The following is a 54931-nucleotide window of genomic DNA, read 5'->3' on the forward strand; positions in this document are numbered from 1 at the left end:
CGGCCCATCCGGGGAGGGGCCAGCAACGGCTCGATCACTGCCCACGACTCATCGGTCAGCTCATGACGACGCACCACGAACCGACCAACGAGCAATCGACTTTGCGGACACGACCTAGGTGAAGACTCCCCCTATCGCGGCCTGAGGCGCACCCTCTCGGGCGGCTGAGTCCCAGGGGAGCCTCCGCCCGCCACCGGCCAGCGGTGGCTTTCCGCGTGCCGCAGAGCAGGCCCCTCAGCAGGGCCGCTCGGGTGCCGACTGCTGGAATTCAGCGGAAGGCGTGTCGGGGATCAGGCGGCTGAGGTCGAAGGTGGCGGGGTTGGTGTCGGCGGCCAGGAGCAGCAGTCGCAGGGGCTGTGGACGCAGGCCCGTGACGCTCGTACGGCGGCCGCGGCCCGGACGGCCGGGCCGAGTCAGCCCGAACAGGAGGTGGAGGCCGGCGAGGTCCATGAACGGCGTATCGCTCAGATCCCACAGCAGATCGCATACGTGGGCCGGAAGCGCGTCGGCCGCCGCCCGCAGCGGGGGCAGGGTGTCGAAGTCGATCTCCCCGCACGGGGTAATACGGGCCGTGGTGCCGTCGATGACGGTGGTGAAGTTCATGCTGGGCGGCCCCCTTTCCGGGGGTTGATGAGCCCAAAGACGAAACACACCCCCGAGATAGAAGGGGGTGAACGACGATGGCGGAGGCCAGGTGCCCGTGAAGGGGACAACGCCCGACTCCCCCAAAAGGCCAACCCGTCCCAAAGGGACGGCGGCCGATCTCGTTGTCCCTCCACCGTCCCACACCCGCACCCCCGACCGCGATCCCCAGCAATGCGGACGTCTCGCAGCGGACCCATGCCGCGCCCCTGCCTCCGGGCAGTCGGTGTCGTACCCGTGCTCCGCGAGCCGGCAGCGCCTGCCGCTCGCGAACGCCTCGCCTGCGGGCGCCTATTCGATGACGAAGGCGTCGCGGGTGTGGGTCAGGCGCAGCAGCCAGGCCACGGCGCAGGGCACGCAGCGCAGGCGGAGGACGGCGCCTCGTTCTTTGGCGCGGCGGTCGGCGGCCATCAGGGCGCTCAGGCCGGTGCAGTCGCAGAACGGGACGCCCGCGAGGTCCACGATCGTGCGGGGGTAGGTGGTGACCGCCTGCTGGAGGGCGTGGCGCCGTGACCGCGTCCAGCTCACCGGCGACGGTCACCACGCAAGCGTCGGGTGCCGGCTGCCGGACCTGGATGTCGAGCGGCTCGAGCACAGCGTCTCTCTTCGTCGTTGACGCTTCTGCTTCTCAGGGGACCTCCCCGGTGAAGTGATGTCTACCGTCATTGTCGGCGGTCCTGGGAGGTGGCGGCCCGCCTGGCCGTCCACCGCGCGCGCACCTGCCGCCTGGCTCCTAGGTTGTGACTGGGCAGACCGGGCACGGGCGCCCACCGGGGTGGCCTGCCGGACGCTGCGCGGGACCACCCCGGCACCCGGCCGAGAAGTCGTCCAGCTGTCCCTTCCGAGGTGGGCACGGGCCTTGACGGGTGTCGCGCAGGGGTGGAAAGACGCTGGTCATGGCAGAGTGTGAGCGTTAACTCCAAGCGCTCCCATTGGAGTGGCTGGCAGTGCCCCCGGACCGGCGGTCGTCACGTCCCGTCCCTGCCGGGGGCATCTGCTTGCCCGCCACCAGGCAGACGCGATGCGTCCGGTAGGCCGTCGCGCAGCCGTAGAGTCCCTCGGGTGGTACACAAGCGGCGGCACGGTCGCCGTCACTCCGTGCCGCCTGTTTCACCTGATTCGCCGCTATTGCGACGCTTATGCGTATGCCCCTCGTCGTCGGGTTCACACCTCTGCGCGCGGGGGTGGGCGGTCGGGCCTTTCGTGCCGCGGCCCGCAGCTGGGCCTCACCCGCCATCCGCGGTCGCAGCAGACCGCTGAGCAGGGCGGAAACCGCTGATCAGCTCCATAATGGAAACACTCGCATGGAACGGCGCGCCGGGTACTCTGCCGCCGCCGAGACCCGGCTTAACCTTCCTCAGACCCCGGCTCGGCGCGACGCCGACTTCACCCCTCGGTGCACCGGGCCGGGGCCCCATCCGCCACCTCTTGCACACAGCACGGCACCATGCCCGCAGCTCATCAACCGGGTGGCGCTGAACAGGCCCCGAAGGATGAGCAGGCCCGTGGGGCGGCCGGGAAGCTCCGCCTCACTCTGGGCAGGCACCAAACGGTCCACCGTTACCCGTCCACCGCCGAGGCCTCATGACCCCCCAGCCAAGCAATCCCTTGCACCCCCGCAACGGCCACCCGCACCCCGCGATGGCAGGCCGCGAGGAGTACGTGGCCCGGATGGAAGCGGAAGTCGCCCAGCTGCGCCGGGCCGTCGCCTCCCACGCATCCGTCGACCAGGCCATCGGCGTCCTCATCTGCCTGCACCAGGTCAGCCCCGACACCGGCTTCACCGTGCTCCGCGTCGCCTCCCAGCTCGCCAACACCAAACTGTCCACCGTCGCCTACGCCGTCACCCGCTGGGCCCGCACCCACGAGCCGCTCCCGACACCGATCAAGGAAGCACTCGACAAGGCCGTCCGCCTGCACGCGCGCACCCCGGAGAGGTGACCACCTCTGCAGGCCGGGCCCTTGCTCGTACACACGCGGCGGCACGGTCATCGCTGCCGTGCCGCCGCGGATCCACACCCTGCCACCACTCACCGGGTACCCCCTCGCCCCAGCCGAACCACCCGGGTGACCCCGGTATGCACGCATCGTTAAGCACAGCATTCGCGCCATGAACATCCCACCCCCCGGGGATGCGCGAACCCTCTTGAGGGCCCGGCAGCCGAGAGCACCCGGCCCGGGCCCTCACTGCAGTCCGCGACGCGCGCACGAGTCTCGGCTAGGCGGACTTCACAACATGTGCAGGGTGCGGCACGATAGCTGGCGCAGTGCCCGCTCGGCCCGCGTCCAGCTGGGGATCTGCAGGGCGGTGACCGGCCGGCAGAACTCGCACGCGCGGAAGAACGTCCCGTCGCCGGTGAGCGCCTGGCGGGCCTCGTCGGCGCTGACCGGGTTGGCGTCGCGCTGGATCACCGTGCAGCCGGCGCGGTGGACCGCAGCGCCCAGAGGGTGCCCGGCGTGCAGCTGCTTCTCCACCACGAACCCGCCCGCAGGCTCCACCGCGGGGGCATCGAGGGCTCGCCGACTGCGGCTGCGGCGGCGACAGCCGCCGGCCGTCGGGCGCCTGCTTCTCCGCCGCGGCGAGCGCTTGGCGGACTGCGCTGGCCTGCAGGCGCAGGAGGTCGCCACGGTCTCGGTCTCAGCGAGCCGCTGATCGAGAAGCGCCAGGATCAGACGCGGCGGATCAGGCGGCAGCTCGCTCATGTATTCGATTCTATGATGGTGGCCGTGCACAGCAACCAGGAGCAGGCCGGACGCTTCCACCTGCTGCTCACCTCGCACGGCCGGGCGGTCCAGCACGGCTGGTGGAACAGCGAACACACCGCCAAGCGGAAGTTCAGCATCTGGGTGGGCGAACGCGGCACCATGCCGACCGGCCCGTGCTGGGGCCGCATGCCCCTCAGCGCTGCGCGGTCGTCCGCCGGCAAACGCCCGGGATACCGATGCCGTCTGGGCGGACGAGCAGGTAACAGCGGGACCACTCGTTCCCACAGGTCATCGGGCACAAGATCATCAGACACGCCACAGATCCTGCCGACAAGGACCCGACTGCCAAGCCCTACAACGGACTTCATTCTGAAACGATCAGTTAGTAAGGGTGCCGCCTATCAGTGTTCGCTGGTCGCGATGTAGGTGCCATGCCAGGTGTGGTCCCACACGGCGCCGGTGGAGGCGTTGACCGACAGCATACCGTTGATCTTTCCGGAGCGCAGGGTATGCAGGGTGTAGTAGCCCGGGAATGCCTCCGCCTCGTCGGCGGTCAGGTCGCTGCCCCGGTCACGCAGCCAGCGCTGGGCGCGGTCCTGGGCCTGCTCGGGTGAGATTCGCGCCTGGGTCTGGCCGCGGTGGTGCATGCCGTAGTCGGTGTTCCACATCATCGCCGGGCCGTACTCGATCCCAGTGTCTCCGTCGGCCGGGTCGACGAGGATCTCGGTGGCCAGTTTCCCGGAAGGGGTCTCCAGTTCGGCGTAGAAGTTCTTCGAGAACTGCATGATCTCGCCGACGCGCAGGTCGAGCCGGTAGGCGAAGGCGTCTGCGCGCTGTCGGGCCTGGTCCAGGGTCTTCACCGGGGTGCCGTCGCCGCGCTGCCAGTAGCGCCCGCCCATCATGCCGGTGCCCCACGAGCAGTCGCCGCCCATCATGCCCGGCCCCATACCGGGCCCCCAGTCGTCCCAGTTGTCCCAGTCGTCGCCCGATGTGCCCGACCTCCAGCAATCACTGCCGGAGGGGCTCAGCGCGGCGGCCGGGCGGAGGGATGCACCGCCAGAGGTGCTGTCCTCTGCCGCGCATCCGATGGCAAGCGTGCCGACCAGCGCGAGGGCCGCCAGCGCGGCGGCGGTCCGCCTGCTCCTACTGCGCATGGTCATCACCCTCCGGGTCGTTCCCTTCGCGTCCCACCCGCCCCAGCGGACGCGGGCTGCTGACTCCAGCCTCTCTCTGCGCGCGGGAAGCCGCGCACGGGCCGTCCGGACCTACCGGTGCCCCGATCGGCCCGCTACATCGTCGCCATACACGGCTATCAATGACGATGAACAGTGCGGCCACAGCCGTCACCACCTCGTGCGGGGCGCCGTCGGCGGCGGTGGCCCTGTTCCGCTCGCTAGGTGACCCGGCACGCCTGGCGATCAGCAAAGTCAGGCTCGCAGACGATGGCCCGCAGTGCACAGCCGGCGACAAGATTGCTCCACCCCGCAGGAATGGCGGCCGCCTCCACTCGGGGAATGCGACGCCGTCCAGGGACTGGCCCGCCTGCTCGAACAGCCGGGTGGTGGCGGCCTGGCGCCTGCCCGCTGCGAGGGAGTGACCTGTGTGGCGGGGCGTAAGTGCCGCTCGATGACGAGGGGGTGTCGCTGTGGCTGACGGACTGGAAGGTCGTCGGGGGCGGCGCCTGGTCGGGCCGTCGCATCCTCGCCCTGGTCGGCGGCGTCCTCGCGGGGCCCTCGATGTGTTCGTGCACCCCGACCAGCAGGCGGTCAGCGTCGAGTGTAAGGGGAGCAGGGGCACGTTCCGATCGTCCGTCTTTGGCAAGCCGAGGAGCCCAACCCACCGGGCAATTACCGTGGAGGCGACGGCGCCACACTTCCGCCACCTCGGCCGAGTTGCTACCGCCACATCAACTAATTCGTTCACTTTCTACGCAAGCGGACGATAGCCACCCCTATAAGCAGCACGACGATCATCATGAGGAGCCATGTCGGAAGGGCTGCCGTCAATGCGCCGCGAGCCATCTGTACAGAGTCCATGCTGTTCACTCAGCCTCCTAAGTCACGTTCGGGATGGCTCGACGAGCAGTCCCAGGCACCCTTCCCCACCTGCCTTCGTCACGCCGTTGGCCAGAGCAGGCAACGTCAATGTCGTCGGTGCGTTGTAGTAGGTTTTATCCCCGGTCGTCATGGGGTTGAGCGTGCCCGCAGCTTCCCGGTTGAAGCCCATGTCCGTGCCGGCCGTCGTCGTGGCCGCGAGGCCGAGCGAGCCGTGCTGACTGCTGTCTAGCTGGCCAGGCGGCTGCACGGCCAATGCTTGCCCCGAGACTTGGGCTGCGTCAGCGACGGTCGCCCGGACGGGCACGTGCGGGCGCGGCTGCTCGAGGAGCGATTCCACAGCGCAGCGGGCCCGGGTAAGAACCGGACCCACCCGCCGGTGCACCGTACATCTCAAGTGGCGGGAGCTAGGACGTATGGCCCGCGACGGCACTTCGTCCGATTCCGCACTGCCGCGCTAGGCGACAGCCTCGCCATCGCCCTGGCCGTCCGCCCAGCCAGCCCGGACGAGGAACACTGAAAACAGGCACCCGGCGCGGTCCACCTACAGCCGCAGAGCAGAGAGGCTGCGTCCGCAAGGCGGCTCGGCCACAGGGCCGGGGCGTCCTGCTTTCTCTCTCCGTTCACGACGGTCTGCATCCGGGCGCCGCGTGGGAGGCTCAGCGGGTGGGCGGGCCTGAGGCCCAGTTGACGGCGTCGTCGAGTTCTCCGTATCCGAATTGCCGTACTTCGGCTTGGACGAAGTGGTTGGCGAGGTGAGGCACAAGTCCGGCGAGCTTGCTGTCGGCCGCCAGCGCGATCCTCCTGACCTTGTGGTGATGGTCGCGGACGAAACGAACGTGCCGGAGCATGCCCGTGATGTTTTCCCATCCCGGGAAGGCACGAGCGTGCACCACGACACCGGCCAGTTCGTCGTGGGTTTCGAGCCAGCTGTCCGCGGTCTGCGCCAGTGCGTCGAAGTCCTGTGCGCGCAGGGGCTGTTCGACCTCGACCACGAGAACCTCGGAGTCGGGCAGGAGCTTGTGCAGGACGCCGGGCCCTTCGGGCAGGGAGACGAGCCAGCGTAGGGCCTCATCGCGGTCCTGGACGGCGAAGACACGTACCGGACAGGGCATCAGGAAGCTCGCGAGTCGGGTGGGCTTGCGGATCCATTCGCTGTCGCTGACGACAGCGCACCCTTCGAACAGGCGCAGGGCTCCGATCCCGACCTTGAGGTCCTCCCATCCGGCCGCCGGTGTGAGCGCCCGGAAGTCAGGGCTGGCTTCCCACAGCAGCCGGATCCGGCGCCCTTCGCTGCGTGCGGCGTCGATGAGCGGCTCGATCACCGTCTCGTAGTCGTCCTTTGTTACTGTGCCGCTCGCCCTCACGATGTCGATCCCTGGGGGCGCGTCCTGGGCTCTGTCGAGCATGCCGTTCCTCTCAGTCGTCCCAAGCGAGCGTCGGCGGGGAAATTCGGAGATGCAACCTGCCGTCGGCGTACGCTCCGCCGTGCGGCATGCCGGTGGCGTGCGCGTGCTTGGGGGTGTCAGCCCTCGACCTCGATGTGGTGGGGCTTGGCCGCCTGAGCCTTGGGGACAGCGACGGTCAGGATGCCGTCGGCGAGGGTTGCGTGCACGTCCTCGGCCTCCACTTCGGTGGGCAGCGGCGCTCGGTACTCAAAGCGCCCGGTACGGCGCGTGGCGCGGCGCAGGACGCCTTTGCTCTCGCGTTCCTTCGGCTCCCCGGTGATGTGCAGCTCCCGTCCGCTGATCTCGACCTCGATGTCCTCGCGCTTGATGCCGGGCAGTTCACACTCGATCTTGTAGGCCTCGTCGGTCTCGCTCAGGTCGGCCAACGGCGCCCAGGCCATGGATTCCGCCCAGGATGGCGCAGCCGACTCCAGGAACCGGTGCATCCGGTCGAAGAATTCGTCGAACTCGGCGGCCATCGGCGGGTAGCTGCGCTCCAGCAGGTGGCCGGGCCGGTGTCGGGCGGGCAACGTCATGCGGCTCACCTCCACGGATGCGAACTCGCTCCATCTCCATCATGAGCGGGGGCCGTCCGGCATGCGACTTGCGAGCCATGGCATGCGCGGTAGGGAGGAGCGGGCTTCGGCGGTCCGCCCCGCGCTGCGGCGCCCAGAGCGATCAGAGCCGGAGGGACAGCATCACTTTGCAGGTGCTGTCGCACCTCATGCACCCCGCGGGGCCAGTGGCCGTTTTCGCGCTGCCGAGGAAGGTGAGCACGGCGGGCCTGATACGCCCGAGCGACGGCACGGCGAGGGGGCATCCGGTGCTGCGCTCGTCGGTGCCGGCTCCCACTGAGCCTGCGGGAGGTGCCGCCGGAGTGTCAGCCCTACGCGCCGGCAGCCGTCGTCTGATCAGGACCGGATGGCTCTGCCGGATGGCCCTGATGAGCTGGGGGTGGCTGTGGTGTGCTGGTAGTGGCGGGAGGGACCCCGTGGAAGACGCGGAGAAGCGGCTGGGTGGCCGTGCACCGCGCAATCTGGATCCGCGAGAAGCGGGTGGAGCCCTTCCCGTCCCGCCATGCCACACCGGCCGCCCACCACACGCGGGGAGTTGGGACCGCCGTCCTTCAAGCTCTGTTACGGCTCTCGCTCTCGGCCATGGCCATCGCCTCGGCATCGGACTCCTCCACCGCGATGGCGAAACCGAGGGCCTTGGTGATGTGCGCGGCCGCAGCCATGACCCGCGCCGTGCCGACCACTGGAGCGATCGCCACCAGCACGTCCTGGACCTGCTCCAGCGACAGGTTCGCCTTGATCGCCGGATCGACGTGCGCGAGGTAGGAGATCGCCGGGGCATCCATCGCCGCCAGCGCCGCAATCCTGGTAAGGATCAGCGTGGAGGCATCCATCCCGCAGCGCTCGATCGAATCCATCGTCATCGCTGCGAGCGTCTCAAGGACAGGAGCTTCGGACGAGGTAGCCATCAAAAGACCGCCTTCAGTGCAGAGCACGGGACACGGCACCCTCGACGGGGCACCGCGCACCGGCTTCCCCCCTGCTTTGCCCTCCCACCGTAGTGGCGCGTTCGGCCACTCGCATGCCGAACACACCACACCCGGCCCCGGCCGGACGTCGCCGTCCTCAGACGTCCGCTGCCGGCCGAAAGCGTCAACGCGCCCGCCCACAGCGGATCGCTCACCGGTCCAGGCCCTGAGGGAGGTGCTGAGCGTCGATCCGGGATCCTGTTCAGCATCGCGCAACCACCGAGGTCGGAAAGGACGTCGCGGCCTCAGGCTTGCTTACGCCTTTCGGCGAATACGCACAGCTGAGAGGGTTACGCGGCCAATTGCACGGGCGTGGCTCGTGAGTGCAGGGCATGGAGTCACTGCTGGGTGAAATGCCTGGTATTGGCGGGTGCATCACGGTTCGATGGCTTCGTCCGGCGGCCGGAGGCACTCGGCAGGTGTCGGGTGGCGAGAAGGCTGGCGAGGGTGATGCCGCCGGTGGCCAGGATGGCCGTCTTCAGGACGTCGAGCTGTGCTGCGGCGTACGAGTCCGCAAGGGCGTCGACCTCGGCCGGCGGCAGGCCGGCATCCTGGGCTGCCTTCCGTACCTGGTCGGTCGGCACGAAGCTGACTCCGGCTTCCAGCGCGACACTGGTCTGCTGCCGGGCCTGGTCGGACAGCAGCGGGTTGTTCTCCACGTCGCCGACGAACGCATGCGCCAAAGCACCGATGAGGATCGAGCCGATGAGCGCGGTGCCCAGCGCGGAGCCAAGGTTCTGTGCCGTGAACTGCAGGCCTCCGACCTCGCTGCGTTCCTCCTCCCCCACGGTGGACTGGACGACGTTGCCCAGTTGGGAGGCGAGCAGGCCCATGCCGATGCCAAGCAGGGCCATGGCACAGGCGAACTGCGTGTGTCGATCTGCGGCTCGATGGTGGCAAGCAGCCACACGATTGCGGCGGTCGGCGACAGCAGTGCCAGGCGTACCACCCGGCGCGGCCCCAGGGTCCGTCCCAAGCCTGCGGCGCCAAGAGAGGTGACGAGCATGGTGACGGACACCGGCAGCAGTCGCAGCCCCGTCTGGAATGCGTCGAAACCCTGCACCACCTGCAGGTAGAGCGGGATGGTGAAGAAGAGTCCGAGCAGGATCAGGTTCTGGCTCAGCAAGGTGAGCAGTCCGGATCGTAGGGGCGGAACTCCGAAGAGGGGCAGGTGCACCAGGGGATCGGCGCCCGCGGCCTCGCGTCTGCGTTCCCAGTGAACGAAGAGGGTCAGACGCCTGCGCCGGCGCCGATGACAAACAAGGTCGGGGCAAAGCCGAGGATGGTGAACGGCGGCTTGCGTGGCCGCACCCACCCCCCAGGTATTGCTCTGGAGCACTCCAAGTACGCCCAGTGCCGGTCCGGACGCTGAGAGAACCGCCCCGACGGCGTCCAGCCGGGGCGGCGGGGCGGTCCGTGCGGACTCCTTGACCATCCGGTGGCAGAGTAGGACGGCAAGGACGACCACAACTTCGCCGGCGAAGACGAGCCGCCAGGTGAGGTAGGTCGTGACCCAGCCTCCGAGCAGTGGGCCGACTGCGATGCCGGCGCCTGCGAGTCCACCGATCACGCCGTATGCGATGGCGCGGTCCCTTCCTGTGTAGGTCTCGGCGACCAGGGCGGCCATGGCTGGCAGGACCATCGCCGCCCCCAGGCCCTCGGTGACAGACCAGCCCAGAGCGAGCACCCACAGGGTGGGCGCCAGGGCGGTCAGGGCCGAGCCGGAGCCGTAGACGGCCATGCCGAGGAGGAACAGGCGACTGCGGCCGTAATTATCGCCGAACCTGCCCCCGATGAGCATGAAGGCGGCCATGGCGAGCGCGTAGAGCGTAATCACGGCCTGGATCGCGGTGACCTCCGTATGGAAGTCCTCCACCAGCTGGCTGATGGAGACGTTCATGACAGACGTGTCCAGGACCATCAGAAACTGCGCCGTCCCCAGCACCATCAGAGCCCGCCAATGTCCAACGACATAGCACCTCGCCAAGCATCGACGACGGTGTACGCCGTGAGCGTCCACCCTTGTCGCATCCGATTTTCCGCAGCCGGACGGCGAGTACTTGCCTCAATCCTCGCGGGAGAACGCACGCCCGGAGATCAGAGCAGATGAGCATCCAGTCCTGCGGGCCGAGTTCAATTCGCACAGGGACAGCTGGCCCATCCATGGGTCCCGCGCTGCGCCAACAACAACGGCGCAGCGCACTCGGCTAGCAGTCACCACTGCGACCACTCCAGCGACGCCGTTGCAAACCTTTGGCCGAACGCGTCGCCACAGCCGGTACCGGCTGCTCTGCTGCGCCTGTTCTCGGGCGAATCAAACCAGAGCCAGAACTGCATTGATCAGGGCCTTTTAGGGCCGAAGAGCCCATGCCGGAGCCGCGGAGAAACGGCATGGTGTGTATTGAATCGGCGCAGCCCGAGAGCAGAAGGCCCTCACATCTTTTCAGGAGAATCGGTGCCGGACATCCAAGACCTTTCACCCATTGTGCTCGGTCTCGCCCCTGACCCGGATGATCGTGCAGCTCTGGCTTGGGCCGCGGACGAGGCCAGCCGACGTCGATTGCCTCTAATGATCCTCCACGCTTTGGCCCCACCGACACCGACCTACTCGCCGGCCGGGCCGGCTCCGCGCTGGATTGACTGGACCTATGACCTTCAGACTGCAGCCGAGCGCCTACTGGCAGACGCCCTCTCATTCGTGACTACCCGCCATCCGCAACTGGTGGTGGGCGGGGTGATCACTGAAGGAGTACCCGCCCACGCACTCGCCACGCGGTCGCAAAAAGCCGCACTCATCGTTGTAGGTTCCTGGCACCTGAGTCCGGCCCGGCAGGCACTCGCCGCAGCCGGGGTCGCCGTGCCCCTGGCTGCACGGGCATCCTGCCCCGTCGTCATCGTGCCGGAGCCCGAACCGAGCACCGCACCCGCCCCACGCATCGTTGTCGGTGTCGACGGCAGCTCCCACTCAGCCACCGCCCTCGCTTTCGCCTTCAACGAAGCAGCACTGCACAAAGCCAGCCTGCAAGCCCTATACGTCTGGCACCCCCCAATGCTCGGCACCCTCGACGAGCACGCCGCGATCGAAGAATGCCGGCGAATTCTGGCGGACCTCACGGCCAGCCGTTCTGGCCCACACCCCCACGTCGCATTCCACGGTGAAGTCGTCAAAGGACACCCGGTCAAGACCCTCACGGACGCCTCTCACGATGCTCTCGCCCTCGTGGTAGGAACACGCGGCCACGGCGGCTTCACCGGACTCCTCCTCGGCAGCGTCAGCCAAGGCGTCCTTCACTACGCTCGCTGTCCCGTCGTCACCGTTCCACGCACTGCATGACCCTGACGCTCGCACTGGGCCAAGGCAGGGTTGCGACGTCGCTTGAGCCGGGCGGAATAGGGCGTCGCCGTAGAGCTGTCGTCCGTGCTGCAGAAGCATCCCATCAATGTTCAGCACCGAGGCTCGGCGGGGTTTCAGGCGTGTCCGTGGAAGGGCAAGTACCGCAGTTTGCGGAACTGGACCATCGACGCGACGTTTGGAGCGTGTTCGCACCGCTCTACTTACCCAGGCCGACCGGAGAACACCTGGACTGAAGCCTCATGTGGGTTCTCCCGTCGGGCGTGCTCATCGGCGAGGCGCCTTAGGTCTAAGGGCCCTATGTGAGGGGCCTGGCGGCCTGTGGTGCGGGGGTGCCCGCCGAGCCCAGGCTGGAAGAGAGATCCATGAAGGGGGTTGCTGCGATGACGTCCGCCACCACTATGGCCATGGCCTTGGAGGCTGTGCACCGCGAAAGGCTGATGCGCCTAGCCCGTGAGGTCTCCTTTGAGGCCGGGGCCCGTCTGTTCGAAGAGGGCTGCCGAGCCGATCGCTTCTGGATCATACGCACCGGCACCATTGCCCTCGACCTTCATGTCCCTGGCCGCCGTTCCACCGTCATCGAAACGCTCGGGCATGGCGAACTCATCGGCTGGTCCTGGCACTTCGCACCCTACGTCTGGCACCTGGGTGCCGAGGCGATGAGTCCGGTGCGGGCTTGGGAATTCGACGCCGAGGCCGTGCGGGCGCTGTGCGCTGAGGACGCTGCATTCGGGCAGGCGATCGCGGTCTGGGTCGGACGAGTGGTCGCCCAGCGGCTGCACGCTTCTCGGGTCCGACTCCTCGACCTGTACGCCCCCTACGGCAGCGGTGCTCTGACATGATCGCCCAGCCCGCCCAGAGCGGCCCGTACCGGGTGAACGACGTGATGACGCGTGCCGCCGTCGCGGTGGGTCGCAAGGCCTTGTTCAAGGACCTCGTCGAACGAAACGTTTACTGCCAGTGATGCAACGGCGCCAGGCTCCAGAACCTCTGGGATTGCTCTGAACAGCGAGGGCATGGACGTCGGCTGGTCGGGACGGTTGTCCTCACGGGGAGCCGAGTGCCCCTTCCACCCGCCCTTGCAGCCTGGCGCTACGGGCGGCCGCCTTGTCGCCCATCCGGTTTGTTGGGTTCGTCGCCCGCCATGGGGCGGTTCGTCCTCTCGTCAGGGAAGTTCGGGGACGACTGCCACAGGGCATGCCGCGTGGTGCAGCACGCCGTGGGCCACACGGCCGAGTTGAAGCCCGACGTGGCCGTGCCGACGCCGAGTGCCGACGACCAGCAGATCGGCTTCGTGGGAGGCGCTGATCAGGGAATCGCGGGGGTGTCCCTCGACGATACGGCGCTGCACTTCGAGGTCGGCCGGCGCATCGCGCAAGGCCTCTTCCAGCGCTTGGACGGCCTGCCGTTCGTCGAGATACTCCGGTTCGCCGCCGGGGAGAATCGGGATGCCGGTGGTCGCGCGTGCGGGACGTCGCCAGGCCCGTACGACTTCTAGCGGCACTTGGCGCAGCATGGCTTCATCGGTCGCGAAGCGCACGGATGCTGTGCCTGCTGGCTTCTCGCCGACGCCGAGCGCGATATGCCCGCGGGCGCCGGGGGCCTGGTTGTCGTGGCTGCCGCGGATTACGATCACCGGGCAGTGGGCGTGCCCGGCAACCGTCAGGCTGACGGAACCGAGCAGCGTCTGGGCTATCCCGCTGCGTCCCCGGCACCCCAGGACCATGGCGAGTGCGGTGCGGCTTTCGCGCACGAGTCCGCGCGCCGGCTCCTCGGGCAGTACCTCGGTGGTGACCTCGACATCCGGAGTGCGGCAGTGGGCACGGTTACGGGCGGGTCCGATGACGTCCTGGGCCATCACCTCCTCGACGGGCTTGTTCAATTCCTGAGCGAGCAAGGCGCCTTCATAGCGGTCCCAGAAAGAGGCATACACCAGCCGAAGCGGTGCGCCGCGCAAGGCGGCCTCGTCTGCGGCCCAGTCCACAGCGCGCAGGCTCGCTTCGGAGCCGTCGATACCGACGACGATCGGCAGATCCATCCTGCTCTCCGTTCCGGGCCGGAATCCGAAGGGTTTCTGATGGCCCCTGCTCCGTCGATCACCGCGCGCCTTCAGATGAGTGGCTCAGGTGTGCGCGATCACGGCGACGGGTGCGGCGACGTGGTGCAGGACGGCGTGGGTCACGTGGCCGATGTGAGTACCGACAGGGCGGGTGCGAATGCGCCGCCCGACCACGACGAGGGACGCTTCCCGGGACGCGTCGAGGAGAACCTGCGCGGCTCTGCCGCAGCGGCTTGCCTCGATCACCTCGAGGTCAGGGAACTTCTGACGCCACGGGCGGAGCACATTGGTCAGTGCGGTTGCCTGCTGCCGCGCGAGCGAACCGAGCTCGGTGTCTCCATAGGCGCCGGGGAAGGAACCCGGCGGCTCCACCCAGCCGTGCACGACCCGCAAGGATGCGCCACGGCGTGCGGCAGCGTCGAAGGCGAACTCCAGCAGGTCCTCGCTCGGGTCGGCGGTGTCGATGCCGACGACGACGGGCCGGAAGAGCGTCGCGGCTGACGGCACGCCTGCAGGGTCGCTCTTGTGCTCGTCGGAAGCCTGCTCCCCGGCCCGTACCAGCACTACTGGGTGTGAGGCGTGGGCGAGGACGGACAGGCTGACGGAGCTCATCATGAACCCGCCGATGCCAGTGAAGCCACGCGAGCCGAGCACGAGCATCTCCGCGGCGTCTGCCGCCTCTGTCAGCGCATCGGCCGGTTTGCCGGTGACCCGGTCGGTGAGGACCTCGACACCGGGGTGACGCAGGCGGAGGCCTTCGGCCGAGGCAAGCGGGATGTGTTCGGTCCAGTCCTGAACGGTTTCGGCGCCCAGCAGTGGCGCCTGGGCCACGTGCGCGGGTGCGGACTCCGAGACGTGGAGCAGACGCACCGGCAGATGGCGTAGCCGCGCTTCCCGAGCAGCCCATTCTGCGGCAGCCCGGCTTTCGGCCGAATCGTCGAGACCAACGGTGATGGCTCGGGTCATGGGTCTCCACCTCCTGGGACGAGCACCCGGTTCCAGCGTGGTGACGCCTAGGTCATACCGTCAGAGGCCGCAGGTCCCCAGGCAGGACCGAACGGCCCCGGTGCCTAGATTTTTCTGGGCTTCGCGCACGGTTGACCCGATGCCGTCTGGCCGCCCGCGGTACAAGCTCCAGGTGCGCGTTGATCCCGATGGTCCAGGCAGGCGATGCACGTGCCGCCGGACAGCGACAGGCTGCGCGACAGATAACGCCTCAAGGCCGCCCGGACGAGCCAGGCCCGCCACCTCGGGTATGGGCTGTCGGGTGTGGGCATCCCCAGCGGCGCAGGCGCTGGGCGAAAATCCACGACGGCACGACCCGTCGCACCCTCCGTGATCAGCCGACTCATGCACGTCGGGCACGGAGGAAGGGGGCCAGCCGGCCCTAGCGAGCGTGGAGCCGTAGATGATGATCGGCTTCGTGGACCGTGCGCAAACTGTCCACCACCCGGTAGCGAGGGGTCGCCATGGTTGAGTCACGCGCCTTCAGCGAGCAGGATCCCATCCGTGTCTTTCTGCTGGACGACCATGAGATCGTCCGGCGTGGCCTGGCCGATCTGCTCGACGGCGAAGCGGACATCCGTGTGGTCGGCGATTCGGACACCGCGGAGCACGCCCTCACCCGCGGCCCCGCACTGCGTCCTCACGTCGCTGTCCTCGACGTGCGCTTGCCCGACGGCGACGGCATCACCGTTTGCCGGGAACTGCGTAGCCGGATGCCTGATGTGGCGTGCCTGATGCTCACGTCTTTTGATGACGAGGAGGCTCTGCTGGACGCGATCATGGCTGGATCCTCAGGTTACGTTCTGAAGCAGATCAAGGGCTCCGATCTGATCTCGGCGGTTCGTCCTGTCGCCGCCGGAGAGTCGATGCTGGACCTCGCAACCACTGCCCGCCTCATGCGTTCCCTACAGGCCGATCCGGCAGCGACTCCTGCGCTGCCGCCCGAGCTGGCTGGCCTCTCACCCCGGGAACAGGACATCCTGGCGCTTATCGGCGATGGCCTGACCAACCGCGAGATCGGCAAGAAGCTGTACCTGTCGGAGAAGACCGTCAAGAACCACATCTCGCGGCTGCTGGCCAAGTTGGGCGTCCAGCGTCGGGTTCAGGCCGCGGTTCTCGCGTCGCACCTGGAGCCTCAACGCGGCGACGAGCATGGAAAACGACGGGGGTCAGAACGTCGCAAGGCCCATGGCGGTGGTCTGATTGGCCCCGGTCACCAGCTGGCTCCGGTCGCTGCCTGCCCGGCAGTTCAATAGTGCCGTCGTTGGACGATGACCGATCACCTAGGCAGCTCGATGGTCGCCAGATCGCCAGGCCCTGCCCCTGAGCGAGAGTGATCAGGGCAGACGTTACAACGCTGGTGGGCCTTTCTGGCGTGGCGGCGTCCGGTGACAGCGGCAGAACGCACCGGCTTCGGGCGGGCCCGCTCGGGGCCTGCCGTCGGTGGCATGTTCACGCTCAGGTGCTGTGATGGATCTCGATGTGCTTGGCCTCCGCTTTCTCGGCGCCGAGACCGACGCTGATGGTCAGCATGCCATCCGTGCAGTCGGCTTTGACGTCGTCTTCGTCGGCGCCGGCAGGCAGCGTCACGCTGCGGCTCATCGCGCCGTACCGGATCTCGCTGTGGTGTTTGTCTACTTCGCGTTCGCTGCGTTCGGCCTGCACCGTCAGGATCCCGTCGCTGATCATGACGTCGATGTCCTCGGGGGCCATGTGGTGTCGAACCAGTCCGACATGTCGGGGAACGGGAACCTCTGCCTGTGTGCCAGTGTGGCCATGGCCGTACCTCCTCGGCGGTCGTCGCGTCTGCCGACACCTCCAAGTGCACCGCGCCTGGTTCACCTCGCGCTGAGGCCGAACAGCCCACGTCCGATGACCCTGAAGTCCCTTTTCTCCTACGCCGTGGCATTCAGACTGAGCGAGAGAAGGGTCCACGACATCCGGCGGCGATCACTATGTCCGACGTCACCACCACCGATCTCTACGAAGTGACCATGGCCCTGTCCTACCTCCGGGAGGACATGCGGGCACCGGCCACCTTCAGCCTGTACGTGCGCGACCTTCCGCCCGAGAGAGGCTTCCTGGTCGCTGCGGGACTGGAGTCCGCCCTGAACTTCCTCGCCAACTACCGCATCGAACGCGACGACGTGAAGGAGTTCGCGGACGCCCTGCACCGCCCGATGCGGGTTCTGGAACCGCTCCTCGGTCTCTGCTTCGAGGGCGAGGTCCGTGCCGTGCCCGAGGGTCGTCTGGTGTTCGCCGGCGAGCCGCTGGTGGAGGTGACCGCACCGCTGGCCCAAGCCCAGCTCGTCGAGACCTACCTGCTGAACCAGGTCTGTCACCAGACGGCAGTGGCGTCCAAGGCAGCCCGCTGTGTACTGGCGGCAGCCGGGAGGCCTGTCGTGGATTTCTCGCTGCGCCGGACGCACGGAGCGTGGGCGGGACTGCAGGCGGCGCGCCTGGGCGCCCTCGTGGGCTTCGCAGGTACGAGTAACGTCGCGGCGGCCACAGCCCTGAATATCCCGGCATCGGGAACCATGGCGCACTCCTACATTGAGACGTTCCCCAGCGAGGAGGAGGCGTTCCGCTCGTTCGCACGCTGCCACCCCGGCCCGGTCACCTTTCTCGTGGATACCTACGACACGGAGGCGGGCGTACGGATCGCGGCACGCGTTCTGAGGGACCTCCGGCGCGGCGCAGGCTGCGCGATCCGTTTGGACAGCGGCGACCTCGATGCCCTGTCCCGCCGCTCACGCGCGATTCTTGACGCCTCAGGGCTGGCGGATGTGCGCATCGTGGCGAGCGGCGGACTCGACGAGTATGGCGTGGCCCACCTTGTGGGTGCCGGTGCCCCGATCGACGTGTATGCGGTGGGCACACGCGTCGGCGTGGCTGCGGACGCCCCCTACCTGGACTGCGCCTACAAGCTTGTTGAGTACGACGGCCGCCCGGTGATGAAGCTGTCCTCGGCGAAGGCCACAGCTCCTGGCCGCAAGCAGGTCTACCGGCACCCGGGGTATTCCGACGTCATCGCCCTGGCGAGTGAGGAACCGCCGCATGCCGCCGAGCCTATGCTGCGCACCGTCATGCGGGCGGGGCGACGTACCTGGTCGCCGGACCGCTGGCAGGACGCCCGCAAACGGTTCCGTGGGGATGTCGCCGACCTGCCGCCCTCGGCACGCCGGGTCGAGAGGCCCCTTCCGGTCCGGGCCATCCAGTCCCGGGCATTGGAAGAGCTGACCGCGAAGGTACGGACGGACATCCAGGAGCACATCCTCACCAGAGCCGCCCCCGTCGGGCCTCGTGCCTCCTGACCGTTGCCGCCCTGGCCGCGGCCGGTGTGGGCCGAGGGGTTCCGGCCGGAGGACCAATGGCCCCTGGTCGCTCGTTGAAACCCAGGCTTGCATGGGATCGCGGCGGCACCTCCCGCGCCGCCGCAGCGAGGAGGCGAGATCATGGGCACTCCCGCACCGGCGCGTCTGAGCGACCTAGCCGCCGCCAAATCGGGCCACCACGGGGACAGCTCCATGCTGAATGCCTGCCTCGGCAACGAGATCACCGTGCGCGGCACTGCGGTCCGCGTCGCCGCTCGGGACGGCGAACTTGTCGGCCTTCACCGTCCCGAAGGCAGCCCGCCTTACGACGTGCGCTGGGCCGATGGCGGCCGGTTCACTTTGTACTTCCCCGGCCCGGACGCCTACGTCCGGCACCTGACGCGGGCATCGTCCTCGATGGGCCCGGAAGCCGACGCACAGCTGACGCCCGCGGCCCCGGAGACCGGAGGGCATCATGTCCGGACCCAGTGATCGCCGGCCGATCGTCGTCGGCGTCGAGGCTGATCCGACGCGATGGATGGCGCTGGCCTGGGCGGCCGAGGAGGCGGCCCGCCGGCACATTCCGCTGCGCCCGGTCCGCGCCGAAGGCGTGCCGACCAGGGGCACCCGCGGGCGAGAGGTCCCGCCGTCCTGGGAGGGGTGGAACGAGGAGCTGCACCGCAGCGGCAAGCAGGTGCTCGAACAGACTGTGGACTTTGTCGCGGCCCGGCATCCCGAGGTGGAGGTGGACGCCGTACTCGTCGAAGGTGACCCAGTGTGGGCTCTGCGCGAGGAGAGCCGGGCCGCCACCGCTGTGGTGCTGGGCTCGCGGCATCTGAGCCGGTCCCAGGAGGTGTTCGGCTCTGCCTCGGTTGCCTTGCCCCTCATGGCACACGCCCACTGCCCGGTGGTGATCGTGCCGGAGCCGGAGCACATCACGCAGGAGCCGGCGTACTTCGTGGTCGGTGTCGACGGCAGCGAACATTCGGCCGCCGCGGTCGACGTGGCTTTTGAGGAGGCCGCCCTACGAGGGGCCGAATTGCGTGCTCTGTACGTCTGGCAGCCCGGACCGCTCAGGGTCTTCGACGAGCATGAAGTGCAACAGGAGGGCCGTCGGCTGCTCTCCGAAATCGTGGCCGGGCGCCGGGGCCGCTACCCGGAAGTGGATCTGCGCCACGAGCTGCTCATCGGCCATCCCGTGCAGGTGCTCACTGAGGCTGCGACTCACGCGCTGGGCCTGGTGGTGGGCACCCGAGGGCGCGGAGGTTTCACCGGCATGCTCCTGGGGTCGGTCAGCCAGGGTGTGCTGCACCATGCCCGTTGCCCCGTCATCGCCGTCCCGACACGTGGATGAGTCGTCATCCCCCGGAGCGAAAGGCGAGCCGCTGTGACCGCACAGACCATTGATGTCAACACTGTCACGGCGCTCGTGGCGGATGCCGCCGCGGCGCCCTCTCAGCACAATGCCCAGCCCTGGGCCTTCCGTTATCTGCGCGGCATCGGCGTTCTGCGCCTGTACGCGGACCCGGCACGGGCGTTGCCACGGACCGATCCGGACGGCCGAGGCCTGCATCTGGGCTGTGGCGCCGCGCTGTTCAACTTGCGCGTAGCTGCGGCCGCGGCGGGGCTGGGGCCGGACGTCCGGTTGCTTCCCGACCCACAGGACGCGGACTTCCTCGCCGAAGTGCACTTGTACGGCACCGCACGACCCGACTGGATGCTCGCCCAGCTGCACCCGGCGATCCACCGCCGTCACTGCAGCCGTCTTCCTTTCACGAATGAGGAGCTCCCCGCCGACGTGCGGGGGCGTCTGTGCACCGCGGCCGGAGCCGAGGACGCCCAACTGTTGTTTCCGGGCGCCTGGCACGTGCGGTCGATCCTGGAGCTGGTGCGGGACGCTGAGGGCCGGGAAGCAGTCGACCCGGGGGTGCGCGGTGAGACGGTGCGGTGGACGCGTACAGAATCGTCGGGGAGCGCAGGGCCCGGTGACGGCATACCCGCCGAGGCGTTCGGGCCGGGCCAGCGGATGACGGCAGCTCCCGTGCGGGACTTCGCCGCCGGCCGGCCGATGCCGGGGCGTGGCTGGGCGTCCTTCGAGAAGAACCCGCACGTTGCGCTGCTGGGTACGGCCCACGACGGACCTGCGGACTGGCTGCGTGCTGGTCAGGCGCTGGAGCGTGTGCTGCTGCAGGCCACTGTGGACGGGCTTGTCGCCTCGATGACTTCCCAGCCCCTGGAGTGGACGGAGATCCGTTGGGCTGTACGCGATCCGCTCTCCGATATGGCTCACGTACAGATGGTGCTGCGGCTCGGGTACGGCCCCGAGGGTCCGCCGAGCCCGCGCCGATCGGTGGCTGACGTGCTCCACATCCTGTAATCCGCGCGTAGGGACGCGATGGCAAGGAGGAGTGGCGTGAAGGTTTCCGAGGTGATGACTGCTCCGCCGGTATGCGTCGCGCCCCACGACTCCCTCACCGAGGCGACCCGGAGGATGGCTCAATCCGCCGTCGGCTCCCTCCTCGTCATCGAGGACGGAGCGTTGCGCGGCATTGTCACCGATCGTGACCTTGCCGTACGCGGTCTGGGCGGGGGCCTGTCCCCGCAGGCGCGGGTGGAGGCGGTGATGTCGGCGAAAGTGGTCACCCTCGACAGCAATGACGATCTGCGGGTGGCCTACCAGACATTCCGTCGCACCAGCGTGCGCCGGCTACCCGTCCTGCACGAGGGCCAGGCATTGGGCATGCTCACCATCGACGACCTTCTCCTCGATGTCTTCCGGCGGCTGGCCGACCTGCTGGGACCGGTCGCCTGGAGTGTGCTGCAGGAGCCGCCGGGGCCCTCCCCCGGCAGGCGGAGCGTCTTATGAGCCCCGACCCGGCCCACCCGGGATCGGCCGCCCTGCACGAAGGCCACGCCCAGAGCACGGGCCCTCCCACGGGATTCAAGGAGCCGGTCAACGCATACCCCGCTACCTGCACGTCGGCCGTCCCTTCCCTGCCGGCGTCGGACGTCTTCACGGCCCTGGAAAGCTCCGCGCGCGGCCTGACATCGGCCGAGGCCGCCGCACGGCAGGTCCGCTACGGCCGCAACGACCTGCCCGCCGTCCGCCGGGGGCGCCTGTGGCCACAGCTGCTTGCACAGTTCACGGATCTCTTCGCAGTGGTGCTACTGGTCGCCTCGGCCATCACCTTCCTCGCCTACGCGCTGGAGCAGCCCAGAGACCCGGCCACGCTCCAGCTGGCCTTCGCGATCCTCGCGGTGGTGCTCCTCAATGCAGGCATCGGCTTCGCCCAGGAGTACTCCGCCGAGCGCACGGCGCAGTCCCTGCAGGCGATGGTGCCGCATGCCTGCCGGGTGCTGCGGGACGGCGTGCGGCAGGAGCTGCCTGCGCCTGACCTGGTGCCCGGCGATGTAGTGATTCTGGAGGCCGGGGACGCCGTCCCGGCCGACTGCCGGCTGGCGCGGGCGCAGGAGGTGGCGGTCAACAACGCGGCGTTGACCGGTGAAAGTGACGCTGTGGTGCGGGTCGCCGATCCGGTCCCCGAAGGGCCTGTCCTGGATGCGCGTAACTGTGTGTTCATGGGCACCGACGTCGTTGCGGGGACGGGTAAGGCCGTCGTCTTCGCCACTGGGGCGGCCACCGAGTTCGGACGGCTTTTCCGGCTCACTGCGGCAGCGCCCCGGCAAAAGACCCCGCTGCAGCGGCAGGTCGCCGCCATGGCGCGCCGGGTGGCCGGCGTCGCGCTGGCCACCGGGGCGCTGCTCTTCGCGGTGCGCGTGCCCGGTGGGCAGCCGTTCGTGGACACCTTCGTCTTCTCGCTCGGTGTGATGGTCGCACTCGTACCGGAGGGCCTGCCGGCGACGCTTTCCGTCTCACTGGCCATCGGTGTCCGCCGCATGGCCCGTCGGCACGCGCTGGTCAAGCAGCTGCTGGCGGTGGAGGCGCTGGGGTCGACCAGCGTGGTGTGCACCGACAAGACGGGGACCCTCACCCAGGCGGAGATGACCGTCGTACAGCTGTGGGCGGACGGCGTGGCCCATCCCGTCACCGGTGTGGGTTACGCGCCCGTCGGCGAGGTTCAGGACGCCGGGCGGGTGCGGGAGTTGCTGAGGGCGGCGGCGCTGTGCTGCGACGCCCGGCTCGTTGCCCCGTCCGGCCCGCACGGGTGGCGGGTCCTCGGTGACACCACCGAAGGTGCGTTGCTGGTGGCCGCGGCCAAGGCCGGTCTGGACACGACGGCGGAAGAGGTCCGCAGGCCACGAGTGGCGGAGCATCCTTTTGACTCCGTACGCAAGTCGATGAGTACGGTCCACCGCGAACCGGACGGGACGTATGTCGCCTACGTCAAGGGCGCGCCGCTGGAACTCCTGGCCCGGTGTGATGCCGTCGACCGGAACGGAGCACGGGCATCTCTGACACAGGCCGCGCGAGCCGAGATCGCCGCTGCCTGCGACCACCTGGCGGGTCAGGGTCTGCGGGTCCTGGCGGTGGCGCGGCGGCTGGTGGACAGTCCGCGTCTTCCGCGGGGAGACATCGAGTCGCAGCTGACGCTGCTGGGGCTCGCCGGGATGTATGACCCGCCCCGCCCGGAGGTGCGGGACGCGGTGGACGCCTGCCGAAGAGCAGGGATCCGGATCGTCATGGTGACCGGCGATCACCCGCTGACCGCGGAGGCCGTCGCCCGCCGCGTCGGGATCGTACGGGGACCGAGCCCGACCGTCGTGACGGGCGCCGATCTGGATGTGCGCGACGACGGCGCTTTGGACGCGCTGCTGACCGGCTCCACCGAGCTGCTGCTGTGCAGGGTCAGCCCCGAGCACAAGATGCGCGTGGTGACGGCGCTGCAACGGCGGGGTGAGATCGTTGCGGTGACCGGCGACGGTGCCAACGACGCGCCTGCTCTGAAACACGCGGACATCGGTGTCGCCATGGGCGCTTCCGGTACGGATGTCGCCCGGGAGGCCGCAGTGATGGTGCTGCTGAACGACTCCTTTGCCTCCATCACCACCGCGGTGGGACTGGGCCGCTCGGTCTATCGCAACATTCGCAAGTTTCTCATCTACCTGTTCAGTCACAACATCGCCGAACTCGTGCCGATCCTCGCCGCCACCTTCGCCGGGTTCCCGCTGGTGCCTATCACGGCCGTGCAGATCCTCGCGATCGACCTCGGCTCGGACGTGTTGCCAGCTCTCGCACTCGGTGCCGAGCCGATGGAGAAGGACGTGATGGACAATCCTCCGCGACCACCTCAGGAGCGGTTGTTCTCCGCCTCCGTCATGATCCGGATTCTCTTCCTGGGCGGCATCCAGGCCCTAGGCGTGTGTGCTGTCTTCTTCTGGCACATCCACGCGTCCGGCATCCCATACACGCAGTTCACGAAGAGCAATCCCGTCTACCGGGAGGCGATCACCATGGTCCAGGCCGGCATCGTCGTCAGCCAGTTCTTCAACGCGCTCGCGGTCCGCACCGACCGGCAGAGCGTCTTCCGGGCCGGCCTGTTCGGCAATCCCTGGCTGATCGGCGCCGGGTGCGTCGGTATCGCGCTGATGGCGGCCATCAGCTATGCGCCCCCGCTCCAAGCAGTGTTCAACACCGCGCCCTTGGCGCCCGAGGACTGGGCCGTTCTTGCGGTTCTCGGTGCGCTGCTGCTCGCCGCCGAGGAAGCACGCAAGTGGGTGCTGCGACAGCGCGGGACGCTAGGGACGGGAGTGACACGATGAAAGCGATCATCGTGGGCTGCGGCCGGGTCGGATCCACTCTAGCCACGCAGTTGGGCTCCGAGGGCCACGACATCCGTGTCGTCGACCGAGACCCCAAAGCACGCAGACTCCTACCTGCGGGCTTCTGCGGCGCCTTCCTCGCAGGCAATGGCTTCAGCCGTGACGTGCTGGAGGCGGCCGGAGTCGGCCACGCGGACGCACTGGTCGCGGTGACCTCCGGTGACAACAGCAACATCGTCAGCGCACGGACCGCAAAGGAGACCTACCGGGTTCCGGTGGTCCTCGCGCGGATTCACGACCCGCGACGTGCCGATATCTGCCGGGATTTGGGCATCCCGGCCATCTCCAGCGTCCGCTGGGCCGTCAGCCGCATCCACCAGACGCTGCTGCACCGTCACCTCACCCCAGAACTCACCTTCGGCAATGGCGAGACCCTTCTCGTCCGCTCCGAACTACCCGCATATCTCACGGGTCGACGCCTGTCCGAGTTCGACGTCGACGGCGAGATCCGTGTCGTGGAGGTCACCCGCGCCGGACGGTCGCTACTGCCTGCACACGGTGTCACCGCTCTGCCCGGGGACCTGGTGGCCTTCGCCGTCACCGCGACCGCCCTCGGTCGACTCCGTGGCTTCCTCGACAAGGAGCTGGGAACGTGAAGGCCCTCATCGCCGGTGCGGGACGGCTCGGCACCCAGATCGCCCAGGTGCTCTCGGCCGCGCAGAACGAGGTGATCCTGGTCGAGCAGGACGACGAGCGTCTGCACGAAGTCTCGGCCCTGCCCCGCGTGCGGCTGGTGGCCGGTGACGCCTGCGATCCAGCCCTCCTGGAACACGCTGGCGGGCTGACCTGCGACCTCATCATCTCCACCACCGGCCGGGACGAAGACAACCTCGTCATCAGCCTGATCGCCAAGCGGCAGTTCGACGTGGGACGCGTCGTCGCGCGCGTCAACGACGCCGAGAACGCCTGGCTCTTCGATCAGCGATGGGGCGTGGACGTCGCCGTGCCCGCGGCCACCCCGCTGATCTCCCTCATCGAGGAGGCCACCGGCGCCACCGACACAGTGGCGCTGCTGCGGCTGAGCAAGGCGGGCGTCGAGGTCATCGAGACCGCAATCACCGAGCGCTCGCGAGCCGCCGGGCACCTATTGGGCGAGATTGCCCTACCGAACGGCACCGTCGTCGCCACCGTCGTCCGCAACGGCCGGCCCACGGTTCCCCAGCCCGCAATGCGGCTACTGCCCGGTGACGAACTCCTGCTCGTGTCGCACGAGGCAACCGAACAAGAGATCCACGCGGCCTTCCAGTAGCCGCAATCGCCGTGCGCGAGCAGCCGGCCCAGCACAGGCCCTCGTCTAGCACCGGACACCGCCTCTGATCGGGCTTCACTCGCCGCTGCCGCCTCGCCTTCGCTGCGGGCGCGCACCAGGTCAGGGCACACCTTCGCTCAGGCTGGAGGGCATCGCTTCTCCGGCAGCATGAGGGACGACCGGTGCGTCAGCGGCCATAGCGCGACGTCCATTGGCGCTCCACGCGCTTCCACTCACGGTCCCATCGGGCGAGGCGGCAGCGGTCCGTGGACCTGCCGAGTGCCCACCACAGGGCGCATGCGGTGGCCGTGCCAGCGAAGGCCGCCGCAAAAGCCACGGCCACCCCTGCAGTCGCTGCGAGGTCCCTTCCCCCCGGCGGCGTCACGATGGCCCCGCGGCTGTCGAGCCATACGGTGGCTGTTGCCCCCGTCTGCAGCCACGCCCGAACCGGCGCAACACCTGTATGGCTGCCGGTCTGGTCGCTCCAGCGCACGAACGCCTGAAAGCCGGACTGGCTATTGGGGCGGTCGCCGCTCGATCGTGCGTCCGTGAGCAGACGCGCCGTCACGGAGTGCAGCCGCGCCTGTTTCGACTGCCGGGCTTGCTCGTAGTGGCTGTACGTCGCCTGACCGGCGCCCCATGCCGAGAGCGGAAGGATCACTATGGCGACGGCCGTCAGGAAGACACGCAGTCTGTGCTCCCTCCGGTCCACAGGCCGTTCAAGGACGTTCCGGGTACGGGGGTGCCCGGCCGCGACCCGCTTGCGGGATGGCCAGGACGCGGGCCGATTGCCGGGAAGGTGCGGTGTCGGCATGGCACGGCCCTCCGCTTTTCAGTCGTCGGTCGTTGCCTGTTTCACCGTCTCGTGCCGCCAGTCCGGCGGCTATGGGTCCCCCGGTCCTCGCTCGTACCGTTCGGCCCCTGGTTCGGGCCGCCGCCACACCCCGCGCGGCACCAGCACCAGCCCCCCTGCCGCGCCGCGGACACTCTCCGGCATGCGAGGTCCTCGGGCGCGGCGGGGTGCCGCGTGGTGAGAGCAACCGGGCACTGCGGCGGCCGCGCCCCGCAGTCCGGTTCGTATGCGTGTGGCGCTGTCCTTTCCCGAGGAGGGAAGTCACTGGTTCTGCGGGACGACCGCGACCGGGCACTGGCCGTGGTGCAGCACGGCGTGGCTCACACAACCGAGCTGGAGCCCGAAGTGGCCAGTCCTGCGCCGTGCGCCGATGATCACGAGGTCGGCGGCGGCTGACCGGTTCACCAGGACTTTGCCAGCGGCGCCCTCCAGCGCCGTACGGTGCGCACGGACATGCGGATACTCGGCGGCCACTGCTGCGAGCTGTGCGTCGAGAAGCATGGCGGCTCGCTCCTCGTCCGGGTCTCCGGCGGCTTCGGCCTGCACACGCTCACCGCTTCTGACGTGGGAAGGCCTGCGCCAGGCGCGGACCACGTCCAGGATGCAGCCGCGAACCTCGGCCTCGCGGAAAGCGAACCGTACGGCCTCAGTAGCGGTGCCGGCGTCCCCCAGGCCGAGCAGGATCCGTCCATGCGTACCTGCCAGTCCAGGCCCATCACCCTTGACCACGAAGACCGGGCAGGGCGCCCGGCCGGCCACGGACAGACCGACCGATCCGAGAAGCAGTCCCTTGACTTCCCCGCGGCCGCGCGACCCTGTCACCAGGGCGAAGGCATCGGAGCCCTCGCGGACGAGAGCATCCGCGGGATCCTCCGCAAGCGTGTCGGTGGTGACCTTCACATCCGGGTTGCGGCGCTCGGCTCGGTCGGCGGCAGAGGCGACGATGTGCTCGGCGAGAACCTGCTCGGAAGAGCGCCCCCGCGCCACCGACGGAAAGCCGCCCTCGTAGCGCTCCCAGAGGGAGGCGTACACCAGCCGGAGCGGGAGACCGTGCCGGACGGCTTCGTCCACCGCCCAGTCGACCGCGAGAAGACACGCGTCCGATCCGTCGACGCCCACCACGAGAGGAAGGGCCATCTTAAACACCGCCTTTCCTGCGCAGCGAGCAGTGCACACCGAATGGGTTCACCGTCGCATCGCCGCCCCGGAGCCGGGAGAGGCGCTTTGGCCCGCCTCCCAGGACTTTCGGCCTACTCATGGCGCTCGTGGGCCTGCCGCACGGAGGCTGCGGCACGGTCGGTCAGTTCGGGCAGAGCGGACCGCACGGCTTCGCTCAGCGAGGCGCCGAGCTCGACGTCGGCCACTTCGATGGCATGCACCACGAGCTTGGGTGGCAGCAGGTCAAGGGCCTCCGCCAGGGCGAGGCACTCCCCCAGTCCGAGTGCGTGCGTGCTTGCCGTGCCTCGTGGGCGTCCGGCGGCTTCCGCCGGTGTCAGGGTGTGCAGCTCACCTGGCCGGGCCGGCTGGCTGCGGAGGGCTTCGACGACAACCACGGTGTCCGCGTCGCGCCACAGCTCGAGCATCCGCGCCGGTTCACCGTCGCTGACAGCCAGGACGGTGTCACCGGGCACGTGGCCCCGAAGCGCTTCCACCACCGCTGGGCCGACCCCGTCGTCGCCGCGCAGAGTGTTTCCTACGCCGATCACCACGACGCGGCCGCTCACGTGCGTTCCACGGTGAGGTCGAGGAAGTGGGCGGCGCAGGAGATGCAGGGGTCGTGATTGCGGATGGCGCGTTCGCACAGGTGGGTGAGCTCGTCGTCGTCGGGGGCGGGTCCGTCGCTTTCCAGGCGCGTCTGGACCACTCTGCGGACGTCCTCCTCGATGGCCGTCTGGTTCTGGGCGGTGGGCGGGATGATACGAGTTCCGGTGAGCGTGCCGTCCTCCGTGAGGGTGTAGCGGTGGTACAGCAGGCCGCGGGGCGCTTCGGTGGCTCCCACGCCGGACGACTCATGGGGCGGCACCTCGATGGCGGGCCGGGCAGGCCGTTCATAGCCGTCGATGATCCGCAGGGCTTCTTCGACGGCGTGTACGACCTCGACGGCTCGCACGACGATGCTGCGGAAGGGGTTGTGGCAGATCGCGCCGGCGGTCGGATCTCCCAGCCCGGCGTTGCGCGCCGCTTGTGCCGCTGCCGGATGCAGCCACCTGCCGTTGATCGCGTAACGGGCCAGCGGGCCGGTCAGAAAGCGGCGCCCGTCCAGTGCGGCAGTCAGTGCGGTGGAATGCGGTACCTGGTGTTCTCGGACGTGCTCTTCGAAGTCGGACAGGGGAAAGCCGCTCAGCGTCGCCTCCTGACCTTGCGCGGCCATGGCCGCCGGCGTTCCGGTGTCGATGGCGTAGCGGCCGGGATCATGCAGGGCGAGCAGATCGTGGTCGCACACAGCGTCGGGGAAGCTGAAGGTTGCTACCCAGCGCACTGTCTCCAGGGCGTCCTCGCGAGCCTGCAGAAGCCGTGCCTGCAGCGGACGGAGGTCGTCCGGGGCAGGGGTCCGGTAGAAGCCCCCGACCCGGACGTTGACCGGGTGGATGGGCCGTCCGCCGAGCAGTTCGAGGATGGCGTTGCCCGCCTGCTTGAGCCGCAGGCCGCGCTCCACAGACGGTCGATGGTCGCGAGCGAGTTCCACCACGTCCGAACGGCCGAGGAAGTCGGGGGCGTGCAGCAGATAAATGTGCAGCGCGTGGCTCTCGATCCATTCGCCGCAGTACAGCAGGCGGCGCAGATCAGCCAGCGGGCCGTCCACGGCGACACCGCAGGCGTTCTCGATCGCCTGGCAGGCGCTCATCTGGTAGGCGACCGGGCAGATGCCGCAGATGCGGGAGGTGATGTCGGGGGGCTCGGTATGGCCCCGGCCGGTCAGGAGGGCCTCGAAGAAGCGCGGTGGTTCGTAGATGCGCAGACGGGTCTCGGTGACCGAACCGTCCTGCACACGCAGGTGGAGGGCTGCTTCGCCCTCCACTCTGGCCAGCGCGTCCAGCCGCAGGACGCGGGTTCCGGGATGGTTCATGCGGGCCTTTCCGGGCGTGCCGTGTCGGCCCGAGGGGGTTGCCGCTCCTCGGCCGCGAGGTCGGGTACGGGGGCATATTCCGGCGCTGCGGCGTTGAAGGTGCCGAAGACACGCTGGATGTCTCGCTCGCTCATCCCGTCGCGGCGCAACTGCGCGACCATCGAGCGCAGGTTGGGTTTGCTCGACGGTCCGAAGCAGCCGTAGCAGCCACGTCCGTAGGTGGGGCAGATGGCGCCACATCCGGCGTGGGTGACCGGGCCGAGACAGGGGGTGCCGTGGGCCACGGTGATGCAGGTGGTGCCGCGTCGTTTGCATTCGAAGCAGACGCTGTGGTTCGGGATCTGGGGTTTGCGTCCGGCCAGGTAGGAGGTGATCACTTCGAGGAGCTGGCGGCGGTCGATGGGGCATCCGCGCAGTTCGAAGTCGACCGGGACGTGGGCCGAGATCGGTGTCGACGTCTCCAGGGTGGCGATGTACTGCGGTTTTGCGTAGACGGCTGCGAGGAAGTCGTCGACGTCGGCGAAGTTGCGCAGTGCCTGGATGCCGCCTGCCGTGGCGCAGGCTCCGATGGTGACCAGGTACCGGGAAATGCGGCGGACGTGCTGGATGCGCTCGGCGTCCTCGGTGGTGGTGATCGATCCTTCGACCAGTGAGAGGTCGTAGGGTCCCCGGCCCTCCAGCCGTGCGGAGTTCTTGCCGGCGGCTTCGGCCGGGGTCATCTCCAAAAAGTGGTCGACCCGTACCCGGTCGGTGAGGCCGAGGAGTTCGTCCTCGCAGTCCAGGAGGGTCAGCTGGCAGCCGTCGCAGGAGGCGAATTTCCACACGGCGAGGGTGGGCCGTGAGCGGATGACCGGTCCGAGGTAGGTGACCATGTCACAGCTCCCTCACGAGAAGTATTTCTGCCACGCGGTCGTAGCCGACGACGGGGCCGTCGCGGCACAGCAGGAGCGGGCCGAGCTGGCAGTGGCCGCAGTGGCCCGTGGCACAGTGCATGTTGCGTTCCAAGGACACCTGGATGTGGTGCGGGACCAGGCCCCGGGCGACAAGGTCGCGCGCGGTGTGGCGCATCATCACCTCGGGTCCGCACACCAGCGCGCAGGACCGTTCCGGGCGAAGATCGAGGCGGTCCAGGAGTGTGGTGACTATGCCCACCGCCCCCTGCCAGCCCGGGCCGGGCCGGTCGACGGTCGCCTCCACCCGGGCGTGGGCGGGCCAGCTCTCGATCTCGTGCCGGTAGACCAGATCAGCAGGCGTGCGCGCGCCGAGGAGGACCGCGAGGCGACCGTACGCGGCTGGTCGGCGCAAAAGTTCGTGTACGACCGGCCGCAGGGGGGCCAGACCGAGCCCGCCGGCGACCACCACGACATCGTGACCCACAGCCGCATCGAGGTTCCAGCCGCTGCCGTAGGGCCCGCTGAGTCCGACGCTGTCTCCGGGGCGCAGCCGGTACAGCGTGGTGGAGACCGCACCCACGACGCGCACGGTGTACACCAGTCCCCCGTGGGGGCCGCGGAGCGCGCTCACGGAGATGGGCACCTCCCCCACCCCGAAGGCGTAGATCATCGCGAACTGTCCCGGCAAAAAGGGGGCGAGCTCTTCCACGGCCGGCACCAGCTCGATCGACCGGGTGTCCCCGGTCTCGTCCCACGCAGCGGCGACCCGGTACGGCAGCGGCGGCAGCACCGTGCTCATGGTGACTCCGGCACGGAAGCCGGCCCGCCGGACCGTGTCCAGTCGTGCAGGGCGGCCGCTTCCTCGGTGATGTCGATCCCGACCGGGCACCACACGATGCAGCGCCCGCAGCCCACACAGCCGGACGAGCCGAACTGGTCGTACCAGGTGCCGAGTTTGTGGGTCATCCACTGCCGGTAGCGGCTGCGCGTCGAGGCGCGGACCGGGCCGCCGTGCAGGTAGGAGAAGTCCAGGTCGAAGCAGGAGTCCCACAGCCGCCACCGCTCCGCGTGGTCACCGGTGAGATCGGCGACGTCCTCGGTGGTGGTGCAGAAGCAGGTGGGACACACCATGGTGCAGTTGCCGCAGGTCAGGCACCGCCCTGCAACGTCGTCCCAGCGGGGGGCGTCGAGGGTTCCGGCCATCAGCTCCCGCAGGTCGGCCTCGGGCATGGTCCGACCCATGTGGTCCGCGGCGGCCGTGACCCCTGCGCGTGCCGCCTGCTGGGTTTCCGGGTCGGCCGGACGGGCGGGTAGTTCGGCCAGAAGCTCCGCACCTTCCTCGCTGCCGCTGCGGACCCAGAAACGGTGCCCGCCCTCGTCGACCACTTCAGTCATCACCAGGTCGTAACCGGGGCCGGCGGCGGGTCCGGTGCCCATCGAGACGCAGAAGCACGTGGCGCCGGGCTCAGTGCACTCGACCACGATCAGCAGGGCACCCGAACGTCGCCCCTCGTAGCCGGGATCGCGATGCGCCCCTCCGGTCAATACCCGGTCCTGGACGGCGATGGCCCGCAGATCGCAGGGGCGCACCCCCAGGAAGGCGTAGCGGGGCGACACCGCCTGGTCGGCTGTGAAGACCAATTCCCCGCCCACCCGGTCGGCGCTCCACTGACGCACCTGCGCTGGATGCAGGAAGGACTTCCACGATTGGGGGCCCGCCGCATTCGCGAAAGCCGCGCCGTCCGACCGTTTACGGAGCCGATATCGGCCCGCCTCCAGTTCCACGCCCCACCCGTACGGCAACTCGTCCGCCGACCGCAGCTCCGCAAGCACGATCGCACCGTCCCGCGCGGTGGGTCCGATCACGGTGAACCCCCGCCGGATCAGTAGGTCCATGAGCGCGGCGATGCCGTCCTTGCCCATGACGAGCCCGTCGCCCGCGGACGGTGGGGGGGTGTTCACGTCGGCATCGGCGCTCATGACCGGCCTCCCTCAGCACAGCGGACGGCATGACGGAGTCCCGCCGTCCCCTCAGACTCACGATCGCAGCATTACGGCTGCGGTGCTGCGCCAACAGGGCCACGTGGGCACCTGCGCGTGGTCCTTTGGGGAACAACTCAGGACGGATGGGCCGGCTGACGGCATCGCGGTGCCGAGTGGCCCCGGGCGCGGGGTCCAAAGGCCCTTAGTACGTCCAACGGCTGACGCCCACCATGAACAAAGGGGCGCTGTCGAAAACCTCGCGGTGGGAGGTGGGCCCGGTGATGTACTGGAACGGCGGCTGGGTGTGGATGGCGTTCATGCCCCTGCTGTGGATCGCACTGCTCGTCCTGGCCGTGTGGGCCGTGATCCGCCTGATGCATGCTGCGGCCGGGGGCACCTCTTCTCGCAGCCGTATCTGGGCGGACAGCGAGCCCCGGGAGACCCCCGAGGAGATCCTCGACCGGCGCTACGCCTCAGGAGAGATAGACGCGGACGCCTATACCGAGGCGCGCGAGCGCCTCATTGCCCGTCGGCCAAGGACACCGTGACGGAAATCCGGTCCCACTGGCCGGCGACGACCATGCCGTTCGCTGAGGGCGCCGCGCTGCTCACAAGCGATCTCACGCCGCAGACGGTGGCTTGTCGGAGTAGCAACAACAGGACTGCCCATCCGGCCACGGCCGGGCCCTTCGACCCAGTGCGGCAGGACCTGGTCAGAGCAGGCCCGAAGGAAGGAGGGGCCGGCATGCCATGGGAGACCATCCGGAAGGACACCTCACTACGCACCGTCCCTAATCTGCGCGACTACGACAAGGAGTGCGCAAGCTTCTCGTGGCAGGCGGCACGCGGCAGGCTGCAAGGACTGCCCGGTGGTCGGGGACTGAACATCGCGCACGAGGCGGTGGACCGACACGCGGCATCGGAGCGGGCCACAGCGGTCGCACTGCGCTGCATCGGGCGGGACGACTCCGTCACTTCGATCACCTACCGGGACCTGGCCCACTCCTCGTCACGGTTCGCCAACGTGCTCCGCAACATCGGTATCGGGCACGGCGACCGGGTGGTAACACTGCTGGGCCGCTGCCCCGAGCTGTACACCGTCGTCCTCGGCACGCTGAAGAACACCAGCGTCCTGTGCCCGCTCTTCTCCGCCTTCGGACCGGACCCCGTCTTCCAGCGGATGACGCTGGGCGATGCGCAAGTGCTGGTCACCACGGCGGACCTGTACCACAAGAAGATCGCCGGGCAACGCGGTGACCTCGCTACCCTGCGCCGCGTACTGATCGTCGGCGAAGGCGCGGACGATATTCTCGGCGCTGCTTCCCTCGACGCGCTCATGGCCGACGCGGACGACACCTTCACCATTCCACCGACCTCGCCGCACGACATGGCGCTGCTCCACTTCACGAGCGGCACGACGGGCATTCCCAAAGGTGCGGTACACGTGCACGAGGCGGCCGTCGCCCACTACATGACCGCGCTGTACGCCCTTGATCTTCATGCGGACGACGTGTTCTGGTGCACGGCCGACCCCGGCTGGGTGACGGGGATGTCCTACGGGATCATTGCGCCTCTCATGCACGGAGTGACGGTCGTGGTGGACGAGGGCGAGTACGACGCCCGCCGCTGGTACCGGATCCTTTCGGAGCAGCGGGTGAGCGTCTGGTACACGGCGCCCACGGCGCTCAGGATGCTGATGCGGACGACTCCGCGGACCGGCCCGTACGACCTGCCCCGTTCCTTCGACCTGAGCGCGCTGCGGTTCATCGCGTCGGTCGGCGAGCCGCTCAACCCGGAGGCCGTGGTGTGGGGGCGGGACGTGCTGGGGCTGCCGGTGCACGACAACTGGTGGCAGACGGAGACCGGCGCCATCATGATCGCCAACCTTGCCGGCTGCGACATCCACCCCGGCTCGATGGGCCGCCCGCTGCCCGGCGTGGAGGCAGTGGTACTGCGGCGCGGGGAGGACGGCCGGGCCGCGGTCACCGGCGGTCACGTCACCGTCCTGGAGGAGCCCGGCGTAGAGGGCGAGCTGGCATTGCGGCCGGGCTGGCCGTCCATGTTCCGCGGCTACCTGCACGACGAGCCGCGTACCGCGGCGGCGTTCGCGGACGGCTGGTACCTCACCGGGGACCTGGTGCGGCGCGACGCCGACGGCTGGTTCTGGTTCGTCGGACGCGCCGACGACGTCATCAAGTCGGCGGGGCACCTCATCGGGCCGTTCGAGGTGGAGAGTGCGTTGATGGAGCATCCGGCGGTCGCCGAGTCCGGGGTGATCGGCCGCCCCGACCCCGTGGCCGGCAATATCGTCAAGGCGTTCGTCACCCTGCGGCCGGGCTTCGAGGCGACCGCCACGACGCGGCGGGACATCCTGGCCTTCGCCAGGCGCCGTCTGGGCCCCGCCGTGGCACCTCGCGAGATCGCCTTCGACCAGCACCTGCCGCACACACGCAGCGGCAAGGTGATGCGCCGCCTGCTGCGCGCCCGCGAAACGGGCCTGCCCGAGGGCGACACCTCAACCCTGGAGGACTCCACCCCCGAGGGCTCCGCAGCGTTGAGGACGGTGCAGCCGGCATGACCACCACCCGCACTCAGCGCGCCCCGCGACCGGCCACCCGGCCGAACCAGGCGCCCACGCACCGACTGGCCCTCCTGCAGTCGATGCTGCGGGTCCGTCGCTTCGAGGAACGCTGCGTGGAGCTGTACAGCGCGGCACGTATCCGGGGTTTCATGCACCTGTACATCGGCGAGGAGGCCGTGGCCGTCGGTGTCAACGAGGCGCTCACGGACGACGACGCGATCGTGTCGACGTACCGCGAACACGGCCATGCGCTCGCCCGCGGGGTTCCGGCCGAGGCGATCATGGCCGAGATGTTCGGCAAGGTCACCGGCTGCAGCCGGGGCCGCGGCGGCTCGATGCACCTGTTCGATACCGGCCGCCGCTTTTACGGCGGCAACGCCATCGTCGGTGGCGGGCTACCCCTCGCGGCCGGCCTCGCCCTCGCCGATCGCATGACCGGCCGAAACCGCGTGACCTGCTGTTTCTTCGGGGACGGAGCATTTGCCGAGGGCGAGTTCCATGAAACGGCCAACCTTGCCGCGCTGTGGCGGCTGCCGCTGCTATTGGTGTGCGAGAACAACCTGTACGCGATGGGTACGGCCTTGTCCCGGCATCAGGCGCAGACCGACCTGGCCCTGCGCGCGGCGGGGTACGGCATGGCCTCCTGGGCCGTGGACGGCATGGACGTCTTCGCCGTGGAGGATGCCGCACGGCGCGCGACCGAAGGCGTACGTGCCGGAACGGGACCGCACTTCCTGGAGATGCGCACGTTCCGCTTCCGTGCCCACTCGATGTACGACTCCGACCGCTATCGCGACAAGGCGGAGATCGAACATTGGAGGGAACGCGATCCGGTCGAGGGGCTCGTCAGGCGGCTGCGGGAAGCGAAGGAACTGACCGAGAAGGCGCGTACCGCGCTGGAGGACCGTGTGGCCGCCGAGCTGGACGCGGCCGTGGAGGCGGCCGAGCAGGCTCCGGAAGAGCCGGCTGAAGACCTTCTGCAGTACGTATCCAGTCCGGTGGAGGCGAGCCGGTCATGACCACGACCGAGATCCGAACCGCCGCAGCCGCCGCGTCTCCCGCGCGCGGAACGACGTACCGGGAGGCGATGCGCGAGGCCCTGCGTGAGGCGCTGCGCGCGGACGAGCGGGTGTTCTTGATGGGTGAGGACGTCGGCCGCTACGGCGGCTGCTTCGGCGTCAGCCTCGGACTGCTGGAGGAGTTCGGGCCGGAGCGAGTCCGCGACGCCCCGCTGTCCGAGTCGGCGTTCGTCGGCGCAGGTATCGGTGCGGCGCTGGCGGGTCTTCGGCCGGTCGTGGAGATCATGACGGTCAACTTCAGCCTGCTGGCCCTGGACCAGATCCTCAACAACGCCGCGACCCTGCTGCACATGTCGGGTGGCCAGTGCCCGGTGCCCGTCGTGATCCGGATGACGACGGGTGCGGGACGCCAGCTTGCGGCCCAGCACTCGCACAGTCTGGAGGGCTGGTACGCGCACATTCCTGGCCTGCGCGTCCTGGCCCCGGCGACCATCGTCGACGCCCGGTGCATGCTGGCGCCCGCACTCGCCGACCCCGACCCAGTGATCATCTTCGAGCACGGCAGTCTGTACAACGCCTCCGGAAACCTGCCCGCGGCGGCTGGGCCGGTCGACATCGACCACGCGGCCGTGCGCAGGCCCGGCACCGACGTCTCCGTAATCACGTACGGCGGCTCACTGCCCAAAGCACTGGCCGCCGCCGACGACCTCGCGGGCGACGGCATCAGCGCAGAGGTCATCGACCTGCGCACCCTGCGCCCTCTGGACGACAACATCATCGGCGAGTCAGTGGCGCACACCCACCGTGCCGTCGTCGTCGACGAGGGCTGGCGCACCGGCAGCCTGGCTGCGGAGGTCTCGGCACGCATCACCGAGCAGCACTTCTACGACCTCGACGCACCCGTCGAGCGGGTGTGCAGCGCCGAAGTACCCATTCCGTACGCCCGCATGCTGGAGCAGGCCGCGCTGCCGCAGCCGGACAAAATCGTCGCCGCCGCCCGCCGAGCCGTCGGGGACCCCTCGGCCGGCCAGGCCGACGCGACACACCATCAGCCGTTCGCGGGAGGCGGGCGGAGATGACCGCGTTCACCATGCCTTCCCTCGGCGCGGACATGGACGAGGGGCTGCTCCAAGAGTGGCTCGTACGCCCCGGCGACCGCGTGCACAAGGGCGACGTCGTGGCGGTAGTGGAGACGGACAAAGCGGCTATCGAAGTGGAGTGCTTCGATTCCGGGACCGTAGGACAGCTGCTGGTCGAGGCGGGGGCCCGGGTGCCAGTAGGAACACCGCTCGCGGTGATCGAGGCGGAGGCCGAGCCCGGCGGACGGCCGGGCACTGCGAAGGAAACCTTGACGGTGGCCGCAGGAGTGCCCCACAGGGCCGCCGAGGGGACTCCCGCCGAGCGTTCCCTCTCGCAGGAACCGCCCGCGCTTCCTCCCACGACTCCGCACGATGACGCTGGGCGCCGGGGCACCGAGGGCCGGCGGCCGGTGGCCACCGTTCGCGGGCCTGCGCCCGGTGCGGTGCGTGCCGGATCTCAGGAGGAGACCGGACGGGATACCCCGGCGCCGCAGGGATCGTCGTGCGATCTCTCGCCGGCCATCGGCGCGGGGCCGCTTGTGCGGCATCTGGCACTACAGCGGGGCGTCGACCTGGCAACCCTGCACGGCACAGGCACCGGTGGACGCATCACACGCGCCGACGTCGAGCAGGCACCGCCGCGCTCGACGGCCAGGGTTCGGGCCACCCCGTACGCCCGGCGCCTCGCGCACGAGATGGGTATCGACCTGGCCGACGTGCGAGGCACCGGTGACGGTGCTGCCGTGCGGGCCGCGGACGTGTACCAGGCCGTCAAGGTGCGTGAGCGGCCGCCTAGCCGGGTGCGGGACGGCGAGCAGCGCCCGCACGCAGCGGAAGCGGTCGACGGCCGTTCCCCGGAACGGCCGGACACCATGCGGCGGGCTATCGCCGAGCTCATGAGCCGTTCCAAGCGGGAGATCCCGCACTACTACCTGTCCACCACGATCGACCTCACGACCGTGGAGGACTGGCTGCACCGGGTCAACCGCGGCCGCTCGCCCGCGGAGCGTCTGCTGCCCGCGGCTCTGCTGCTGAAGGCCGCCGCGACGGCCGCACGTGAGGTTCCGGACCTCAACGGTTTCTGGCAGCACGACGCCTTCGTGCCTGGGACCGAGGTCAACCTCGGTGTCGCGGTGTCGCTGCGGCAGGGCGGCCTGCTCGCGCCGGTGATCCACCAGGCCGACACCCTGTCACCCGACGCTGTGATGACCCGCCTGAGGGACCTGGTGCAGCGCGCCCGCAGAGGACGGCTGCGCGGAACGGAGACGACCGGCGCCACCCTTACCGTCACCAACCTGGGCGACCAGGGCGTGGAAAGCGTGTTCGGGGTCATCCATCCGCCGCAGGTGGCCCTGGTGGGCTTCGGGGCGATCGTGGAGCGGCCCTGGGCGGTGAACGGCATGCTCGGCGTGCGTTCGGTCGTCACCGCGACCCTGGCCGCCGACCACCGGGCGACGGACGGCGCGGTAGGGGCGCGCTACCTCACGGCAGTCGACCGGCTGCTGCGGACTCCCGAGGAGCTGTGAGTCGGATGAAGAGCCTGGACAACGCGTCGGCCATTACAGTGATCAAGGAATCGATCACGCAGATCATCCCTGATGCCGACTTCACGGGGGTCGAACCGGACGACAAGTTCCGTGACGTGCTCGAACTGGATTCGCTTGACTTCCTCTCACTCGTCGAGGTGCTGTCCGAGCGCACGGGAGTAACGATCGACGACGACGACTACTCGGAGCTGACCACCTTGTCGGATGCCACACGGTTTTTGGTGAAGAGAAGCGCCGGCCTGCCATGACATTCCTCGGCACCTCGTGCAAACGACCGGCCTGTGCGCGGGGTGCTACGTGCGGTGCAGCACGACTTTGAGGGCTCCCGTCTCGGTGCCGTGCGCAAAGACCTCGTAGGCGTCCTCCATCCGGTCGAAGGCCAGAGTGTGGGTGATCAACGGGGAGAGCTGCAGGCGGCCGAACCTCACCAGTTCCAGCAGCCATTTCGTGGACGACGTGTCGACCTGGCCGGTGCTGATCGTCACGTTCTTGCGCCATAGCGATTCGAGGTGGAGTACGGCGGGCCTGCCATGCGTACCGACGTTGGCGATGTGCCCTCCGGAGCGGACGGCCCGCGTGCACAGGACGAAGCCGTCCGGATCGCCCGACGCCTCGATGACCACGTCGGCGCCTCGCCCTTCGGCCAGCTCACCGATCATCCTCCCCGGCAACTCAGCGGCGTCGGCCCCCATGTGTGCCGCCCGTGCCAGGCGAGCAGCGGCCAGGTCGACGACAATGATCCTGTAGGGCGAGTAGAGCCGCGCGACCATGACCGCAGCGAGTCCGACGGGGCCCGCGCCCACCACGACGACGGTGTCTCCTGGGCTCACGTGTCCGTTCCTGACGCCGACTTCGTAGGCGGTCGGCAGGAGTTCGGACAGCAGCACGGCGTCATCGAGCCGAACGTCGTGGGGCCGTCTGATGGTGGAGTGATCGGCGAACGGCACCCGCACCAACTCGGCTTGCGTTCCGTCGATCAGGCTTCCGAGGATCCACCCGCCGCCCCCTCGGCACTGTCCGTACCTGGCGTCGCGGCACTCCGGGCAACGACCGCAGGCCGAGACGGACGAAACGATCACGTGGTTGCCGGGGCGCAGATGGTGGACCTGCGCACCAACGGCGATCACCTCGCCCACCGCCTCGTGACCGAGCACCGTCCCCGGCTTCACCTCGGGGAAGTCTCCGCGCCGAATGTGCAGATCGGTGCCGCAGACGGTGGCGGCGTCGATCCGCACGAGCGCGTCAGTCGGGTCTTCGATCACGGGGTCGGGGACTCGGTCGAAGGAGATGTGTGCGGGACCGTGGTAGACGAGCGCGCGCACAGCACTCACCTCCTTCTCCCCCCTCTCTCCACGGTCGTCCGCGCACTTGCTGTGGGCAACAGGGCCACTAGGGCGGCTGATGTGGCTCAGTCCGGCTCCATGTAGGGGCGGCGGAAGAGGGGCGCCTGACCGGTGCCCCACGGACGTACTGCTGTCAGCGCCCGGGCGACCGCCGACTCGAGTGCGCCGCTGGTGTCGACCGGGACGGCTTCTGGCCACGGCGGTTGTTTGCCGGCCATGGCCGCGGCGATGGTGGGGGTGGCGTCGGAGGCTCCGGCTTCGCGGTTGTGCAGACGGGTCTCGCAGACGTCGGCGGGAACGTGGCAGTGCAGGGCGACCAGGTCTGCGCTGGTGTGTTCGGCCAGGCGCGTGGCGGCGTCCCGCTGTGCGGCGTCGAACCATGTGGCGTCGCAGACCACCGACTCACCGGCGGACAGCAGGATGGCTGCGCGGTCGAGCAGGGCGGTGTACGTCTTGGCGGTCCACTCGGGCGTGTACAGGCCTTCCTCGTAACCTGCCGTAGCCGACTGCTCCGCGGGGATGCCCGCCAACTCCTTGCGGGTGCGGTCGCTGCTGAGGAGGGTGACGCCCAGTCTGTCGGCGAGCGCCCCGGAGAGAGTGGACTTCCCGCTGCCCGGCAGTCCGCCGACCAGGGTGAGGCTCACGGCGGAGGTGCGCAGGTGGCGCAAGGCTGTCGAGGCGAGCCGCCGTGACGCGGCCTCGGCCCCGGGCGCGCCCTGACGGCTTTGGATCAGTGACACTTTCGCGCGGACGAATGCCCGGTAGGCGACGTAGTGGTGCCACAGGGAGGGGGGTGCAGGGTCGGCGGAGTACTCGCCATAGCGGGCGAGGAAGTAGGCGGCAGCCTCTGCGGCGCCCAGCTGTTCAAGGTCCATGGCGAGGAACGCGGCGTCGTCCAGGCCATCGACGTAGCGGAGGTGGTCGTCGAACTCGAGGCAGTCCAGGATGCGGGGGCCGTCGTCGAGGCAGAAGACGTCCTCGGCAAGCAAGTCCCCATGGCCGTCGACCACTCGTCCTTGCTCGATACGAGCGTCGAACAGTTGCTGTCGGCCGGCGAGATAGCGGCGCACCAGCTCCTCGATCTCCGGTAGGCAGTCGGGGAGGGCTGCGTCGGCGGCCAGTGCGTGGAGCTGCTCGAAGCTGGCCTCCCAGCGCGCCGACAGTGCGTTCCGGGTGCCTTGTTGTTCCACCTCGGGGCCGCGGGGCGCGGTCGCATGCCATGCGGCCAGCCGCCTGGCGACCGTGCGCAGGACGTCGTCCACGGCGGCTCCCGTCCGTATGAGGCGGGAGAGGCGACGTTCGTCGGGCATGCGGCGCATGACGACGAGTGGTTCCGGAGCTTCTGCGTCGGGGCCGTGGAATTCGCCTAGCCCGAGATACACGTCGGGGGCGAAGCGGCGGTTGAGGGCGACTTCGCGCGCGCATGCGTTGCGGCGTGCCTCGACGGTGGTGTAGTCCACAAAGCCCAGATCGACTGGCTTCTTGACCTTGTAGGCACGGTCGCCGACGAAGAACAGGGTCGCTGTGTGGGTCTCGCACACAGCGGCGCGGGAGGCAGCGGCGCCGTCGTGCCGGGTCCCTGCCTGGAGTGCGGGCGCGTCGATCCGCGAGGCGCCGAGGCCGGAGTCAGTCATGGGGGATGACGGCGACGGGGCAGCGGCCGTGGTGGATCGCGGCCTGCGCGACCGGGCCGAGGTGGCGGGCGGGCCCGGCAGCATGGCGGCGCCGGCCGACGACCAGGAGGCCGGCGCCCTTGGTGGCCTGGACGACGGCCTTGGCGGGACTGTCCAGTCGGACGCTGTCCACCACGTCCACCTGCGGGTATTTCGCCTGCCACGGTTGTAGTGCGTGGCTGAGCTGGTGGTATCCGTCGCGGGTGATCTCTTCGCTCACCTGGTGGTCCACGCCCCAGGGCACGCGAGCGTGGAGCGGGACGCTGCGGCCGTGTACGGCCAGCAGGGGTGCTCCTCTGGCCGCGGCGGTGTGAAAGGCGAAGTCGAGCAGGTCGTCTGAGGAGCCGCGCATTTTGAGTGCCACGACGACGCGGCTCGTTCGTTCCCGGGGCTGGGGTTCGGCACGCACCAGGATCACGGGGCGCTCGGCGCGCGCTACGACGGGCATGCTGACGTCGCCCAGGAAGTAGCTCTCGACGGGTTCGAGTCCACGGGAGCCGAGGACGAGCATCTCGGATTCCGACGCGGCAGCGAGCAGGGCGTGCTGGGCGTCGTCGCCGACCAGGTCAACGACGACGGACAAATTCGGGTGCCGGTGCTGCAGTTCGGCCTGCGCGGCCTGGACTAGTCGCTTCGCCCAGTAGTTCTGATCCTCCTCTGCGGGGGTCCGCGCGGGTTCGGGGGCCAGCATTGGCCACGCGTGGAGCAGGCGAAGGGCGAGGTTGCGCTGGTCGGCCTCGTCGGCGGCCCAGCGCGCGGCGGCCAGGCTCTCCGGTGAACCATCGAGGCCCACGGTGACGACGGGTTGCATGGCGGCGGCCTCCGTCTCGTACGAAGCTGGAGAGGACGGCTGAGGCGTCCGACTGGTCAGTGTCGGGACGTCGCGGGCAGAGCGGGTGCGATGACGGGTCCCCTTCGAGGATCCCCTGGCCCGGGTCACAGTGCATGTGGGGCGGGCGGCGGGAACAACGCTGTGGCGTCCGGCCCGGCCAGAAGACAGGGGTTGTATGACAGAAGGTGGCCTGCGCGGTGGCGATTCCCCTGGTGGTGGGTCTTGATGGATCCACCGCGAGCCTGAGGGCCTTCGACTGGGCGGTTGATGAGGCGGCCCTGCACGGCATCCCCCTGCATCTGCTGCACGCCGCGACCGGCGAGCAGGAGCCGTCCGACGTGATCAGCGCCGCCTCGGCTCGTGCAGGAGCAAGAGCTGCGTCGGTGCGTCTGTCCAGCGAGGTGACGCACGCGGATGCGGCAGCCGCTTTGATCGGCGAGGGGCGAAACGCTTTCGCTCTGATCGTGGGCGACCGGGGGTTCGGTGACCTCTCCGGAATGCTTCTCGGTTCTGTCAGCCTGGCCGTGGCGGCACGTGCCGACTGTCCGGTCGTCGTGGTGCGCGGCGGCCCGGAACAGCGTGCCGGCCAGTTCGGCTGTGTCGTGGTGGGTGTCGAGGACGGAGAGGGCAGCAACACGGCGGTGGAGTTCGCGGTGCGCGAGGCTCATGTGCGGCGCTGCCGGCTCGTGGGTGTGCACGCCTTCAGCACACCGACGGGTCATCGGTGCCCGGCGGCGGCTCGGGCATCCGGGGCTGCAACTGGGTTTGATCAATTACGCGTTGCTGCACTACGCGTCGTGTCCTGTCGCAGTCGTTCCCCAGAGGTAAGGCCGCACCGGCGAGACGGCGAACCGCCCCGGGCTCACAGGGCCGCTTGCCAATGGTCTGGGGACCTTCGGCCCTGTGCCCGAGCTTCGCGGCCGTTCGATCATGGCAGTACGGCCGTTGCCAGCTGTCAGCCCGGCCGAGGGCTGGCGACTGGATCCATGCCCCTGCGGGCCTCAAGCCTTTGATCGTCCTGGAGGTCAGGGAGTGGGCACGGGAAGCGAGGAGAGACCGATGTCGCACATTGGGCAGTGGAACGTACGACTGCAGTTCTTCGAGGACGACGACGGAACAACGAAGGCACACGTAGTGCTCAACACCGGGACTTCCGCGCTCACCGGCCTAGGGACCGCGCACCGCAACCCAGCGGACACGAACGTGCCGGAAATTGGTGACGAACTGGCGGCCGGCAGGGCCATGCACGACCTCGCCCAACAGCTGCTGAAGGCCGCCGAACGCGACATCCAAGGCATGACCGCGCCCCGTCCCGGTATCCCCCAGTCCGCGATCGGCTGACGGCCGGTTTCGGCGACTCACAGCACAGGGCGGCATTCATGCAAGCTCACCTCGGCGATCAACTCGTCGTCGAAAGCCCGGCGACCGGCGTCAACCGGCGCGACGGTGAAATTGTCGGACTCCACCACGACGACGGCACCCCTCCGTACGACGTGCGCTGGTCGGACACGGACGAAGTGACCCTCGTGTTTCCCGGCCCCGACGCACACGTCCGTCATCTCGAGCACAGCCGGCCTCCGGCCCCATCCCCGCTCTCACCGGATACGCGGGCAACAGCAGCCGTCTCCACCCCGCCCCAGCCGGCCGGCGCCCCCCATGTCGGCGACATCGGCCGCCGTGTGGCCGAGGAACGCCACAGGCGCGGACTCAGCCGGAATGAAACGGCGGGCCGCGCCCGTATGTCGCCCGAGTATCTGTCCTACCTGGAGGAAAAGCCCGCCGACCCGACCGTGGCGACCCTCATCCGTCTGGCCGACGCACTGGGCACCACCGTCGCCGCCCTGCGGGGTGGAGGGATCGATCTGCCGCCCGGCCAGGGGCACGCTCTGCTGCACCCGATGCTGCGTGACATCGGGCCGCAGGAGTGCCTCACCCTGCTGTCCACCCACGGTGTGGGGCGCGTCGCGGTGACGGCGCCGGACGGCCGTCCGGCCGTTGTCCCGGTCAATTACGAGATCGTGGATGACGCCATCGCTTTTCGGACCGCGCCCGGCTCCATCGCGGCCGCGGCAGCGGATGCGGAGGTCGCCTTCGAGGTCGACCATGTGGACGACGCCCTGAGCCAGGGGTGGAGCGTGCTCGCCGTCGGCCCGGCACAGGTGGTCACCGACCCGGCGGCCGTCCGTAGCCTCACCCGGCACGCGCACGCTCTCCCCTGGGCTGGCGGGCAGCGCGAGATGTGGGTGTCCATGAAACCCACCACGCTGACGGGCCGGCGCATCACTGCGGCCGACCGATGACGGCATGTGTCCGCGTGCAGCATCGACGGCGGACCCGTCACCGGGCAGGCCCCTGTCAGGTGGGCGGGCCGCCGGCGCCCCGCTCCTCACGCTCGAGGTGGGACTCGACGCCCACGACGCCTTCCACCGCGTTGACGAGACGCTCGGCGACCCAGATGAGCGAGGTGTCGTGGACGGTCCCGCGGAGCGTGACGACTGCGTCGCGAACCGATACATGGATGGCATGGGCGTGCAGGGGGAACAGGTAGGACACCACCGTGCGGCGGACTTCTTCGGCGATGTCTTCGTCCGGCCGCAGGAACACCTTCAGCAGGTCACCGCGGCTGACGATGCCGCGCAGTCGGCCCTCGTCATCGATGACGGGCAGCCGCTTGACGTGGTGCACGGCCATCAGGCGAGCAGCCTGGGAAAGGGTTTCGCCCGGGCGGACCACGACCGCGGGCGTGCTCATCAACTCCTGTGCCGTCCGGCCTTCGGCCTTCGTCAGGTCCAGCCGGCGCCGTATCCGCTCCGCGCTCGGGGGCTCGCGCTCCCGAAATTCCTCCTTGGGCAGCAGATCCGCCTGCGACACCACACCAACCACCTGTCCCGCGTCGGCGACGACCGGCACAGCGCTGACTCACCGGTCGCCCAGGACACGCACGATCTCCTTGAACCGTGCATGGCGTCCCACGGTGACTGCGGGCGCGGTCATCACATCGCTCACGATGTGCGGAGCGACGGCAGGCATGGCACCCGTCCAGGAGAAGGCATGCCGCAGGCAGGGGCTCTGCGGATGTCTCCAGCATCAGTGATGCCGGCCCCACGGCAACCCGGACGGCAAGGTACGCGCTCGGCCCCGGCGGCGCGTCGCGGCGTCGTGCGGGCATGGGCACGGTATGCGCAGAGGATTTTGGGCAGCCGGGGGCGAAGACGGTGACGGCGATGCAACTCCCCCTGATCGTAGGCGTCGACGGATCGGACTCCAGCCTTGCGGCGGTCGACTGGGCGGTGGACGAGGCGGCGCGGCACGGGCTCCCCCTGCACCTCGTCCACGCCTCCCGGTGGGAGATCTACGAGGGGGCCCAGCCCTCCTTCAGCACCGACCGGCCGGCCGAAGAGATCATGGCCGAGCACATCGTGGCGTCCTCCGTGGAACGCGCCCAGCTTCGCAACAGCAAGGTGAAGGTTTCCGGCGAGGTCCTGCCCGACGACGCCGCGTCAGCGTTGCTCAGAGCGGCACCCGAAGCGTTCGCACTGGTCACGGGCTGCCGGGGGCGCGGCGGGCTCACGGGAATGCTGCTGGGCTCCGTGAGCCTTGTGGTGGCAGCCCGCGCCGTCTGCCCGGTCGCCGTGGTCCGCGGCGCTGAGCGCAACCTGCGGGGCGACTTCGGCCGCGTGGCGGTGGGAGTAGGCGACGCGAACGGCGGCGGGGCCATACGATTCGCCCTGCGTGAGGCCGATGTGCGCGGCTGCTCCGTGACGGCCGTGCGGGCCTGGCGCAACCCGGCGCAGGAACCCGTGGACCACATGCTGATCGCGGACGATGCCGCCCGGCTGCGCGAGGACCGTGCCTGCGCTGCGCTCGACGACGCGCTACGCGACGCCGTGCGCGAGCACCCGCAGGTCGACGTCCATCGTCAGCCGGTCGAAGGTCCCGCCCACCGCATTCTCCTGACCGCATCGGCCGAGGCCGATCTGATCGTGGTCGGTGCGCAGCGCCGTCACGGTCACTTCGGCCTGCAACTCGGCAGAGTCGCTCACACCCTGCTGCACCACTCCACGTGCCCGGTCGCCGTCGTTCCCCAGCCGCTCTAGCAGCGGGCCCGGGCCGCTGCGGCAGAGGCAGGAAGGGAGGTGGCGGATGCCGCAATGGTCGTGGGAATGGCCCGGCTACGACCCGGCCGGCGAGCAGCTTCGGGAAGCACTGTGCACGCTCGGCAACGGCTACTTCGCCACCCGGGGCGCCGTGCCGGAGTGCCGGGCCGGCCTGGTGCACTATCCGGCGACCTACGTCGCCGGATGCTACAACCGCCTCGAGTCGGTCGTGGCCGGTCGGCGGGTGGTGAATGAGGATCTGGTCAACCTTCCGAACTGGCTGCCGTTGCGCTTCCGGGTGCGCCGCGGCGGCGGAACCTGGCGGCCGTGGTTCCGTCCCGGCCCGCGCACGCTTCTCGACCACCGCCACGTCCTGGATCTGCGGCGTGGCGTCCTCACCCGGTCCTTCCGCTACCGCGACGAGGAGATCGACGGCCTGCTCGACGTCGAGCAGACCCGCCTGGTCCACATGGGAGATCCGCATCTGGCTGCTCTGCGAACGGTTTTCACGGCCACGGGCTGGTCCGGCGAGCTCGAGATCGAAAGCGGCCTGGACGGCCAGGTGATCAACGGCAATGTGCACCGCTACCGCGGCCTCGAACACCACCATGTGAACCGCGTCCGCACCGGCGCGATGGAGCCGCACACCGTCTGGCTCACCTGCCGGACCAGCACCTCGGACATCTCCGCCGCCCTGGCCGCCCGCACAACAGTCGCCGGCGACGCCCCTCCGCTGCTGACGCACCTTCACCCGGGCCACCACCGGGCAGCGACGCACCTGGTTATCCCTATCGCTGCCGGTCATTGCGTCACGGTGGACAAGACCGTGGCACTGCACACCTCACGCGACACGGCGATCAGCGACCCCCTCGGCGCGGCGACCGACCGGGTATCCGCCGCAGGAGACTTTCCCTCGCTGCTCACCTCCCACGCCGCAGTGTGGGAGCGTCTGTGGCGCCGGGCAGACCTCCAGGTGCCCGGCGAGGCGGGCCGCATCCTGCGTTTTCACCTCTTCCACGTGCTGCAGACGCTGTCGCCGCACACCGCGGATCTGGACGTGGGCGTTCCCGCCCGAGGACTGCACGGCGAGGCGTACCGGGGGCACGTGTTCTGGGACGAGCTCTTCGTCCTTCCCTATGTCAACCTGCACTTTCCAGAAGTTTCCCGAGCACTTTTGAACTACCGCTACCGGCGGCTCCCCCGGGCCTGCCAGGCGGCGGTCGCGGCAGGCCGGGACGGGGCGATGTATCCGTGGCAGAGCGGCAGTGACGGGCGCGAGGAGTCCCAGCAGTGCCATCTCAACCCTGCCTCGGGCCGCTGGCTGCCGGACCACTCACGCCTGCAGCACCATGTGGGGTCGGCCGTCGCCTACAACATCTGGCAGTACTGCCAGGCCACAGGCGACACGGAATATCTGCACACCCAAGGCGCGGAGATGCTGGTGCAGATAGCCCGTTTCTGGTCGGGCCTGGCCATCTTCGACTCCCGCACCGGCCGCTACCGGATCCGTGGCGTTGTCGGCCCGGACGAGTACCACGACAGCTACCCGGGCGCCTCAGAGCCGGGCCTGGACGACAACGCCTACACCAACGTCACCGCCGCCTGGGTCCTCACCCGTACTCTGCAGCTCCTGCAGACGCTTCCCGCATGGCGCCGCGAAGAACTGTTCCACCGCGTCCGGCTGAACACTGACGAACTGCCCCGGTGGGAAGAGATCTCCCGCCGCTTGCGGATCCCGTTCCACGCCGGCGTCATCAGCCAGTTCGAGGGTTACGACGGCTTGAAGGAGCTCGACTGGGACGCCTACCGCACCCGCTACAGCAGCATCCGCCGACTCGACCGCATCCTTGAGGCCGAGGGAGACACGGTGAACCGCTATCAGGCGTCCAAGCAGGCCGACGTCCTCATGCTCGGCTACCTGTTCTCCACCACCGAGCTGCGTCAGCTCTTCCAGCGCCTCGGCTACGACCTCGACGACGACGTCTGGCGCAACACCGTGGACTACTACCTGAAGCGCACCAGTCACGGCTCGACCCTCAGCCAACTCGTCCACGGCCTCGTTCTCGCCAGGGCCAGACGTGCCGACGCATGGCAGTACGTCCATGAAGCACTCGAGGCAGACGTCGCCGACATCCAAGGCGGTACGACCGGGGAGGGCATCCACCTCGGGGCCATGGCCGGAACCCTGGACCTGGTACAGCGTGGGCTGACAGGTCTGGAGACCCGCGAGGACGCCCTGTGGGTGGACCCGGTGCCGCTTCCCGCACTCTCCGAGTACCGCTTCGCCCTGCACTACCGCGGGCACTGGGGCATCGGCGTACGACGCCGCAGCGGACAGCTGGAAATCAGCGTGCCGGCTTCCGAGAAGGCCCCGATCCGCGTGATGCTCACCGACCGCGCCGTCACCATCGCGCCAGGGGAAACCTGCTCGCTCGTCATGACGGACGGCGACAGAGCATGAAAGGGGACCCGTGACGACCATGCTGCACGTCACCGGCCGTGCTCGGCACATCGAGCCGCAGAGCCCGAATCCCCCGAATCCGGTCCTTCCGCGGCCTCCGGCCCGTAGATCGACCATGATCAGAACAACGCCGAGCGAGCCAGCCCAGCGGCAGCAGTCCCCAGGCCTGACGTGGTCCGGCCAGCGGCCGGCACACCGTCGGCACAGTCGGAAGCCGGTACATCAACCACGGCCTGGCGTGAGGAGCACGGCATGGGCGGCAGCCCCCACCGAGTGAGTGACGTGATGACACGCTCCGTCATCACCGTAGGCCGCGAGACTCCCGTGAAGGCCGTGATGGAGCGCCTGGCAGAACGGCAGATCAGCGCCGTTCCGGTGGTCGAGGAGGATGGCCGGGTGATGGGAGTGGTCTCGGAAGCCGACCTGCTGCCCAAGAGGGGGCTGCAAGACAGCTCCATGGACCCTGGTAGAGGGCCGCAGCCATCGGAGCAGCTGAAAGCTGGGGCGGCAACCGCCGGGGAACTGATGAGCGCCCCCGCCCTCACCGTCCCACCGGACGCCACGCTTGCCGAAGCCGCGCGCATAATGGCCCGCCAGGAGGTGAAACGACTACCCGTTGTGACCCGCGAAGGTATCCTCCAAGGCGTTGTCAGCCGCAGCGATCTACTCAAGGTGTTCCTCCGGGCAGACAACGACCTCGCTGAAGAAATCCGCTGCGAAATCACCGGCGTCCTCTTCCCCGAACCGATCGAGCCGGTGCGCGTCACCGTCAGCGAAGGGGTGGCGAGACTGACCGGTCAGGTGCCGGATGCCACGCGCATCCCATTGGCCGTGCGCCTGGTCCGAGGCGTCGAAGGTGTGGTGGGGGTGGACTGCCGGCTCACCGCAGCCGACCCCGACGAGCACAACCCTCGCCGCCCTCAATGAAGGACCAATAGGTCCTGCCGGGTGTCGAAAGGCACCTGCTCAGTCCGCACCAACCGGTACATGGTGAAGAAGTACGGGTCTCGTCACGGACCATGGGAGTCGGGATGTATTCCACCTCGCGCACCGTCGGCGATGTGATGACCCACCCGGTTGCCTCGGTAGGCCGGTGGGCCTCGTTCAAGGACATGGCGGAGACGATGCAGCACCGCCGGATCAGCGCACTGCCCGTCCTGGAGGGCGCGGGCCGCGTCATCGGCATCGTCTCCGAAGCCGACCTACTGCCCACGGAAGAACTCCGAGACAGCCCTGACAGGGGCTACGCGCTCCGGCGAGCCGCCGACATCACCAAGGCCGGCGCACTCACCGCCGGAGAATTGATGACCTCTCCGGCCATCACCATCCGCGCCGGCGCCACCCTGGCCGCAGCCGCACGCATCATGGCGCGGCAACATCTCAAGCACCTACCGGTAGTCGACGAAACCGGCCTGCTGCAAGGCGTGATCAGCCGGAGCGACCTACTCCGCGCGTTCCTGCGCCCTGACAGCGACATCGCCGCAGAAATACGGCGCGACATCGTGCCGCATCTCCTCCCCGTGACATCGTCTCCCCTGCAAGTCGACGTCCACGATGGAGTCGTCGATCTGACAGGCTGCATACGCGACGATGCGCTCATACCTGTGGTCTCGCGCCTAGTAGGGGCCGTCGAAGGCGTAGTCAACGTGCACCTCGACCTCAACGAAAGCGCAGGTCGCCATCAGCTGTAGGAGCGCCTCACCGAGACACGCCGGCGTGCACGCCTAACTCAGCTGAGACGATGTTCATTATGTCCGTGACGTAGCGGGCGCATGCGTTGCTGGACGGCTGCATGCAGGCCGAGACAGCCCCACCGGCCTTTCCATTCGCCGCGTACAGCTTCGGCCCCCAGACCGGTTCGAGCTTGCCCGGCTTGGCCGAGGCCGTCCTATTCGTTACGCCAGTGGACGAAGGACGCCTTGCGCGGCAGGACGACGCTGATCGTTTCCTGCTGAAACGCCTCGTCGCCAAGGAGTTTGCACAGGAACTCCGCCATCCCAAGGTGGTGCAGTTGCATCTCAGGGCTGGTGTGCCTACCGCAGATCAGGACAGGCCATCGCTCCGGGTCATCGTCCGCAGTCACCCAGCAGTAGATATCCGCCCCCGACGAGACGCCCCACGCAACGATCGATTCGGGGTGCACGTCGAAATCAGCTTCGTCGCGGCACATCTCCCATGTGTCACGGGCATTTTCCGTCTCGAACCGGAGGCCTGGGCCCTCCGCGTACGGGTATCCCTCAGCGTGCAGTGCTGGCAGAAGGATGCTGATGCTGTCGCTGATCACCCCCGCCCCATACATCTGCATAAAGCGGACGTAATCCCGAGGAAAGCGATTCCCCCAGGCATCCTCCACCTCGGCCCAGTCAACATGCTCGTCCACCCCTGCTGTAACCGGCAGGAGCATCGCCAGTGCCGCCACAGCAGCGATGCCCGCTGACCCACTCATCCCGTCACCCGCTCGCACTCTGCAATATCAGTGCGTCCAACCTACGAGGGGTGGCCCCCGTACGGAGTCTTCGGGGCGACGCCCCGTCCCCTGACAAGATCCGCAAGAAACGGCCTAGCGTTGCGGCCTACGCGCAGAGGCGCCGCATCAGAGTGGCCGCGCGAGGCCGAGGGCGCGGCCAATTCAACCGGTCTTCAGTCTCTAGCCACGCCAGGGCGCGGGCGGGACGCCGCCCCGTCACGGCAGCCCTGACGGCCGTCAGTTGTCCTCTGACGCCTTCACGACGGCCACGCAAGCGGCATGATGTCCCCTCAGCCACAACAGCCCATGGGGGGACCATGAACACCCGCATCACCGCTGCCGCTCTACTGGCGGCCGCCGCGCTCGCGCTCACCGCCTGCTCCTCCAGCAGCGAGTCCACCACCAAGAGCGCTCCGAGCCCGAAGGCATCGACGAAGCCCAGCCCCGACATGAGCGCCGCCGAGAAGGCTGTCGGCATCCCGCCCAAGCCCACCGGCGCCAAGAAGGCCGAGCTGCTCCGCGCCCTCGCCGCGGCTAACCCCGGCATCGTGAAGTACGAGGACAAGGCCATCGACGCCGCACGCAACCAGTGCATGGCCATCAACGGCAACGCCCAGAAGCTCGACTGGAGCGCCTCGCAGCGTTTCACGTACAAGGACGTGACTACTACCGAGGCGCAGGGCAAACAGATCAACGCGGCCCTCAAGGGCATCGGCTTCTGCAAGGTCTGACGTGACCTGCTTGCTTCCCGGGGCAGCATGATCCATCCTGCGGCCAAGTCCGGCGTGCCCGGACACAGAAACTTCCGGAGGCCCGCCACCGCGCGGGCCTCCGTCATGTCCAGGGGCGTGACCGCCATGGGCAAAGCCCGGCCGGTCACCAAGGAGGACCGCCAGCGCGTCCACGAGCTGCACGCCCAGGGCCAGGGCCGCAACGAGATCGCCACCGAACTGGGGCGTTCCGGCCGGACCATCAGCACCCTCGCCAAGGACTTCGGCCTCAGCTTCGCACGGGCCGCCGAGGTCCGGGCAGCCACCGAGGTCCGCCAGGCCGACCGCGCCGACCGCGCCGCTCTCGCCCAACGCCTCCAGGACGTCGCCGAGCGCGAACTGGAGAAGGTACACAAGCCACACACCTACTGCGACTGGGGCGGCAAAGACTGGTCGGTGCGCGAGCCCCATCCGCTGGCATAGAGGACGTGGCGGTGCGTGCCGTTCTCGTCGGGGGTGTCGGTGGGGCGGATGCCGTTGCTCATGAGGTAGGTGCCGCTGTCCTTGACCCACAGCAGGCGGGGGGCGGCCTGAGCCTGGGTCTCTGCTTAGCGAAGCCGGTGCTTGGGGGCGGAGACAGCGTGTTCGGCGGCTGCGAGAACGCGGTCGAGGGGGAAGAGGAGGGTGCAGTTCTTCTCGCCTCGGGCGGTGTTGGCCATGTCGACGTCGTCCAGGGGGTGGGTGCTGTCGGCGGGGATCGGCGGGATGGTCATGCCGTGGAGGAACTGGTTGAGCCACTCGGGCCGCTGCTCGGCGGGGAGGGCCAGCAGACGGCCAGCCTCGTCGGGGGCGCATGAGGGCCTCGACACTGTCGGAGGCCGGGGCGGGGGCGGGGCTGGTGGGGGTGTGGGTTTGTTTGGTCATGTCAGTCCCAGGTGAATGTGAATGGGGGGTCGGGGGCGCCGCCCGCCCGCAGCAAGGTCCGGGGCGGCGCGCGGCCGCGGAGACGGTGGGACAGCGGGGGGGAGACGCCTCACGCTCCCAAGCCGAAATCCCGGGGACGTAGTGGGCGTCCCGGGTGCCCGGTGATCCGTACGGTGGGGCGGCAGCCGGCAAGGCACGCAAGCGGCCTGACGCGGCGCCGACATGGCCGGGACCGGGTGGAGGGTGAGGCTTGGCAAGGGGCCGGCGGCGCGGTGCGGCGGGGCCGACTGCTCCCGATCCCCGCCGTGGGGGGCGAGGCTCGGGAGCCAGATGAGGGGCCGGTCATGGCCGGTGGAAGACCCGAGCAATCAGGAAGAAGAGGGGCTTCCAACCGGTGCCTGTTGGGCGCCCGCCTACCGGCCCAGTTGCCCAGCGCGGTGGTCGCCGCCAACGCCACGGCCCGCTGCGTCGGCGACGCCTTCGCCCGGGCCGGAGTACCGTTCTCTTCTCCGTATTCGTAGACCAGCGCGAACCGGTTACGGGAGTCGATCCGCACGGTGTATCCCTTGCCTTCGACCTCCGCGTAGGTCTCCGGACCGAGGTGAACAGGCGGACACACCGCCCACCGTGACGGTGACCTTGGGACCACCCCCGCGCGTGCGGGGACACCCGAACGGTGTTCACCCCGCAAGGACCCTGGACCGTAGCCGGACAGTTCGACCTCCACGAGCACCCCAACCCCGACTACGAGCCCACAAAGAACGAGTACACCGTCCTCCTCACCGGCATGTGGGGGTGAGAACGTCGGCGCCATCGTCGTCACCGGTCCAGACGGCCATGAGGTCCGCCGCGCCGACGGCCGGAAAGTCGGCAAGACCACCGAGGTCGCAGAGCTTCTGTGGGATGCGCTGGAGGAGGACAGGACCAGGGCAGCCGAGCGCGAGCGCCTGGCCAGCCTCAAGTCCGTGAGCATCACATCAGCGGACGCCATCGGTTGGGCGAACAAGGAGACCAGCAGGTACCACCTCACTGCAGGATCCGCACCATCAACTCCTCGTCGGCCGCGGGCACCCGGGCAGCAGCGAAATGTTCAGTGCGGCTGCGAGCGCCTTGGCCGCGGCGATCTCCTTACCGCGCACCCGACAGTAGGACGGAGCGACCACGCCGACAGAGACACGGACATGGGTACTGCCCTCGGAGCTTCGGACGGGGTCAGCCTCCGTGCGCGCCTCGCCGCCACGGCAGTCAGACGCGTGATCGTGGCGGCTGGGTGGCTCGGCTCGATCCGGGAGGCAGGCTCCCCCCGGCCGACTTGCACGATGGCCGGGGGCAGCGTCACCGTGCCACACAGATCGCACGCGACAAGTGGTTGTCAATCAGCCACAAGAGGTGAACAGGTGGCCTCCAGAGCGCCCTATCGTTCGGAGATGGCCTGGATATCACTACTCGCCACGCTTGTCGGCGGCGCAATCGCATTGGGATCAGCACTGCTCGTGGAACGCCGAAGAACACAGCGCGAGACGGCAGCCGAATGGCGTAGGACACGGCGGGAGCTCTACGCAAGGTTCCTCGCAGCTCATGCACAAGCCGGCAGCGATCTACGGAATATAGCCGCGACGCCCGGCCTTGATGCGGGCGAGCGCTATCGGCTGACACGGTCGGCCTACACTCACTGCTACGCATCCCGCCACGAGCTGGAGCTTCTCGCGCCGCAAGCTGTCGTGCGACCGGCTGAGGAGTGCAGCCGGGCAGTGCGAATGATGCGCGACGCCGTGAGTGAGGGAGCCGTCCTTGGCAACGGTGAGCTCGAGGAACTGACACGCAAGTACCTGGACCTGCGGCTGGAGACCCGAGGCGCCATGCGTCTAGACATCTTGGTCGACAACGACTAACTCGTCGGTTCTCTGCATGGTCGGGGAGGCGCCCGGAAGCCGGAGGCTGCCGCAAGCAACAACCGGCATGCTCACACAGCGGTCAACACTCGGGTGGACGCAAATCCTGCGGCCAAGCCAGTTGCCGCGCGATGTCGACCAACACCTGCGCCCGGTCGGTGGGGCCAGAAGTCTGACATCGGCCGGGCGCGAGTGCGCAAGCCCTCACCGTGCTGTGCGGGCCGACACACACCGGGGCGAGGGCGATCTCCGGCAGATGCCGACTAAGGGCGGCCTCGCAGGGTTGCAGCAGGTCTGTGGTCACTGCCTCCCAGTCGCCGACCTCGGGCCAGCGGGCACCCCCGTCCAGCTCGTGGG

Annotated in this window: 54 protein-coding genes and 5 pseudogenes (1 of these 59 cut by a window edge); 31 read left to right on the forward strand and 28 right to left on the reverse strand. The window is 69.0% G+C overall.

Annotation, left to right across the window (positions count from 1 at the left end):
* The 3 genes and pseudogenes from ACF08B_RS22065 to ACF08B_RS22075 form a co-directional block, all read right to left on the reverse strand.
* Positions 1-95, reverse strand: a pseudogene (locus ACF08B_RS22065) (IS5/IS1182 family transposase); the annotation flags it as partial.
* A gap of 139 nt (positions 96-234) precedes the next feature.
* Positions 235-603 carry an STAS domain-containing protein gene (locus ACF08B_RS22070; RefSeq protein ID WP_392318921.1) on the reverse strand — a complete coding sequence of 123 codons (369 nt, stop codon included), beginning with the start codon at positions 601-603 and terminating at the stop codon, positions 235-237.
* A gap of 330 nt (positions 604-933) precedes the next feature.
* Complete coding sequence (locus ACF08B_RS22075) at positions 934-1170, reverse strand: STAS domain-containing protein (protein WP_392318922.1); 237 nt, start codon at positions 1168-1170, stop codon at positions 934-936.
* Between the two features lie 1056 nt (positions 1171-2226).
* On the opposite strand from ACF08B_RS22075, the gene ACF08B_RS22080 reads away from it, so the two are divergent.
* On the forward strand, positions 2227-2583 hold the full coding sequence (locus ACF08B_RS22080; RefSeq protein ID WP_392318923.1) for an ANTAR domain-containing protein: 357 nt from the start codon (positions 2227-2229) through the stop codon (positions 2581-2583).
* A gap of 288 nt (positions 2584-2871) precedes the next feature.
* On the opposite strand, the gene ACF08B_RS22085 is transcribed toward ACF08B_RS22080, so the two are convergent.
* From ACF08B_RS22085 to ACF08B_RS22125, 9 genes and pseudogenes are all read right to left on the reverse strand, one after another.
* On the reverse strand, positions 2872-3345 hold the full coding sequence (locus ACF08B_RS22085; RefSeq protein ID WP_392318924.1) for a DUF6233 domain-containing protein: 474 nt from the start codon (positions 3343-3345) through the stop codon (positions 2872-2874).
* Between the two features lie 188 nt (positions 3346-3533).
* A pseudogene (locus ACF08B_RS22090) lies at positions 3534-3716 on the reverse strand (hypothetical protein); the annotation flags it as partial.
* A gap of 33 nt (positions 3717-3749) precedes the next feature.
* On the reverse strand, positions 3750-4502 hold the full coding sequence (locus ACF08B_RS22095; RefSeq protein WP_392318925.1) for a hypothetical protein: 753 nt from the start codon (positions 4500-4502) through the stop codon (positions 3750-3752).
* A gap of 904 nt (positions 4503-5406) precedes the next feature.
* A complete protein-coding gene (locus ACF08B_RS22100) occupies positions 5407-5742 on the reverse strand; it encodes a hypothetical protein (protein ID WP_392318926.1) in 336 nt (111 codons plus the stop codon).
* Between the two features lie 319 nt (positions 5743-6061).
* Entirely contained in the window at positions 6062-6811 is a 750-nt protein-coding gene (locus ACF08B_RS22105; RefSeq protein ID WP_392318927.1) for an STAS/SEC14 domain-containing protein, read from the reverse strand.
* A gap of 116 nt (positions 6812-6927) precedes the next feature.
* Entirely contained in the window at positions 6928-7386 is a 459-nt protein-coding gene (locus ACF08B_RS22110; RefSeq protein WP_392318928.1) for an Hsp20/alpha crystallin family protein, read from the reverse strand.
* A 590-nt stretch (positions 7387-7976) separates the two neighbouring features.
* Positions 7977-8333, reverse strand: a complete 357-nt coding sequence (locus tag ACF08B_RS22115) for a carboxymuconolactone decarboxylase family protein (protein WP_392318929.1) — start codon at positions 8331-8333, stop codon at positions 7977-7979.
* Positions 8334-8731: 398 nt separating this feature from the next.
* The gene (locus ACF08B_RS22120; protein ID WP_392319265.1) at positions 8732-9247 is read right to left on the reverse strand and encodes a hypothetical protein; all 516 of its coding nucleotides are present in this window, start codon (positions 9245-9247) and stop codon (positions 8732-8734) included.
* 95 nt (positions 9248-9342) lie between these two features.
* Positions 9343-10341 (reverse strand): annotated as a pseudogene (locus tag ACF08B_RS22125) (MFS transporter); the annotation flags it as partial.
* A gap of 537 nt (positions 10342-10878) precedes the next feature.
* On the opposite strand from ACF08B_RS22125, the gene ACF08B_RS22130 reads away from it, so the two are divergent.
* The 3 genes from ACF08B_RS22130 (at position 10879) to ACF08B_RS22140 (ending at position 12709) form a co-directional block, all read left to right on the forward strand.
* On the forward strand, positions 10879-11727 hold the full coding sequence (locus ACF08B_RS22130; RefSeq protein WP_392319246.1) for a universal stress protein: 849 nt from the start codon (positions 10879-10881) through the stop codon (positions 11725-11727).
* 401 nt (positions 11728-12128) lie between these two features.
* The gene (locus tag ACF08B_RS22135; protein WP_392318930.1) at positions 12129-12587 is read left to right on the forward strand and encodes a Crp/Fnr family transcriptional regulator; all 459 of its coding nucleotides are present in this window, start codon (positions 12129-12131) and stop codon (positions 12585-12587) included.
* Positions 12584-12709: a hypothetical protein gene (locus ACF08B_RS22140; protein ID WP_392318931.1), complete on the forward strand. Its 126-nt coding sequence runs from the start codon at positions 12584-12586 to the stop codon at positions 12707-12709. The genes ACF08B_RS22135 and ACF08B_RS22140 overlap by 4 nt, the downstream gene beginning before the upstream one ends.
* Positions 12710-12910: 201 nt before the next feature.
* Here the strand turns inward: ACF08B_RS22140 and ACF08B_RS22145 are convergent, their stop codons facing one another.
* Positions 12911-13783 (reverse strand): universal stress protein, encoded by an 873-nt coding sequence (locus tag ACF08B_RS22145; RefSeq protein WP_392318932.1) that lies wholly within the window; start codon positions 13781-13783, stop codon positions 12911-12913.
* 84 nt (positions 13784-13867) lie between these two features.
* On the reverse strand, positions 13868-14770 hold the full coding sequence (locus tag ACF08B_RS22150; protein ID WP_392318933.1) for a universal stress protein: 903 nt from the start codon (positions 14768-14770) through the stop codon (positions 13868-13870).
* Positions 14771-15273: 503 nt separating this feature from the next.
* On the opposite strand from ACF08B_RS22150, the gene ACF08B_RS22155 reads away from it, so the two are divergent.
* A complete protein-coding gene (locus tag ACF08B_RS22155) occupies positions 15274-16065 on the forward strand; it encodes a response regulator (protein ID WP_392318934.1) in 792 nt (263 codons plus the stop codon).
* 202 nt (positions 16066-16267) lie between these two features.
* On the opposite strand, the gene ACF08B_RS22160 is transcribed toward ACF08B_RS22155, so the two are convergent.
* Positions 16268-16522: an Hsp20/alpha crystallin family protein gene (locus ACF08B_RS22160; protein ID WP_392318935.1), complete on the reverse strand. Its 255-nt coding sequence runs from the start codon at positions 16520-16522 to the stop codon at positions 16268-16270.
* A 242-nt stretch (positions 16523-16764) separates the two neighbouring features.
* On the opposite strand from ACF08B_RS22160, the gene ACF08B_RS22165 reads away from it, so the two are divergent.
* The 8 genes from ACF08B_RS22165 (at position 16765) to ACF08B_RS22200 (ending at position 25153) form a co-directional block, all read left to right on the forward strand.
* Positions 16765-18123, forward strand: coding sequence for a nicotinate phosphoribosyltransferase (locus ACF08B_RS22165; RefSeq protein WP_392318936.1), 1359 nt, complete (start codon positions 16765-16767; stop codon positions 18121-18123).
* Positions 18124-18264: 141 nt separating this feature from the next.
* Positions 18265-18615: a DUF1918 domain-containing protein gene (locus tag ACF08B_RS22170; protein WP_392318937.1), complete on the forward strand. Its 351-nt coding sequence runs from the start codon at positions 18265-18267 to the stop codon at positions 18613-18615.
* Entirely contained in the window at positions 18599-19477 is an 879-nt protein-coding gene (locus tag ACF08B_RS22175) for a universal stress protein (protein WP_392318938.1), read from the forward strand. The genes ACF08B_RS22170 and ACF08B_RS22175 overlap by 17 nt, the downstream gene beginning before the upstream one ends.
* Positions 19478-19510: 33 nt before the next feature.
* Entirely contained in the window at positions 19511-20500 is a 990-nt protein-coding gene (locus tag ACF08B_RS22180) for an Acg family FMN-binding oxidoreductase (RefSeq protein ID WP_392318939.1), read from the forward strand.
* A gap of 36 nt (positions 20501-20536) precedes the next feature.
* Complete coding sequence (locus ACF08B_RS22185; protein ID WP_392318940.1) at positions 20537-20989, forward strand: CBS domain-containing protein; 453 nt, start codon at positions 20537-20539, stop codon at positions 20987-20989.
* Complete coding sequence (locus ACF08B_RS22190) at positions 20986-23844, forward strand: cation-translocating P-type ATPase (RefSeq protein ID WP_392318941.1); 2859 nt, start codon at positions 20986-20988, stop codon at positions 23842-23844. Before ACF08B_RS22185 ends, ACF08B_RS22190 begins: the two co-directional genes overlap by 4 nt.
* Entirely contained in the window at positions 23841-24500 is a 660-nt protein-coding gene (locus tag ACF08B_RS22195) for a potassium channel family protein (RefSeq protein ID WP_392318942.1), read from the forward strand. The genes ACF08B_RS22190 and ACF08B_RS22195 overlap by 4 nt, the downstream gene beginning before the upstream one ends.
* Positions 24497-25153, forward strand: a complete 657-nt coding sequence (locus ACF08B_RS22200; RefSeq protein WP_392318943.1) for a potassium channel family protein — start codon at positions 24497-24499, stop codon at positions 25151-25153. Before ACF08B_RS22195 ends, ACF08B_RS22200 begins: the two co-directional genes overlap by 4 nt.
* Positions 25154-26267: 1114 nt before the next feature.
* On the opposite strand, the gene ACF08B_RS22205 is transcribed toward ACF08B_RS22200, so the two are convergent.
* The 6 genes from ACF08B_RS22205 to ACF08B_RS22230 form a co-directional block, all read right to left on the reverse strand.
* Positions 26268-27143, reverse strand: a complete 876-nt coding sequence (locus ACF08B_RS22205) for a universal stress protein (RefSeq protein ID WP_392318944.1) — start codon at positions 27141-27143, stop codon at positions 26268-26270.
* A gap of 113 nt (positions 27144-27256) precedes the next feature.
* Positions 27257-27730 carry a hydrogenase maturation protease gene (locus tag ACF08B_RS22210; protein ID WP_392318945.1) on the reverse strand — a complete coding sequence of 158 codons (474 nt, stop codon included), beginning with the start codon at positions 27728-27730 and terminating at the stop codon, positions 27257-27259.
* Positions 27727-29073, reverse strand: coding sequence for a Ni/Fe hydrogenase subunit alpha (locus ACF08B_RS22215; protein WP_392318946.1), 1347 nt, complete (start codon positions 29071-29073; stop codon positions 27727-27729). The genes ACF08B_RS22210 and ACF08B_RS22215 overlap by 4 nt, the downstream gene beginning before the upstream one ends.
* A complete protein-coding gene (locus ACF08B_RS22220) occupies positions 29070-29945 on the reverse strand; it encodes an oxidoreductase (protein ID WP_392318947.1) in 876 nt (291 codons plus the stop codon). The genes ACF08B_RS22215 and ACF08B_RS22220 overlap by 4 nt, the downstream gene beginning before the upstream one ends.
* Position 29946: 1 nt before the next feature.
* Positions 29947-30765: an FAD/NAD(P)-binding protein gene (locus ACF08B_RS22225; RefSeq protein WP_392318948.1), complete on the reverse strand. Its 819-nt coding sequence runs from the start codon at positions 30763-30765 to the stop codon at positions 29947-29949.
* On the reverse strand, positions 30762-31946 hold the full coding sequence (locus ACF08B_RS22230; protein ID WP_392318949.1) for a 4Fe-4S dicluster domain-containing protein: 1185 nt from the start codon (positions 31944-31946) through the stop codon (positions 30762-30764). Before ACF08B_RS22230 ends, ACF08B_RS22225 begins: the two co-directional genes overlap by 4 nt.
* 281 nt (positions 31947-32227) lie before the next feature.
* On the opposite strand from ACF08B_RS22230, the gene ACF08B_RS22235 reads away from it, so the two are divergent.
* From ACF08B_RS22235 to ACF08B_RS22265, 7 genes and pseudogenes are all read left to right on the forward strand, one after another.
* Complete coding sequence (locus ACF08B_RS22235; protein WP_392318950.1) at positions 32228-32497, forward strand: SHOCT domain-containing protein; 270 nt, start codon at positions 32228-32230, stop codon at positions 32495-32497.
* Between the two features lie 197 nt (positions 32498-32694).
* Positions 32695-34527, forward strand: a complete 1833-nt coding sequence (acsA, locus tag ACF08B_RS22240) for an acetate--CoA ligase (RefSeq protein WP_392318951.1) — start codon at positions 32695-32697, stop codon at positions 34525-34527.
* Entirely contained in the window at positions 34524-35549 is a 1026-nt protein-coding gene (gene pdhA / locus ACF08B_RS22245; protein WP_392318952.1) for a pyruvate dehydrogenase (acetyl-transferring) E1 component subunit alpha, read from the forward strand. Before acsA ends, pdhA begins: the two co-directional genes overlap by 4 nt.
* Positions 35546-36628 carry an alpha-ketoacid dehydrogenase subunit beta gene (locus ACF08B_RS22250; RefSeq protein WP_392318953.1) on the forward strand — a complete coding sequence of 361 codons (1083 nt, stop codon included), beginning with the start codon at positions 35546-35548 and terminating at the stop codon, positions 36626-36628. The genes pdhA and ACF08B_RS22250 overlap by 4 nt, the downstream gene beginning before the upstream one ends.
* 32 nt (positions 36629-36660) lie before the next feature.
* Positions 36661-36789: pseudogene (locus tag ACF08B_RS22255) on the forward strand (biotin/lipoyl-containing protein); the annotation flags it as partial.
* Positions 36790-37167: 378 nt separating this feature from the next.
* Positions 37168-38154, forward strand: coding sequence for a 2-oxo acid dehydrogenase subunit E2 (locus ACF08B_RS22260; protein WP_392319247.1), 987 nt, complete (start codon positions 37168-37170; stop codon positions 38152-38154).
* A 5-nt stretch (positions 38155-38159) separates the two neighbouring features.
* Complete coding sequence (locus ACF08B_RS22265) at positions 38160-38423, forward strand: acyl carrier protein (protein ID WP_392318954.1); 264 nt, start codon at positions 38160-38162, stop codon at positions 38421-38423.
* 45 nt (positions 38424-38468) lie between these two features.
* On the opposite strand, the gene ACF08B_RS22270 is transcribed toward ACF08B_RS22265, so the two are convergent.
* The 3 genes from ACF08B_RS22270 to ACF08B_RS22280 form a co-directional block, all read right to left on the reverse strand.
* Complete coding sequence (locus ACF08B_RS22270; RefSeq protein ID WP_392318955.1) at positions 38469-39497, reverse strand: alcohol dehydrogenase catalytic domain-containing protein; 1029 nt, start codon at positions 39495-39497, stop codon at positions 38469-38471.
* A gap of 86 nt (positions 39498-39583) precedes the next feature.
* Complete coding sequence (locus ACF08B_RS22275; protein WP_392319248.1) at positions 39584-41059, reverse strand: AAA family ATPase; 1476 nt, start codon at positions 41057-41059, stop codon at positions 39584-39586.
* 85 nt (positions 41060-41144) lie between these two features.
* Positions 41145-42002: a universal stress protein gene (locus ACF08B_RS22280; RefSeq protein ID WP_392318956.1), complete on the reverse strand. Its 858-nt coding sequence runs from the start codon at positions 42000-42002 to the stop codon at positions 41145-41147.
* Positions 42003-42238: 236 nt separating this feature from the next.
* On the opposite strand from ACF08B_RS22280, the gene ACF08B_RS22285 reads away from it, so the two are divergent.
* From ACF08B_RS22285 to ACF08B_RS22295, 3 genes are read left to right on the forward strand one after another with little or no spacing between them, the layout of a single operon-like run.
* A complete protein-coding gene (locus ACF08B_RS22285) occupies positions 42239-43036 on the forward strand; it encodes a universal stress protein (protein WP_392319249.1) in 798 nt (265 codons plus the stop codon).
* Between the two features lie 46 nt (positions 43037-43082).
* On the forward strand, positions 43083-43364 hold the full coding sequence (locus tag ACF08B_RS22290; RefSeq protein ID WP_392318957.1) for a DUF1876 domain-containing protein: 282 nt from the start codon (positions 43083-43085) through the stop codon (positions 43362-43364).
* Between the two features lie 38 nt (positions 43365-43402).
* Positions 43403-44323 carry a pyridoxamine 5'-phosphate oxidase family protein gene (locus ACF08B_RS22295; protein ID WP_392318958.1) on the forward strand — a complete coding sequence of 307 codons (921 nt, stop codon included), beginning with the start codon at positions 43403-43405 and terminating at the stop codon, positions 44321-44323.
* A 55-nt stretch (positions 44324-44378) separates the two neighbouring features.
* Here the strand turns inward: ACF08B_RS22295 and ACF08B_RS22300 are convergent.
* Positions 44379-45017, reverse strand: a pseudogene (locus ACF08B_RS22300) (CBS domain-containing protein).
* 230 nt (positions 45018-45247) lie between these two features.
* Between ACF08B_RS22300 and ACF08B_RS22305 the strand changes: the two are divergent.
* The 4 genes from ACF08B_RS22305 (at position 45248) to ACF08B_RS22320 (ending at position 50272) form a co-directional block, all read left to right on the forward strand.
* The gene (locus ACF08B_RS22305; RefSeq protein WP_392319250.1) at positions 45248-46120 is read left to right on the forward strand and encodes a universal stress protein; all 873 of its coding nucleotides are present in this window, start codon (positions 45248-45250) and stop codon (positions 46118-46120) included.
* Between the two features lie 46 nt (positions 46121-46166).
* Entirely contained in the window at positions 46167-48581 is a 2415-nt protein-coding gene (locus tag ACF08B_RS22310) for a glycoside hydrolase family 65 protein (RefSeq protein WP_392318959.1), read from the forward strand.
* A 252-nt stretch (positions 48582-48833) separates the two neighbouring features.
* On the forward strand, positions 48834-49508 hold the full coding sequence (locus ACF08B_RS22315; RefSeq protein WP_392318960.1) for a CBS domain-containing protein: 675 nt from the start codon (positions 48834-48836) through the stop codon (positions 49506-49508).
* Between the two features lie 104 nt (positions 49509-49612).
* Positions 49613-50272, forward strand: a complete 660-nt coding sequence (locus ACF08B_RS22320) for a CBS domain-containing protein (protein WP_392318961.1) — start codon at positions 49613-49615, stop codon at positions 50270-50272.
* 197 nt (positions 50273-50469) lie between these two features.
* Here ACF08B_RS22320 and ACF08B_RS22325 read toward each other — a convergent pair whose 3' ends face one another.
* Positions 50470-51027, reverse strand: coding sequence for an SMI1/KNR4 family protein (locus ACF08B_RS22325; protein ID WP_392318962.1), 558 nt, complete (start codon positions 51025-51027; stop codon positions 50470-50472).
* 338 nt (positions 51028-51365) lie between these two features.
* On the opposite strand from ACF08B_RS22325, the gene ACF08B_RS22330 reads away from it, so the two are divergent.
* Entirely contained in the window at positions 51366-51779 is a 414-nt protein-coding gene (locus ACF08B_RS22330; protein WP_392318963.1) for a hypothetical protein, read from the forward strand.
* A 126-nt stretch (positions 51780-51905) separates the two neighbouring features.
* Positions 51906-52241, forward strand: coding sequence for a helix-turn-helix domain-containing protein (locus ACF08B_RS22335; RefSeq protein ID WP_392318964.1), 336 nt, complete (start codon positions 51906-51908; stop codon positions 52239-52241).
* Between the two features lie 125 nt (positions 52242-52366).
* Here the strand turns inward: ACF08B_RS22335 and ACF08B_RS22340 are convergent, their stop codons facing one another.
* Positions 52367-52627, reverse strand: a complete 261-nt coding sequence (locus ACF08B_RS22340; RefSeq protein ID WP_392318965.1) for a hypothetical protein — start codon at positions 52625-52627, stop codon at positions 52367-52369.
* Between the two features lie 731 nt (positions 52628-53358).
* Here ACF08B_RS22340 and ACF08B_RS22345 point away from each other — a divergent pair.
* Both ACF08B_RS22345 and ACF08B_RS22350 read left to right on the forward strand, forming a co-directional pair.
* Positions 53359-53481 (forward strand): hypothetical protein, encoded by a 123-nt coding sequence (locus ACF08B_RS22345; protein WP_392318966.1) that lies wholly within the window; start codon positions 53359-53361, stop codon positions 53479-53481.
* Positions 53482-54109: 628 nt separating this feature from the next.
* On the forward strand, positions 54110-54574 hold the full coding sequence (locus tag ACF08B_RS22350; protein ID WP_392318967.1) for a hypothetical protein: 465 nt from the start codon (positions 54110-54112) through the stop codon (positions 54572-54574).
* Positions 54575-54656: 82 nt separating this feature from the next.
* Here the strand turns inward: ACF08B_RS22350 and ACF08B_RS22355 are convergent, their stop codons facing one another.
* On the reverse strand, positions 54657-54931 hold the 3' portion of the coding sequence (locus ACF08B_RS22355; RefSeq protein ID WP_392318968.1) for a hypothetical protein. It continues 214 nt past the right edge of the window; the window shows 275 of its 489 coding nt (coding positions 215-489); its start codon lies off the right edge, out of view; its stop codon occupies positions 54657-54659.

It is taken from the genome of Streptomyces sp. NPDC015139, assembly GCF_043079785.1.
GTDB classification, from domain to species: domain Bacteria; phylum Actinomycetota; class Actinomycetes; order Streptomycetales; family Streptomycetaceae; genus Streptomyces; species Streptomyces albidocamelliae.

What these genes read in the sequence shown, in the direction of transcription:
- ACF08B_RS22070 (WP_392318921.1), bottom strand. Translation starts at nt 603, where the DNA reads ATGAACTTCACCACCGTCATCGACGGCACCACGGCCCGTATTACCCCG.
- ACF08B_RS22080 (WP_392318923.1), top strand. Translation starts at nt 2,227, where the DNA reads ATGACCCCCCAGCCAAGCAATCCCTTGCACCCCCGCAACGGCCACCCG.
- ACF08B_RS22085 (WP_392318924.1), bottom strand. Translation starts at nt 3,345, where the DNA reads ATGAGCGAGCTGCCGCCTGATCCGCCGCGTCTGATCCTGGCGCTTCTC.
- ACF08B_RS22095 (WP_392318925.1), bottom strand. Translation starts at nt 4,502, where the DNA reads ATGCGCAGTAGGAGCAGGCGGACCGCCGCCGCGCTGGCGGCCCTCGCG.
- ACF08B_RS22105 (WP_392318927.1), bottom strand. Translation starts at nt 6,811, where the DNA reads ATGCTCGACAGAGCCCAGGACGCGCCCCCAGGGATCGACATCGTGAGG.
- ACF08B_RS22110 (WP_392318928.1), bottom strand. Translation starts at nt 7,386, where the DNA reads ATGACGTTGCCCGCCCGACACCGGCCCGGCCACCTGCTGGAGCGCAGC.
- ACF08B_RS22115 (WP_392318929.1), bottom strand. Translation starts at nt 8,333, where the DNA reads ATGGCTACCTCGTCCGAAGCTCCTGTCCTTGAGACGCTCGCAGCGATG.
- ACF08B_RS22120 (WP_392319265.1), bottom strand. Translation starts at nt 9,247, where the DNA reads ATGGCCCTGCTTGGCATCGGCATGGGCCTGCTCGCCTCCCAACTGGGC.
- ACF08B_RS22135 (WP_392318930.1), top strand. Translation starts at nt 12,129, where the DNA reads ATGACGTCCGCCACCACTATGGCCATGGCCTTGGAGGCTGTGCACCGC.
- ACF08B_RS22140 (WP_392318931.1), top strand. Translation starts at nt 12,584, where the DNA reads ATGATCGCCCAGCCCGCCCAGAGCGGCCCGTACCGGGTGAACGACGTG.
- ACF08B_RS22145 (WP_392318932.1), bottom strand. Translation starts at nt 13,783, where the DNA reads ATGGATCTGCCGATCGTCGTCGGTATCGACGGCTCCGAAGCGAGCCTG.
- ACF08B_RS22150 (WP_392318933.1), bottom strand. Translation starts at nt 14,770, where the DNA reads ATGACCCGAGCCATCACCGTTGGTCTCGACGATTCGGCCGAAAGCCGG.
- ACF08B_RS22155 (WP_392318934.1), top strand. Translation starts at nt 15,274, where the DNA reads ATGGTTGAGTCACGCGCCTTCAGCGAGCAGGATCCCATCCGTGTCTTT.
- ACF08B_RS22160 (WP_392318935.1), bottom strand. Translation starts at nt 16,522, where the DNA reads ATGGCCCCCGAGGACATCGACGTCATGATCAGCGACGGGATCCTGACG.
- ACF08B_RS22165 (WP_392318936.1), top strand. Translation starts at nt 16,765, where the DNA reads ATGTCCGACGTCACCACCACCGATCTCTACGAAGTGACCATGGCCCTG.
- ACF08B_RS22170 (WP_392318937.1), top strand. Translation starts at nt 18,265, where the DNA reads ATGGGCACTCCCGCACCGGCGCGTCTGAGCGACCTAGCCGCCGCCAAA.
- ACF08B_RS22175 (WP_392318938.1), top strand. Translation starts at nt 18,599, where the DNA reads ATGTCCGGACCCAGTGATCGCCGGCCGATCGTCGTCGGCGTCGAGGCT.
- ACF08B_RS22190 (WP_392318941.1), top strand. Translation starts at nt 20,986, where the DNA reads ATGAGCCCCGACCCGGCCCACCCGGGATCGGCCGCCCTGCACGAAGGC.
- ACF08B_RS22195 (WP_392318942.1), top strand. Translation starts at nt 23,841, where the DNA reads ATGAAAGCGATCATCGTGGGCTGCGGCCGGGTCGGATCCACTCTAGCC.
- ACF08B_RS22205 (WP_392318944.1), bottom strand. Translation starts at nt 27,143, where the DNA reads ATGGCCCTTCCTCTCGTGGTGGGCGTCGACGGATCGGACGCGTGTCTT.
- ACF08B_RS22215 (WP_392318946.1), bottom strand. Translation starts at nt 29,073, where the DNA reads ATGAACCATCCCGGAACCCGCGTCCTGCGGCTGGACGCGCTGGCCAGA.
- ACF08B_RS22220 (WP_392318947.1), bottom strand. Translation starts at nt 29,945, where the DNA reads ATGGTCACCTACCTCGGACCGGTCATCCGCTCACGGCCCACCCTCGCC.
- ACF08B_RS22225 (WP_392318948.1), bottom strand. Translation starts at nt 30,765, where the DNA reads ATGAGCACGGTGCTGCCGCCGCTGCCGTACCGGGTCGCCGCTGCGTGG.
- ACF08B_RS22230 (WP_392318949.1), bottom strand. Translation starts at nt 31,946, where the DNA reads ATGAGCGCCGATGCCGACGTGAACACCCCCCCACCGTCCGCGGGCGAC.
- acsA (WP_392318951.1), top strand. Translation starts at nt 32,695, where the DNA reads ATGCCATGGGAGACCATCCGGAAGGACACCTCACTACGCACCGTCCCT.
- pdhA (WP_392318952.1), top strand. Translation starts at nt 34,524, where the DNA reads ATGACCACCACCCGCACTCAGCGCGCCCCGCGACCGGCCACCCGGCCG.
- ACF08B_RS22250 (WP_392318953.1), top strand. Translation starts at nt 35,546, where the DNA reads ATGACCACGACCGAGATCCGAACCGCCGCAGCCGCCGCGTCTCCCGCG.
- ACF08B_RS22265 (WP_392318954.1), top strand. Translation starts at nt 38,160, where the DNA reads ATGAAGAGCCTGGACAACGCGTCGGCCATTACAGTGATCAAGGAATCG.
- ACF08B_RS22280 (WP_392318956.1), bottom strand. Translation starts at nt 42,002, where the DNA reads ATGCAACCCGTCGTCACCGTGGGCCTCGATGGTTCACCGGAGAGCCTG.
- ACF08B_RS22290 (WP_392318957.1), top strand. Translation starts at nt 43,083, where the DNA reads ATGTCGCACATTGGGCAGTGGAACGTACGACTGCAGTTCTTCGAGGAC.
- ACF08B_RS22295 (WP_392318958.1), top strand. Translation starts at nt 43,403, where the DNA reads ATGCAAGCTCACCTCGGCGATCAACTCGTCGTCGAAAGCCCGGCGACC.
- ACF08B_RS22305 (WP_392319250.1), top strand. Translation starts at nt 45,248, where the DNA reads ATGCAACTCCCCCTGATCGTAGGCGTCGACGGATCGGACTCCAGCCTT.
- ACF08B_RS22310 (WP_392318959.1), top strand. Translation starts at nt 46,167, where the DNA reads ATGCCGCAATGGTCGTGGGAATGGCCCGGCTACGACCCGGCCGGCGAG.
- ACF08B_RS22315 (WP_392318960.1), top strand. Translation starts at nt 48,834, where the DNA reads ATGGGCGGCAGCCCCCACCGAGTGAGTGACGTGATGACACGCTCCGTC.
- ACF08B_RS22320 (WP_392318961.1), top strand. Translation starts at nt 49,613, where the DNA reads ATGTATTCCACCTCGCGCACCGTCGGCGATGTGATGACCCACCCGGTT.
- ACF08B_RS22325 (WP_392318962.1), bottom strand. Translation starts at nt 51,027, where the DNA reads ATGAGTGGGTCAGCGGGCATCGCTGCTGTGGCGGCACTGGCGATGCTC.
- ACF08B_RS22330 (WP_392318963.1), top strand. Translation starts at nt 51,366, where the DNA reads ATGAACACCCGCATCACCGCTGCCGCTCTACTGGCGGCCGCCGCGCTC.
- ACF08B_RS22335 (WP_392318964.1), top strand. Translation starts at nt 51,906, where the DNA reads ATGGGCAAAGCCCGGCCGGTCACCAAGGAGGACCGCCAGCGCGTCCAC.
- ACF08B_RS22350 (WP_392318967.1), top strand. Translation starts at nt 54,110, where the DNA reads ATGGCCTGGATATCACTACTCGCCACGCTTGTCGGCGGCGCAATCGCA.